The following is a 55,373-nucleotide window of genomic DNA, read 5'->3' as shown; positions in this document are numbered from 1 at the left end:
GGTGCTGCTGATATTGCCGCTGGTGGTGATGTTCCTCGTCGATCGCAGCTTCCGGCGTGGCGGCACCATCAGCGGCGGCGACACCGCCGAGGTACCGGCCGGACAGGAAGTCGAGGTGGCGTATCAGCCGCCCGGTAATCTGTTTACCGCGATCGTCGACCGCCTGTCGGGGTTTTCCGGCCGTTATGTGGCCTACTGGGCGCTGATCGCCCCCTTCATCTTCACGTATGAAGTGCTGGTTCGCTACGCCTTCAACTCGCCGACCAACTGGGCCCATGAATCGATGACCCTGATGTTCGGCATGCAGTACCTGATAGCCGGCGCCTACGCATTGCGCGAGGGCGGTCACGTGCGTGTCGATATCCTCTATCAGCGCGCCAAGCCGCTTAACAGGGCGGCGCTGGATGTCGTCACCTCGATCTTCTTCTTCATCTTCACCATCGCGCTGCTATTTACCGGCTGGAAGTTCTTCTCTCAGTCGGTCAGCGATGAGTTCTTCTTCGGTTCCAGCTACGCCAACGAGACCTCCTTCACCGAATGGTCGATTCAGTTCTATCCGGTGAAGTTCATGCTCTTCTTCGGCGCGCTGTTGCTGCTGCTGCAGGGGGTAGGGCAGCTGTTGCGCGATGTCCAGTCCTATCGCTATCACTGGCGCTTTCATGCCGGCAGTCGTACCTTCGCCCGCGTGCTGCTGATCGTGGCCGGACTGCTGGCGGCCTGGGTGGTCTTCGAGATGGTCAACATTGCCGTCACGGACTACGAGAGCCTGGCGGGCAGCCTCGAGAACAGCCTTGGATCCGTGGGCATCGGGGCCCTGACGGTGGTGATGTTCGGCTCACTGATGGTGGTATTGGTAGCGGGCCTGCCGCTGGCCTTCGTCACCGGTGGTCTGGGGGTGGCCTTTCTTTATCTGGTCGGCGATCAGAACATGCTCAACCTGATGCCGTCGCGCATCTTCCCGATGATGACCAACTATCAGCTCTCGGCCATCCCGCTGTTCATCTTCATGGCCTCGGTGCTGGAGAAGGCGGGGATCATCGAGGAGCTGTTCGATGTCGTCTACAAGTGGATGGGCGGGCTAAAGGCCGGTCTGGCGATCGCCACCATCATTGCCTCGACCCTGCTGGCTGCCATGGTCGGCGTGATCGGCGCCGCGGTGGTGACCATGGGTTTGATCGCACTGCCGGCGATGCTCAAGCGCCACTACGACCCGGAAATCGCCATCGGCTCGATCATGGCCGGCGGAACCCTGGGGATCCTGATTCCGCCCTCGATCCTGGCGATCATCTACGGCGTGATCGCCCAGCAGTCGGTGGGTGAGCTCTATCTCGGTTCACTGATCCCCGGTCTGCTGCTGGCCTTCATGTACGGCTTCTACTGCTGGATGCGAGGCACCCTGAACATCAAGCTGGCGCCGCCAATGCCGGTCGAGGATCGGGTCGACATGACGGAGAAGCTGCGCATTCTGCGCAAGATGCTGGCGCCGATCATCCTGGTGATTCTGGTGCTAGGCATTATCTTCACCGGTATCGCCACCCCGGTGGAAGCCGCCGGTATCGGCACCTTTGGTGCCCTGGTGGTGGCCGCCATGCACAAGCGTCTGACCTGGCCCAACCTGCACGCCGCCTGCATGAGCACGTTGGTGGCCTCGGCGATGGTGATGTGGATCATCTTCGGTGCCAGTATCTTCGTCGGCTTCTATATCCTGCAGGGCGGCCAGACCTTTGTGCAGGAGCTGATTTCCGGCGCGGGTCTCGGCCCCTACGCGGTGCTGCTGCTGATGATGGTGCTGCTGGTGGCCCTGGGGATGTTCCTCGACTGGGTCGGTATCCTGCTGCTGGCGGTGCCGATCTTCGTGCCGCTGATCGAGGGGCTCACCTTCAACGGCCTGTTCGGCTTACCTGGGGTCGATGCCACCGATGTGTCGCTGTGGTTCGGCGTCATCTACCTGGTCAACATGCAGATGTCCTTCCTCAGCCCGCCGTTCGGCTATGCGCTCTTCTATATCAAGGGGGTGTGTCCGCCGCATATCACCATGGGACAGATCTTCCGTTCCTCCTTCCCCTTCTTGGGCATTCAGGCGTTGGGGCTGCTGTTGGTGATCCTCTTCCCGGCGCTGGTGACTTGGCTGCCCAACCTCGCCTATGGTTGACGCCAGGCGCGATAACCGTTGAGGTATCGAAGGTGCTCCCCGCGGGGAGCACCTTGTTTTACAACCCGTTACAACACTTCGTGAACTCACCGTGATGCCGCGCGTCTCAGTGGGGCACATTTTTAACGCGACATTCTGGAGGTATTCATGCAACGGATGACTGCACTGTTCTCGGCCGCACTTCTCTCTCTCGGCCTGGCCGCCACTGCCCAGGCTCAGCAGGACTCTGCGGCCAACGCAGAACAGCCGCAGGCAACGGCATCGGCCCAGGACTTCTCCGATCAGCAGTTGCAGCAGTTCGCCGACGCTTCTCAGGAGATCGCCGTGATCTCCCAGGAGTATACCCAGCAGCTGCAAGCGGCAGAGGACGAGCAGGCCCAGCAGGCCGTCCGCAAGGAAGCCAACGACGAGATGGTCAAGGCCGTGCAGAACAGCGGTCTCGAGGTGGATACCTTCAACGCCATTGGCCAAGCCATTCAGCAGGACCCCGAGCTGATGCAGCGCGTGCAGGAGATGGCCCAGTCGTAAGCACGGGCACATCTCGGCCGACCCGTTCGGCAGACGACAAGGGCCACCCACAGGGTGGCCCTTGTCGTATGTAGTGGCCCCTTTACAGTCCGACGCCGGCATTACAGACTATGGTCAGACTTGACATGGCGGGGGCGTGACGCATGGACGTGGAATTGCTAGAGATCCGCCAGCACATGGGGCGCTTTCCGCCTTTCGATGCGCTCTCCGACGAGCTGCTTGACGAGGTGGCCGGCAGCGTCGAGGTCGCCTACTTCAAGGCAGGCAGCGACATCCTGGTGCTCGACCAGGACGTTCACGAATTCTGCTATATCCGCAGCGGCGCCGTGGAGGTCTATCGCCGCGGTGGTGAACTCTATAATCGTCTCGGCGAGGGCGATATCTTCGGTCACTTCAGCCTGCTGCGCCATCATCGCGTTCGCTTCCCGGCGCGGGCCATGGAAGACACCCTGATCTACTTCGTTCCCGAGAGCGCCTTCCGGCGTCTGTGCGAAGCTGATGACCACTTCGCCGACTTCGTCGAGCTCGAGCGTCCGCGCCTGGAGTCGGCCGTCAAGGATCAGAAGAAGAACAACGACATGATGATCACCCGGGTGCGCAAGCTGCTGACTCGCTACCCGGTGATGGTCGAGGCCAGTACCACGGTGCAGGAAGCCGCCCGGCAGATCACGGAGTTTGGTGCCTCGGCGGTGCTGGTGCTCGATGCTCCCGGCGACAACCCACGCTACACCTTTCGCGACAGCGAGGATCGCTACTGGCAGGTGCGGGGCATCCTCACCGACAGCGATTTTCGCAAGCATGTCGTGGCCGAGGGGCGCCCCGCCGATACGCCGGTCGGCGAGGTAATTGGCTCGCGCCTGATCGCCATTCAGTCCGATGAGTCGGTGCACGAGGCGATGTTGTGCATGCTGCGCAGCAATATCCACCACCTGCCGGTGATGTATCGTCGCCACCCGGTAGGCATTGTGCATCTCTCCGACATCATCCGCTATGAGACCGGCAGCAGCCTCTACCTGGTGAGCAACATCTTTCACCAGTCGAGCCCCGAGGGCCTGGCACGGCTGGTGCCCGATGCCCGAGACGCCTTCGTACGCATGGTCGAGGAGGGTTCCGACTCGCGGATGGTCGGCAGTGCCCTCTCCACCATCGGACGCAGTTTCACCCGCCGGCTGCTGGAGTTGGCAGAAGAAGAGCTGGGCCCGCCACCGGTAGACTACTGCTTCATGGCCCTGGGCTCCATGGCGCGCAACGAGCAGTCGATCGTCACCGACCAGGACAATGCCCTGGTGCTTGCCGACGACTTCGACCCAAAGCGCCATGACGCCTACTTTCTGGCCTTGGCCCAGCGGGTCAGCGATGGCCTGGATGCCTGCGGCTATCCCTACTGCAAGGGCGACATCATGGCGACCAATGCTCGCTGGCGTCAGCCCCTGTCGGTGTGGAAACAGTACTTCCGGGATTGGATTAATGAACCTTCTCCGGAGCGCCTCCTGCACAGTTCGATCTTCTTCGACCTCGACGCCGTGTATGGCGAGAATGCCTTCGTCGAGCAGCTGCAGGACCTGGTGGCCACGCGCGCGCCCAAGACGCCGCTGTTCCTGGCGGCCATGGCCCGAAACGCCCTCAATCGCACCCCGCCGCTGGGCTTCTTCCGCACCTTCGTGATGGAGAAGGACGGCAGGCACAACAACTCCATCAACCTCAAGCGCCGCGGCACCGCGCCGATGACCGATCTGATCCGGGTGCATGCCCTGGCCTGTGGCTCACGGGCCCAGAACAGCTTCGCTCGACTCGATGATATCGACCGCACCCAGCTGCTGGCCCCAGGCGTCAGCCAGAAGCTGCGCTATGCGCTCGAGTTCCTCTCGATGTCACGCATCCGCCACCACGTGATCGACATCGAGCAAGAGCGGACACCCGACAACAACATCGAGCCCGAGAACGTTTCCGATAGCGAGCGCCACAACCTCAAGGATGCCTTTCAGGTGTTGAGCAACGCCCAGAAGTTCCTCAAGTTCCGTTACCCCATGCCCTCGCGGTCACGCTGACGTGGCCATGGTGCGTCTGCGTCCGCGAATTGCCGCGCCGTCACCGGGCTGGCCGGACTACCTGGCCAGCCGGGCCGAGGCGGCTCGCGACCCGCGTCTGGCGCGTTTCTTCTCCGCCGGGCTGCCTGACCCCGAGACCCCCATCGGCGAGGCGCCGATGGTGGCGCTGGACATGGAGACCACCGGCCTGGACGAGCGACGTCACGCCATCGTCAGCATCGGCGTGGTGCCCTTCACGCTGGGGCGTGTCGCCGTGTCAAAGCGACGCTACTGGGTCGTGCGGCCTCCGCGTCCGCTGAGCGAGAAGTCGGTGACCTTTCATCACATCACCCATGCCGACATCGCCCAGGCCCCGGATCTGGCAGAAATCCTCGACGAGCTGCTCGATGCCCTCGCGGGGCGGCTGGTGGTGGTCCACTTCCGGCACATCGAGCGCCCTTTCCTGGACGCGGCGGTCAAGGCACGACTGGGGGAGGGCGTGTTGTTTCCGGTCATCGATACCATGTCGCTGGAGGCGCGCATCCATCGGCAGTCTCTGATGGCCCGCTTCAAGCGCTGGATTGGCCGTCCGCCGGCTTCCATCCGCCTTTACGACAGCCGCGCGCGCTATGGCTTGCCCGTCTATGCCGGCCACCACGCGTTGATCGATGCGCTGGCCACCGCCGAGCTACTGCAGGCTCAGGTCGCCAGCCACTACAGCCCGGCAACCCCGATAAGCGCACTCTGGAGCTGATCGGCGGCAAGGCCTTCGCATGATCGCGTTTATCTCTTCCGCGAACGCAGCGAGGCGGCCCTGGGGGCCGCCTCGCTGGGTCTTTTTGGCCGTGTTATGGCCGCTTGATGATCGATTACTTGGCTTTCGGCTCGCTCATCAGTCCCTTGACGATGGCGTAGCAGCCTACCAACAGCACCAGCGTAAAGGGCAGACCGGTCGTCAGGGCCGCCGTCTGCAGGGCGGCGAGACCGCCACCGAGCAACAGCGCGATGGCCAGTGCCCCCTCGATCAGTGCCCAGAAGATACGCTGTGGCTTGGGCGCATCGACCTTGCCGCCGGCAGTGATGGAGTCGATCACCAGTGAACCGGAGTCCGACGAGGTGATGAAGAACACGATGACCAGCACAATACCGATAAAGGAGGTGATGGCCGTCAGCGGCAGATACTCCAGCATGGTGAACAGCTGCAGTTCCAGGGCGGCATCCTGTACCTCGGTGATGCCCTGGTTGATCACCTGATCGATGGCGGTCGAGCCAAAGGCGGTCATCCACACCACCGAGGCCAGGGTCGGGACCACCAGCACGGAGATCAAGAACTCACGTACGGTGCGTCCGCGGCTGACCCGGGCGATGAACATGCCGACGAAGGGCGACCAGGCGATCCACCATGCCCAGTAGAAGGCCGTCCAGCCCTGACTGAAGTTGGCGTCCTCGCGTCCGAATGGCATGGAGAATGCTGGCAAGTGGGTCACGTAGTTGATCAGATTATCGACCACGCCGGTCGCAATCAGCAGTGTCGGACCGACAAGGATCACGAACAGCAGCAGCAGCAGGGCGAGTACCATGTTGAGCTGGGAGAGGCGCTGTACGCCCTTGTCGACACCGAGCATGATCGAGCCCAGTGCCACCAGCGTGATGCCCAGGATCAGAACCACCAGGGTGGTATCGGTGTTGGGGATGCCGAACAGGTAGTTGAGGCCACCGGCCGCCTGGGTGGCGCCAATGCCCAGTGAGGTCGTCAGGCCGAACAGCGTGGCAAACACCGCCAGGATATCGATCACGTGCCCCGGCCAGCCCCAGACGCGCTCACCCAGGATCGGGTAGAAGATCGAGCGCATGGTCAGCGGCAGGCCCTTGTTGAAGGCGAAGATCGCCAACGACAGGCCGACGATGGCGTAGGCACCCCAAGGGTGGAAGCCCCAATGGAAGATGGTGGCGGCCATGCTCAGGTCAATGGCGCCGGCCTGGTCACCCGCGGCCGCTCCCAGCGGGGCCCAGTCGGTGCGCACGCCGTCCTCGCCCACGCTGATACCGCCCATGGCAGTGCCGAAGTGGCCCAGCGGCTCGGAAACGCCGTAGAACATCAGCCCGATGCCCATGCCGGCGGCAAACAGCATCGAAAACCAGCCGAGATAGCCGAAGTCCGGCTTGGCGTCGGCCCCGCCGATTCGCACCTTACCCATCGGCGTGAAAATCAGCACCAGCGCAAGAATCACGAAGACGTTGGCGCCGAGCAGGAAGAACCAGCCCATCTTGGTGGTCAGAAAGCTGAACGCGCTGTTGAAGAGCGGCTCCATCTGATCCTGCAACGCCAGGGTCAGGATCACGAACAGCAGAATCACGATCGCGGAGAACATGAAGACCTTGCCGTGAAGGTCCACATTCACGCCCAGCGGTGAGGCGGTGATGTTGTCCTGTCCGATGACATAGTCGGTATCGATAAGGTTCACCGCCCCCTCCGGAGCGGGTATGCCCTCGGAGCCGGTATTCGGCTCCTTGGGCTTTTCGTCTTGGGGATCTTGAGCCACGAGACGTCTCCCTTGTGGTTATTGACGTATTTGCGTTTATCCGGCCTAGTTGCCCGCGCCGGGACGTACCAGGAACACCGAGGCCTTGGTGTGCGTCGCCACCTTGCCACCGTGGGACGGTATGATCGCATCCACATGCTTGGGGGGGTGGGTCGGCATGACCACCAGATCTGCGCCCAGCTCATCGATGGCCTCGATCAGGTCGTCATCGAGATCGGCGATCGGGTCGGGGCTGACAATGGTATGGGTGCTGACTGGCTGGCCGTGGATCTTGCTACGCTCCTCGGCAAAGGCCTCGAGCTTCTGTGTGTACTCCTGGGGCGTGCGCGCCACGCTGCCAGGCGTATTGGCGGTCACCCCCACGTAGCAGACCTCGGCATCATAGTAGCGAGCCAGGTCGGCTACGGCCTGTAGCGACGGCTCGATCAAGTCGAGATGTGCCAGGTCGACCGGCACCATGATCTTGTGGAACATGCCTGTATCTCCTTGTTACCCATTGAGGCCCTGCGAGTGTCTTAGTTTGCCCGTTTCCTGAAAGCTTTCCAGGCAGCGATTCAACGACAGCAGAGACCGGCTTGCGTCATCATGTTACTGATCGTGTATGAGAATGACAGCCGACCTGTCGTTTTGCGAGGCCTGGGCGTCGCATGGGGTTCTCATGAAGAGGGCCGCCTTACGGCAGCCCCCTTGGATGTGGTGAGACAGTTGGCCTCACGCTGATTGGAAGGTTTGGCCCGCCTCAAGACTCGGGCAGCCACTCCTGAACCAGGTCCTGGTTCTCCTCGACCCACTGCTTGGCATTCTCGTAGGGGTCGGCATCGTCCGCCTGGTTCATCAGCATGACCTCGCCCATCTGCTCCGGGGTCCACTCGAAGGCATCCAGGATGGCATAGGCCTCCGGCATGTCTTCCTCGAGCCCCTGGCGGGCGATGGTGTGGATCTGCTCGGCACCGCCGTAGACGTTCTCGGGGTCGTCGAGGTACTTGAGGTCCCAACGGGCGAACATCCAGTGCGGCGTCCAGCCGGTGACCACGATCTGTTCCTCATTCTGGATGGCGCTTTCCAGGGCCGCGGTCATGGTGGCGCCGCTGCCGCTCTGGACTTCCATTTCCTCGAGCTCGTAGGTCTCGACGACCTCCTCGGTGAGGCCCATGATGCCGGCGCCCGGATCGATACCGGTGATCTTGCCGTTGAAGGCGTCAGCGTGCTCGTCGAGCTCGGCGATGGAGTCGACGTCGCTGTAGGCCGGTACCACCAGGCCAAGCCTGGTGCCGTCCAGGTTGACGCCCAGGTTGACGACCTCGTCGCCCACGCGTTCCATGTAGTCGGCGTGGGTGGTGGGCAGCCAGGCGGCGACGATGGCGTCGGCGTCGCCGGTGGCCACGGACTGCCACATGGCGGCGGCGGAGAGGGAGGTAAGGTCCACCTCGTAGCCGGCCTGCTCCAGCACGGCGCGCACCACGTTGGTGGAGGCGACCTCGGAGGCCCACTCGACGTAGGCCAGGTGCACGCTGCCCTTGTCCTGAGCCTGGGCGGCCCCGGCAGTGAGCGCGGCACCGGTGGCCAGTGCCAGGCCGGTGAGTTGGATGCGACGGTTCAGCGGATGCTTCTTCATCGTGTTGCCTTCTCTTGATATTCAACTTTACTCTGAAGGCGACCTTGGTCTGATGCAAGGGCCGCCTTGCAGATCAGGTCTTGCGGCCCTTGCGCAGCGACTGGGTCACGCGGTCGAGCAGCATGGCGAGAATCACCACGGCGATGCCGGCCTCGAAGCCGTCGCCCGGGCGCAGCCGCTGGATGGCGCGCCACACCTCGCTGCCCAGGCCATCGGCGCCGATCATGGCGGCAATCACCACCATGGAGAGCGCCAGCATGATGGTCTGGTTGATGCCGGCCATCACCGTGGGTAGCGACATCGGCAACTGCACCTTGATCAGCTTCTGACTGCGCGTGGCGCCGTAGGCATCGGCGGCCTCGATCAGATCGGTTGGCACCTGGCGGATACCCAGGGTGGTGAAGCGGATGGCCGGCGGCATGGAAAAGATCACCGTGGCGAAGATCGCCGAGACCGAGCCGATGCCGAAGAAGGGAATCGCCGGGATCAGGTAGACGAAGGCGGGCATGGTCTGCATGAAGTCCAGTACCGGCATGATCGTCTTGTAGAGCCGCTCGGAGAGTGCCGCGGCGATGCCCACCGGGATGGCGATCACGACTGCCACCAGAGTGGCGATCACCACCAGGGTCAGCGTCTCGATCATCGGTTCCCAGAGTCCCAGGTTCCAGATCAGCGCCAGGCCGAGGGCAGCGCCGATGCCCAGGCGAAGATTGGCCACCCACCAGCACAACCCGACGATGATCGCCAGCAGGCCCCATTCGGGCAGCCACATCAGGGCGTCATTGAGGCCGTCTATGCCGGTCTGAGTGACTCGGGAGATGCCGCGGGTGACGATGGAGTATTCGCTGGTCAGCCAGTCGAGGCCGCCCTCGATCCACCCGCCCAGCGGGATGCTCGGAATTTCGATAGCCATCATGCGTCTCCTGCCGCTGCGATGTTCTCGTTGGCGGTGTCGGTGCCCGCTTCGCTCTCGTCTGCGCCCACTTCGGCGGGCTCCGCGGCCCGGGCCAGCTCGTCGAGGACGGCGCCCTTGACCACCACGCCGAGCAGCTTGCGGCTGTCATCCACCACGGCGATCGGGAAACTCTTCTCGCTGAACATGGCGAAGAGGTTGTGCAACGGCTCGTCGGGACCGACCGCGCGGAAGTCCTGGGTCAGATAATCGCGAATGGTATCCTTGCCTTCCTTAGCGGCCTGTTCTACCGCGTCCACCTCGGCAAGACCCAGCAGCTTGCGGTCGCGGGTCGTGACGTAGATGGAGTCGATGCCATTTTCGTTCATCTTGCGCAAGGTGGTGCGCGGGCCATCCTCCTCGCGGGCGGTGGCGCGCACCGGGCGCATGGCATGCTGCGCGGTGAGGATGCGCGACATGTCCACGCCCTCGATGAAGCGCGCCACATAGTCGTCTGCGGGATGGGTGAGGATCTCTTCCGGCGTACCGATCTGCACGATCGCGCCATCCTTGAGCAGAATGATGCGATCGCCGATGTTGATCGCCTCGTCCAGGTCGTGGGTGATGAACACCGTGGTCTTCTGCATGCGGTGCTGCAGTTCCAGCAGTTCCTGCTGCATGTCGCCGCGGATCAGCGGATCCAGCGCCGAGAAGGCTTCGTCCATCAGCAGCACCGTGGAGTCGTTGGCCAGTGCCCTGGCCAGGCCCACCCGCTGCTGCATGCCACCCGAGAGCTGGTTGGGGTAGGCATCTTCCCAGCCGTTGAGCCCGACGTGTTCAAGGGCCTTGCGTGCCACCTTGCTTCGCTCTTCCTTGTCCACGCCGCGAATTTCCAGACCGAACTCGGCATTCTGCTGCACCGTGCGGTGGGGGAAGAGCGCGAAGTTCTGGAACACCATGGAGAAGTGGCGACGGCGGCACTCCAGCAGCGCCTTGTCGCTCAGCTCGGGGATGTTCTCGCCGTCGATCACGATCTCACCCTCGGTGGGTTCGATCAGGCGGTTGAGGCAACGGATCAGGGTCGACTTGCCGGAGCCGGAAAGCCCCATGATGACCAGTAGTTCGCCCTCATAGACATCGAAGTTGATGTCCGACAGGCCCAGCGTCTGGCCGGTCTTGTCAAAAATTTCGGGGCGCTTCATCCCCTCTTTGTGCATCTCGAGCGCTTTCTTCGGCTGGTTGCCGAAGACCTTGGTCAGGTTGCGCACCCGAATCTTGACGTTTCGGTTCTCGTTCATTGGCTCTGCCTTGTTTAGGCGCCGCCCAGCGGGGGAGCGCCGAAGGGTCGAGTGTCGTGACGTAAGAAAGCGACGTCATTATGCCAGGCTGCTGCGTTGACAGCGGCACTCGGCATCGGTGGAGTGAAGCCTAGCCTAGTGGTTTTTAAATGATCGTTCAAATTAAAAACCAGGCTGTTGGCGACACGCAGGATGACGCAGGGTAGCTGCCGTGTCGAATTCACTCCGTCTCTCGGCGCACGACAATGTCCCTTCCGGTCTTCGAAAGACGAGCCTAACGCTCTGATTGGCCATATTTTTCAACACCCACGCGAGTGGGTGGGCGGCCCTCGGCATGGCTAGTCGGCGGGCACCAGGCGGTAGAGACCGCCATCGGCGTGGTCGCTCAGCAGATAGACGGCACCGTCGCTGCCCAGGTGCACATCGCGGATGCGACCGATCTCGCCCTCGAGGATTATCTCGCGCTCGGCCACTCTGTCGCCGTCCAGAGCGAGGCGCACCAGCGTTTCGCTGGCCAGTCCGCCGGCCAGCAGATCGCCCTGCCAGGCGGGGAAGGCCTCGCCACTCACCTGGGCCAGGCCCGAGGGAGCGAAGCGCCCGGCGAAGACATGCACCGGGTCACGCATGCCGGGGGCGCTGTCGAGGCCGATAGGCAGATTGGTGGCATAGTCGTTGCCGCGGCTGACCACCGGCCAGCCATAGTTGACGCCGGCCTCGAGGCGGTTGAGCTCGTCGCCGGTGCGTGGGCCGTGCTCGGTCGACCAGGCCGTGCCGTCGGCAGCGACGGTCAGGCCCTGGGGGTTGCGGTTGCCGTAGGTGAAGAGTTCGGGGAGGGCATCCGCGCCATCGACAAAGGGGTTGTCGTCCGGCACCTCGCCCTCTGCGGTCAGGCGCAGCACGCTACCCGCGTGGTCGCCGCGGTCCTGGGCGCGCTCGGGGCTGCCGCGCTCACCGATGGTCATCAGCAGGGTGCCGTCATCGCGCCAGGCCAGCCGCGAGCCATAGTGGCGGCCCGGCCGCGAGAAGCGGTTCTGGACGAACAGCGTCTCCAGGTCCACCAGGGCGTCGCCGTCGAGTCGCCCACGCGAGAGCGTGGTGGCGCTGCCGCCGTTTCCGGCCTGGCTCCAGCTGAAATAGACCCAGTCGCTGCCCGTTGCGTAGTCGGGATGCAGCACGACATCGAGCAGACCGCCCTGGCCGCGGGTCGAGACCTCGGGCATGCCGGACAGACGGCTGACCTTGCCCTGGGCATCGATGCGCACCAGGCGGCCCGGGCGCTCGGTGACCAGCCACTGGCCATCGGGCAGCTCGGCGGCCGACCAAGGGTGCTCCAGGCCGCCTGCCATGCTCTCCAGGCGCAGGTCATGGTGGTCGGTGGCGATATGTTCCTCGACCACCTCGGCGGCCACGGTCTGGCCGGCGAGCAGGACACCGCCCAGCAGCAGGGCAGTCGAGAGGGCGTGACGCGGCGTTGGCATGGCGCTTCTCCCCGATGGTGATGCCCGCACAGGGGCTCGTCACAAGGATCTTACACAAGGAGCTTACACAAAGAGCTTACACAAAGACCTTACACTAGCGCCTTACGCAAGGCTCATACACAAGGACGCTGTGTGGGCGAGGGGGTTCCCGAGCCTACATCAGGATCGCCAGCAGGATCGGCAGGTAGACCAGCGACAGCAGGGTGGAGCAGAACACCAGGCTGGCCACGTACTGCGGCTCGCGACCGGCCCGCTGGGCGAAGAGGTAGTTGAACACCGCCACCGGCATGCTCATCTGCAGCACCAGGATGGCCAGTGCCATGGGCGGCAGGGCCAGCAGGGTGCCGATCCCCCAGGCGATTCCGGCGGCCACCGGGATGCGCAACAGGCTGAAGCCGATTCCCGACGTCAGGCTCTTTACCTGAATGCTGGCCAGCGAGACCCCCAGGGTGATCAGCATCAGTGGAACCGTGAAGCCCGAGATCAAATCGACGCTGTTGGCGAGCCACAGCGGCAGGTCGGTATCGCTGAGAAGCAGCCCCAACGCTATCAGGATGGCATAGACCACCGGCGTCTTCGCCAATGCTTTCAACGGGTTGCCGCGGCTCGACAGGATAGTGCCCAGGGTGAACTGGAACAGCGAGACGGTGACCATCACCGTGATGCCGAACACGAAACCGGCGCTGCCGAAGGCGTAGAGCACCACCGGCAGGCCCATGTTGCCGGTGTTGGGGTACATGGTAGGGGCCAGCAGGACGCGCCAGTCCTTGCCCAGCAGTCGCGCCAGCGGGAAGGCAATGCCGGCCATGGCCGTGAGCACCAGGGCTGTGGCCAGCATGGTGCGCCCGAAGCTCGCGGCATCGATCTCGGCGCCGGAGAGCGAGGCGATCACCAGGGCCGGGGTGCCGATGTTGAACACCAGGCGGGTGACGAAGGCCACCGGAAAGTCGTGGCCCAGGCGCACCCAGAGAAAGCCGAGCCCCGCCCCGGTCAGCACGGGCGCCATCACGGCGAAGAGCTCGGCGAGCATGGGCGGCATCCTTGCGTGACAGTGAAAGCAGAGCGCGTATTGTCGTCAATGCGGGCCCGTCGGGGCAACTCCGGCATGAAACGGCCCCGGCACGCGCCGGGGCCAAGGATCGAAACGCCAGTTTTCTCAGATTAGAACGCGCGACGGGCGAAGCGCCAGAGCCGTCGACGCGCCGTAAAAAGCCCGGTCGATGACCGGGCTGTGAAGATGGTTGGCAGCGGGTTAGCCGTCACTCGGCGGAGCGGTCGGCGGCCTCCTGGGTCTGTTCGCCGACGTTCTCCAGGGCCTGGCCGATGCGGTCCAGGGCGCGTGATGCCCCTTCCTGAGTGGTTTCCCAGGCGCTGGCGGCGCCCTCCTTGGTGTCCTCCCAGGCCTGCTGGGCCCCTTGCCGGGCGTTCTGCCACCAGTCGTTGGTGTATTGCGGCTGCTCGGCGATCTGTTCCTCGCTCAGGTCGACATTCACCCGGTACTCAACGGCGTCCAGGTTATTACCATTGCGGGTCTCGACGCTGAACTTGCCGGCCTCGATCACGAACTGCTGCTCACCCTTGAGGTCGAGCAGGGTGCCGGTGTCGATGACCAGGGCACGAACCTGCATGTCGTTGTCGAGCAGGATATCCTCGACGTCGCCGATCTGTTCGCTGCTGGAGGTGGCGTAGACGTCGGCATCGAGCAGTTCGTTGGCCGAGTAGAGCCCCTGTGGCTGGGCCACGGCACTGCCGGCGACGGTCAGGCCACCGGCCAGCAGCGCTGCCAGGCTGGCCTGCTTGATGGCGTGATGGAGCGGTTTGCGTTGGGTCATGCGGTCACTCCTTGTGATCCGTGGGGGCCAGGTGATCGATGACGCCTGACGACGCCTCACCCCTTAGTGTAGTCAGCCACGCTCGAGTTCAAGCGGGGCCGCCACACGCCAGGTTTATCGGCGCCCGAGGCCCCACATGAAGTAGGCGCCACCCAGCAGAGAGGCGACCAGGCCGGCGGGAATCTCCGCGGGGAACAGCAGCTGGCGCCCTAGCCAGTCCGCCAGCACCATCAGCAGGGCGCCGATCAGCGCGGCCCCGAGCAGATGGGCACGAGCTCGGGAGAAGCCCGCCAGCCGCGCCATGTGAGGCGCCAGCAGGCCGACGAAGGAGAGCGGTCCGACCACCAAGGTGGCGCAGGCGGTCAGCAGGGCGACGAGCAGCAGCAGCGCCAGGCGGGCGCGCGCCACGCGTATCCCCAGCGCCGCGGCCATGCCGGCGCCCAGCGGCAGGATATCCAGCCAGCGGGCAAAGGGCCGTGTCGCCAGGGCCAGCACCACGGCGAGGCCCGTGACCACGGCCGCGCTGACGGGGTCGACATAGTAGGTAGAGCCCGAGAGCCAGGCGATGACCTGCTGCCCGCGCGGGTCGCCGCCGGCCAGCACGATGGCGCGCACGGCATCGAACAGCGCGGTGATCGCCACGCCGCTGAGCAGCAGCCGTTCGGGCACGAAGCCGCTCCTCCGGTTGAGCAGGACCAGCGCGGCCAGGCTGGCAAGCGCCCCCAGGGTTCCCGCGCCGACCAGGGTCAGGTTGCCGGGAGCGGGCAGCAGGAAGATGGCCGCCATCAGCGCAATGGCGCTGCCGCCGCTGATGCCCAACACCTCGGGGCTGGCCATGGGGTTGGCGGTGACGCGCTGGATCAGGGTGCCGGCGATGGCCAGCATCACGCCGCTGGCCGCCGCGGCCAGCAAGCGTGGCCAGCGCCATGCCAGTACCGTCTCGTCGAGCGTCGCGAACCAGCCGCCGGCCCCCTGGCCAACCAGCAGCGCGAGCAGGATAGCCGCGGCAAGCACCAGCGTCAGGCCTGAGGCCAGGCGCCCGGGGGCGGGATGGCGTGAAGCCAGGGCCGCAGCGGAGGCGGGCGGTCGGCTGGCCTCGAGGCGTAGCCGGGGAATCAGCCACAGCAGCAGCGGGGCCCCCAGGGCGGCGGTGGTGGCACCGGTCGGTATCAGGGTGGGCAGGGTGCCGGCAAAGCGCTGCAGCAGCAGGTCGGTGGTGGCCAGCAGCAGGGCGCCGAGCAGCGTCGACCAAAGAAGCCGCGCCCCCAGGCGGCGCGCCCCGGCCAGGCGCACGATATTGGGCGCCGCCAAGCCGATGAAGCCGATCACGCCGACCACGCTGACCACACAGCCGGTGAGAAAGACCGCCAGCCCCAACCCTGCCAGGCGCAGGTGCTTCAGCGAGACGCCAAGACTGCGCGCGCTTGCATCGTCGAGTTCTAGCACCGTCAGCGGCCGCAGCAGCAGCCAGGCCGCCAGGCCGCCGAGCAGCAGCCGCGGGGCGAGAAACACCACATCTTGCCAGCCGTTCTGGGCCAGCGAGCCCGCGCCCCAGATCAGCAGCCCCTTGAGGGTCTCCTGGTGGAAGAGCAGCAGCACCATGCCCAGCGCCCCGCAATAGAGGTTGACCACCAGGCCGGCGAGCACCACCACCGCCGGCGAGAGGCCGCGGCGCCAGGTCAGGGCAAACACTAGCGCCATGGCACCGGCGCCACCCGCCAGGGCCACCCATTCGCGCCCGGCCAGCAGCAGGCCGGGGGCGAGCAGGGTGGCGGCCATCAGCGCCAGGTTGGCGCCGCTGGCCACGCCCAGGGTGGTGGGAGCGGCCAGCGGGTTGCGCAGCACCTGCTGCATCAGCACCCCCGCCAGCGCCAGACCGCCGCCGGCCAGCAGCGACATGGCCAGGCGCGGCCACCAGCTGTAGTGGCGTACCAGCGACTCGGCGCTCCCCGGCGTTACCGTTGCCAGCGCGCGCAGGCCGTCAAGCAGACCATCCTGAAGGAGTGACCCCAGTATCAGCGCCAGCAGTGCCAGGCCCGGCAGCAGGCAGACCAGGGCAGGGGCGTGACGGCGGGCGGTCTCAGTCGTCATGCGGCGCGTCCTCCAGGGCGGCCACCAGGTGCTCGGCGAAGCGTTGCGCCGAGGGCAGGGCGCCGAAGCTCCACACGGGGGGGAGGGTGATCAGGGCGTCGTTGCGCACGCTGGGCAGCTGCTGCCAGAGGCCGCTGTCGGCCAGCGCCGCCTCGACGCCCACCGGGTAGGGTTCGACCACCACCAGCTGCGCCTCCAGGCCCACCAGCTGCTCGAGGCCCACCAGCGAGAAGCCCCAGGCGTTGGTCTCGCCGCGCCAGGCGTTGTCCAGCCCCAGGCGGTCCATCACGGCCTGATAGAGGCCGCCTTTGCCGAACACCCGCACATGGCGCTCGTCCATGAACTGCACTACCAGCAGCGGCGGCAGCTGGGCGGGCAGCCGGTGCCGCAGGGCCTCGAGCCGGGATTGCGTCGCGGCGATCAGTTGCTCGGCCGCCGCGTCACGCTCGACCAGCCGGCCGACCTCGCGGGTCAGTTCATGCAGCTGGGGCCAGGTCGCTTGGCCCGGCGTGTAGAGCGACAGGGTCGTCACCGGCGCGATGCGTGAAAGCCGCGGTGCCAGGTTGGCGAACATCGGTGAGATCAGGATGTGGTCGGGCGCGAGACTCGCCAGCAGCTCCAGGTTGGGCTGGCTGCGCAGGCCGAGATCGACGCTGGCCTCGGGCAGCCGCGGCGCGCCGACCCAGGCCTGGTAGGCATCGATCTGGGCAACGCCGGCCGGCGTCGCGCCCAGCGCCACCAGCGTCTCGGCCAGGGTCCAGTCGAGGGTGGCCACGGCCGGCTGGGCCAAAGCACGAGGCAGCGGCACCAGTGCCAGGATCAGCAACACAGCGGGGAGAAGGCCCCGCAGCCGCCGGCTGGGCAAGGGCGAGCAGCAGCGTGCGGCAGGGCGCAAGAGGGAAAGCGTCATGGGAGTGCGAGATTCTGGGTCGGGGGCTCGGTTTCGGGTAAGCGGGCCGTCACGCGGACATCATGCATGGACCAGGGCGACGGGATGATGGCCGGTAGGGTGGGCCATCACCTGCATCGGAATGCCGTAGATGGCTTCCAGCGTGGCCTCGTCCATCAGCTCGGCCGGGGCACCCCGGGTCAGCACCCGCCCGCCATGCAGGGCGACCAGGTGGTCGCAGTAGCGCGCCGCCATGTTGACGTCGTGGAGCACGATCACCACGCCCAGCCCCAGCGTCTGGCTGAGCTGGCGGATCAGCGCCAGCACCTCCACCTGGTGGGCGATGTCCAGCGCGGCCAGCGGCTCGTCGAGCAGCAGGAAGTCGCTGCCCTGGGCCAGCAGCATGGCCAGCCAGACGCGCTGGCGCTCGCCGCCGGAAAGCGTGTCGACCAGGCGGTCGGCGAAGGCTTCGGTGTGGGTCGCGGCAATGGCCCGCTCGATGGCCGCCTCGTCCTCGCGGGTATGGCGGCCCAGCAGGCCGCGCCAGGGGTAGCGGCCCATGCCGACCAGCTCGCGGCCGAGCAGGTTCTCCGTGGCGGGCAGCTGCTGGGGCAGGTAGGCCACTCGCCGGGCGAACTCGCGCTGGCCCCAGCCGGCCAGCGGGCGTCCGTCGAAGTGCAGCTCGCCCTGGCTGGCCGGCTGCTGGCGGGCCAGCAGCTTGAGCAGGGTCGACTTGCCCGAGCCGTTGTGGCCGATCAGGCCGTGCACTCGGCCACCCTCGAGGGTCAGCTCGGTGGCGGCGAGCAGCGGCCGGTCGGCGATGGTGAAACCGGCTCCGCGCAGTTCGAACATGCAGGACGCTCCTTCGTGAGCCCCGAGAGGGGCGTGCGATGGGCGCTACCTTACCCCGGGTGATAATGGTTATCAATGAGGTCTGTTTCGGGGCCGCCACCTTCCCGGTATGCTGTGGCGCCTCATTTCCAAGGACACCGTTTCCCATGTCTGACGCCACCACCTCCAGTTTCCGGGCCCTGGCGCGCCTGCTGCGCTATGCCCGCGGCTATCGCCGCCGGATCATCGCCGCCAGCGCCTGCTCGGTGATCAACAAGCTGTTCGATATCGCGCCGGAGATCCTCATCGGCGTGGCCATCGACGTGGTGGTCAACCAGGAGCAGAGCTTTGTGGCGGGGCTCGGCTTCGAGTCCGCCCGCGAGCAGATCCTGATCCTCGGCGCGCTGACCTTCTTCATCTGGGCCGGGGAGTCGCTGTTCGAGTATCTCTTCCAGGTACTGTGGCGCAACCTGGCCCAGCGGCTGCAGGCCGACCTGCGCCAGGACGCCTACGAGCATGCCCAGCGGCTCGACATGGGCTTCTTCGAGTCGCAGAGCTCCGGCCAGCTGGTGGCGACCATGAACGACGACGTCAACCAGCTCGAGCGTTTCCTGGACGGCGGCGCCAACGCCATGATCCAGGTCGGCGTTACCGTGGTGGCGGTGGGGGCGGTGTTCTTCGTGCTCTCGCCGCTGATCGCGCTGCTTGCCTTCACGCCGATCCCGCTGATCGTGTGGGGCGCCTTCTACTTCCAACGCAAGGCCGGGCCGCTCTACGCCGAGGTGCGCGAGCGGGTCGGCGACCTCTCGAGCCGGCTCTCCAATAACCTGGCCGGCATCGCCACCATCAAGAGCTTCACCGCCGAGGCCCGCGAGGCCGAGCGGCTGCGCCAGGCCAGCGAGGCCTACGTGGAGGCCAATCGCCAGGCCATCCGCATCAGCTCGGCATTCATCCCGGTGATCCGCATGGCGATCCTGGCCGGCTTCCTGGCCACCTTCACCGTGGGCGGCATGATGGCCCTGCAGGGCGAGCTCAACGTCGGTGCCTACGGGGTGCTGGTGTTCCTCACCCAGCGGCTGCTTTGGCCGCTGACCGGCCTGGCCCAGGTGATCGACCTCTTCGAGCGTGCCATGGCCAGCACGCGGCGCATCCTCGACCTGCTGGCCACGCCGATCCAGGTGCGCGACGACGGCGGGCGGGCGCTGGCCGAGCCGGTGCGCGGCGAGGTCCACTTCGAGGCGGTGACCTTCCGTTACGGCGATGCCGGGGCTGGGGTCCAGGGCATCGAGCTGGCCGTGCCGGCGGGACATACCCTGGCACTGGTCGGCGCCACCGGCTCGGGCAAGTCAACCCTGATCAAGCTGCTGCTTCGCTTCCACGATCCCGCGTCGGGCGAGATCCGCATCGATGGCCAGCCGATCCGCGAGCTTGAGCTGGCCTCGCTGCGCCGCGCCATCGGCTTGGTTAGCCAGGATGTCTACCTGTTCGAGGGCTCGGTGCGCGACAACATCGCCTACGGCAAGCCGGACGCCACCGAGGCCGAGATCATCGAGGTGTCGCGCACCGCCGAGGCCTGGGATTTCATCCAGGCGCTGCCCCAGGGGCTCGACACCGCGGTGGGCGAGCGCGGCGTGCGCCTCTCCGGCGGCCAGCGACAGCGTCTCTCGCTGGCCCGGGCGCTGCTCAAGGACCCGCCGATCCTGGTGCTGGACGAGGCCACCAGCGCCGTGGACAACGAGACCGAGGCGGCCATTCAGCGCTCGCTGAAACGCATCGCCCACCAGCGAACCGTGATCATGATCGCCCACCGGCTCTCGACCATTGTTCACGCCGACCAGATCGCCGTGGTCCACGCTGGCCAGGTGGTGGAGCGCGGCACCCATGCGGAGCTGCTCGCTCAGGACGGACGCTATGCCGCCCAATGGCGGGTGCAGACCGGCGATATCGAGCGGCTGGATGCCTCCCTTTGAGGTGCGCCTCCTTCATCATCGTCGCCTCAATTGAGAATTCTTCTTGTTTTTTGTGTAATGCGAGTTATTATCATGCGCGTTTCCGATAGATAAGAACCAGAGGCCTATTCATCCATGTGTCATCCCGATTCCCTCTCCAGCAGGATCGATCCGCTTGCCCAGGCCGTGCGCCGGGCGCTGGGACTCGCCACTGCCGGTGCCTTCGTCGTGCTCTCGCCTGCCTCGTTTGCCCAGGAGGCCGAGCCCGCCCAGGCTCTCGAAACGGTGACTGTCGAGGCGGAGGCGCTGTCGATCATCACCGAAGGCACGGAGCGGTACCGGGTGCCGCTCACCAGTTCCGCTACGCGGCTCGACCTGACGCCCCGCGAGACGCCCCAGTCGGTCTCGACCGTGACGCGGGCCCAGATGGATGATTTCAACCTCGATACCACCAACGATGTCCTGGAGAGCACTCCTGGGGTCACGGTGGAGCGCCTCGAGACCGACCGCACCTATTACACGGCGCGGGGCTTCGAGATCTCCAACTTCCAGGTCGACGGCCTGCGCGTGCCGATGCCCTACAACAATGTGCATGGCGACATGGATACCGCGATCTACGATCGCGTAGAAGTGGTGCGGGGTGCGACCGGCCTGATGTCGGGCTCGGGCAACCCCGCGGCGACGGTCAACTTCGTGCGCAAGCGGCCCACCTATGAGCCCCAGGCCTCGGTCTCGGCGAGCGTCGGCTCCTGGGAGCAGCGGCGCCTGGAGGCCGATGTCGCCGGGCCGCTGGATGACGCCGGGCGCCTTCGCGGGCGCCTGGTGGCGGCGGGGATGGAGAGTGACTCCTATCTCGACCGGCTGAGCCGCGAGCGCGGGCTGCTCTACGGCGTGCTGGAGGCCGATGTCACCGACAGCACTCTGGTGACCCTGGGCCACACCTGGCAGCAGAACAATACCGACGGCAACATGTGGGGCTCGCTGCCGCTTTATGATTCGGCCGGCGACCCCACCGGCTACGACGTCGAGACCTCCTCGGCGCCCGACTGGTCCTACTGGGACGTGGAGACCCGCCGCAGCTTCCTCGAAGTGCAGCAGGAGCTCGGCGAGCGCTGGTCGCTGAAGGGCACGCTGACTCACCTGGACATGCTCTCCGACACCCAGCTGTTCTATATCTACGGCACGCCCGATGCGTCGAACGGGCGCATTTCGGACGATCAGCTGACGCTCAGCCGCTACGACCGCCACCTCGAGCAGTGGGTGGCCGACCTGCATGCCAAGGGCGACGTCGAGGCCTTTGGCCGCACCCATCAGCTGGTGGTGGGCACGGACTGGAGCCAGAGCCGCAACCAGCAGCTGTCTCGCTATCCGACGGCAGACTTCGATGCCGGAGGACAGGGGCTGCCGCCACTGGACGACTGGAACGGTGATTACCCCGAGCCCGATGCCTGGGTGGCCTATCCCACCACCCTGGGCGATGCCACGGTCAAGGAGCGTAGCCTCTATGGCGCGGCCAAGCTGGATCTCGCCGAGCGCTGGACCGCGGTGGCGGGCGCCCGGCTGAGCTGGGCCGACGCGGTTGGTGAGCAGTACGGCAGTTCCCAGGAGACCGACGTTGACAACGAGTTGACGCCTTATGCCGGCTTGATCTACGACGTTACCGACTGGACCTCGCTCTACGCCAGCTACACTGAGATCTTCGATCCCCAGACCGAGATCAATCGCAACGGCGACTTCCTCGATCCCGTGGAAGGAGCGAGCTACGAACTCGGCTTCAAGGCCAGCGTGTTCGATGGCGCTGCCGACGCGTCGCTGGCGCTGTTTCGCACCGAGCAGGACAACCTCGCTCAGCCGGCGGGTACCCGGCCGGATGGCACCGCCATCTACAAGGGCGGCGACGGCATCACCAGCGAGGGCGTCGAGGTCACGCTTGCCGGCGAGCTGGCGCCCGGCTGGCAGGCCAGTGTCGGTTATACCTATCTCGAGATTGAAGACGCCGACGGCGAGGCGACCAATACCTATATTCCGCGCCACCTGGTACGCGCCACCACCAGCTATCGTCCGGCCGCCCTCGATGCGCTCAAGGTGGGGGCACGACTTCGCTGGCAGGATGATATCGAGCGCGATCGCGACTTCGCTGAAGGCAAGACCCGTCAGGAGGGCTATGCCCTGGTCGATCTGATGGCAAGCTACGACTTCAGCGACAATCTCACCGGTTCATTGAACCTCAACAACGTCACCGATGAGGCGTACCTGACCAGCCTCAAGTGGGATCAGGCCTTCCGCGGCGCCCCGCGCCATGTTATGGCCAACCTGACCTGGCGCTACTGAGTCTTTCCCCGCCGCAAGGCATGCCACACAGGGCCCACCCCATTGCCGGGGTGGGTCCTTTCGTTGTTGAGGCGGTCAGCGCGTCTTGGCGGCGCGAGACCTGTTAGGGCAATCCAGCGGGCAGTTGCCGCACACCCCCAGCTCGTCGATCAGGTAGCGGATGCAGCACAGTCGACGCACCCGCCGCGGGGTGCCGTTATCGTTCTCGACGTAGCGCACCGGGTGATAGAGCGGGTTGCGACGGCCGTCGGGAAGGGTACGACGCGTCATCAGCGCCTTGGCGGGCTCACCGGCGTCCGGCCCGGCCATGGGATGCTCGGCCAGGGCGCCGGCGAAGTATTCGACGTAGTTGCCGGCGTTGCTCCAGAACACCTTGGGCGAGGCACCGGATACCGCGGCCAGGGCCTCGATCAGCGGCGCCAGGTGGCCGTCGAGCAGGGTGGTGAAGCGTGCAGAAGGATCGAAAGCGGCCAGGGGGCGGCCGGCATGGCGCAGTACCAGGCCGGTGGTCTGCCCCTCGGCTGATTGCTGGAGATGGAGCGCGTCCAGGCTCAACGGCAGGTCGCGCTCGAGCAGCAGGTTGGCGGCTAGACCATGGGCCGCCAGAACGCTGAAGTGCCACTTGGACCACAGCGAGGCCACTGCTCGACGGTCGCCATGATCGTACTGGGCGCCGAAGCGCTCGAGCAGCGCCGCCAGGCGCGCCGGGTCGAGCAGCTCATGGGCCGGCATGCCCTCGTGCGTCATCGGCGCGATCGCCGGCGGGGCGAGGTGCTGCAGGGGGCCGACGTAGAGCCGGGCCAGGGAAGAGGGCATGGCGAGACCACCCGGTTCGCGGAAAGCGCCATTATACAAACAGTAATCATTATCAATAAAGGGCCGCGCAGCGGCTCCCGCGCGGTTCCCGGCGCGCGTTTCAGCGTAGTAGGGTGAGGCATCCATCCATCCGAAGGACGACGACATGGTGAATGCCAGGATCCTGCAGCAGGGAACCATCCACTGCTTTCCCGCCGGCCTCAAGGATGCCAAGGGGCGGCTGGCCAACGCCGAGGTCTCGGCGGTGGCCTTTGATGGCGAGCGCCTGCTGATGGCCAGCGACAAGCCGATTCCCGGCGAGGCGCGCTCGGCGGTATTTGCCGTGCCCCTCACCGCCGAGGGCCCCGACGACAGCCGGCTGACCTACTTCACCCAGCCGCTGGTCAAGCAGGCCGAGAAGTACGAGGACTTCGCGCTGACCGCCGATGGCCGCCACGTGCTGGCGACCACCGGCTTCGATCGTATCGACGACGAGAGCCACGCGCTCAACGACTACAACCACCTGCTAATCTGGCCGCTGGGCGAGCCGGACCGGGTGCAGGTGGTGGACCCCGACCCGCGCGACGGCGTGGCGGGCTCGCTGGAACTTCGCGACAAGCTGAACGGCGCCATCGGCTTTCCCTATTACAAGATCGAGGGGCTCGCCGCGATCCCCGGTGAGCGGGGCGACGGCCTATTGCTGTTCGGCGCGCGCGAACAGGGCCAGGCCCACGATGACTTCGCCTACGTCAGCCGGGTGGTGGGCGCCCACTACGAGATCAGCGAGAGCGGCAACCTGGTGTTCCTCGATGCGTTGCGCGAGCACTATGCCTTCGATCCGGGCAAGCATCCCGAGGTGCGCTACGACTGCGGCCTCTCGAGCCTGGAGTACGACCCCTACCACGCGCGGCTCTACCTGCTGAATAGCTACGAGGTGGAAGAGGCCGGCGAGGAGCACATCGGCGGCTATCTGTGGGAGATCAGCCTGGCGGATTTTCGCGCCGGCAAGAGCCCGACCCTGGTGACCACCCCGGCAGGCCTGCCGCTGGAGTTCGAGCACAAGGCCGAGGGTCTGGCCGTGCTCGACCATGATCGCCTGTTCGTCGCCTATGACAATGACCGCCACCTGGGCCTGGGCAGCGTCGACGAGCGGGACGAGCGCCACGCCTGCGAGGCGCCCTACACGATCCTCGGCATCGACGCGACCTGACTCCCCTGGCTCAGCGCCGCAGCAACACGGCATCGAGATGCACCGGCGACCTCGTCGCCGATCTGCTGGTAGCCGAGCAGCAGCACCGAGCGCAGCGTGGGGTTGGCCATCAGTTCGCGGCCATCCAGCGCCACCCGCTCGGCGTTGGTGACCCGCACCCGGCCGGGCGTCTCGCGGGTCGTCACGCTGGCCAGGCAAGGACGTGCCGCGGCGAGAGAATCGGCCGGCCAAGGGCGGTCGACTATGGCCACCTCCATCGCCATTCGCTATCATACTGCGGCGCCGCTCGGCGCCTTCCGCTGCAAGGGCCTATAGCTCAGTTGGTTAGAGCAGAGGACTCATAATCCTTTGGTCGCTGGTTCGAGTCCAGCTGGGCCCACCAACCTTTCCTGAGCGAATGCTGTCTATCTGCTGATAGCTCCATCAGCCTTTTGGTGTACCAGTTGTCTTTGCTGCTGGTGATCATTAGACGCCAGCGTGCCCGCGTCATGCCGACATATAGCAAGCGTGCCTCCTGTGCCTGCTTCTCCTCGTTGTTGTTCAGCGCCCCGAGATCCCAGAGCAGCACAGGGTCACATTAATCGGTGACGCACAGTCATCGGCGACGTACCCCCTTCCTGGCCGCGCCTTCTCTCATGCCGATGTCACCGATATCGCCGCCTGGCCCAAGCAGCAGGGGTGATAGCCATGGGGGAGAACGGGGCACGCACCTCCGTTACCGCCCCCATTTCCACGCCGAATACCGTTCAGCCCAGGTCGAAGAGCAGGATCTCCGCGTCTTTCACGCCCACCGCCTCGATGGTCTCTCCTGGCTGGAAAGCGGCGGCATCGCCGGCCGAGAGCCGCTGTCCTTTGATCTCGGCCTCGCCGCGTACCACGTGCAGCCAGGCGTGGCGCACTGCAGGCGTAGGCGCTCGCTCGCCGGCTTCGAACAGCCCGGCGTAGAGGTTGACGTCCTGGTTCACGCTCACCGAGCCGTCGCGCCCGTCCTGGGATACCACCAGCCGCCATTGCCCCTGGCGCTGCTCCCCGGGAAAGGCCTTCTGCTCGTAGTCGGGGGCGATGCCCCGCTCTTGCGGCTCGATCCAGATCTGCAGGAAGTGCAGCTCACGGTCGGGGGTGTTGTTGAACTCGCTGTGCCGCACGCCGGTGCCGGCCGACATGCGTTGCACATCGCCAGGGCGCATGACCGCGCCGTTGCCCATGCTGTCGCGGTGAGCCATCTCGCCTTCCAGCACGTAGGAGAGGATCTCCATGTCCCGGTGGGGATGGGTGCCGAAGCCTTGGCCGCCCTGAACGCGATCCTCGTTGATCACCCGCAGCTTGCGAAAGCCCATGTGGTTCGGGTCGACGTAATCGGCAAACGAAAAGGTGTGGCGAGACTTCAGCCAGCCGTGATCGGCGTAGCCGCGCTCGTTGGCATGACGAATGATCATCGAAGTTTCCTCTATGGGGGGGCAGCATGGCAGTGCTTTCAAGGTATCCCACCTTCATGGCACCAACCACTGCCCGCTCCGTCAACGGCGCTGTTCCGTGCTCCATGCAGGCACCTGACGGAGTGAGCCGGCACGGGCTCGGGCAAATGATCCATGGAGCGTCCCCGGGAAAATGCTGCTATCGTCAAGCCTGGTCGTGTTGGCAGCCAGGCTCGATGACGTGTCTCTTACGCCTCTGCCCCAGCGTTGCGATCCCCGTCACCCGTCTCCATGGGAGTCGCTTGAACGATGGTAAAGTCCCAGTCCAGTACCCTGATTCGCTGCCCGGTGTCCGATGTGTTCGGCTTCGTGGTGACCGATTTCGTCCGCAATTATCCGCGCTGGTCGCCCGAGGTTCAGAAGCTGACGCCGCTGAGCAGCGGACCGCTGGCCGTCGGCTGGAAGGCCCGGCAGGTGCGAATCGATCAGGGGCGCCGCTCCGAGGCCGATTTCAAGGTCATCGCGCTCGAGCCCGAGCGCCGCGTGTGTTTCAAGGGCATCAAGGATCCATTCGAGATCAACTACTTCTTCGAACCGCAGCAGGGCCATACGCGGCTGACCTTCAGCTTCGAACTGGCAAAGCTGAACTTTGCCATGCGCCCGTTCGAAAAACTCATTCGTGTGGCGGTCAAGGATGCTACGGAGCGCGTCGTGCGCGACCTTCGCCTCCTGGCCGAGCGGGAACTCGGCCAAACGCCGACGGACTAATTCGTTTACCCAGCGCCCTTGGTTGGAGACACCATGTTATTCATTCCCGACAAAGACACCGGCATCATCCCGCATGTCCTGACACAGATTCTTGACACCTGCGTCAACGGCGTGACCCTCTCCGACCCGGATCAGCCGGACTCACCCATCGTCTATGCCAACAGCATCTTCGAGCAGCTGACGGGCTATAGTCAGGAGGAAATTCTGGGGCGCAATTGCCGTTTCCTGCAGGGCGAGGATCGCGACCAGCCGGCACTCGATGAAATTCGCGCGGCTCTGCGGGTGCATGAGCCCGTGGAGGTGACGCTGCGCAACTACCGCAAGGATGGCACGCTGTTTCACAACCGGCTGTCGATCCAGCCGCTGTGGGACGATTCGGGCAAGCTGATCTACTACCTCGGCGTGCAGTACGACGTCAGCGAACTCGTCAACGCCCGCATCGAGATCGCGCGTCTGGAGAACATCCTGAAGGCTTCTCCATCCGACTGACCTTTCCGCGCCGCGTCGCCACCGCGCCTTGATTCCCCAGCGTCCTGCCTATACCGGCGGCACGTCACTCGCGGCCACTATCCCTCCCAGTGGTTTTGCCTAATGGCCCGCCGGGCCTCCCGCTTGTCGGGCCCGGCGTTGGCGTCCTATCTCAACGTGAATTGTGATGAAGGTGCTGCCGCCAGGCGTGCAGCCGGTTCTCGATGGATGCCATCAGCCCGAGGGGTGGCATGGCCGGCATGCAGAACCTCGGCACGGGCGGACGAGTGGTGTGCTCTGCAGTGGCGTCGAGTTTCCGGGAATGGTCGAGATGACGCATGTCGTTGCCTCCTCTGGCCGATTGCCGATGACGGCGATCAATTGAGTCGAGGTTGGAGGATGTGTGTTGCGATGTCGTGAACAGCATGGTTGATGATCTTTGTTGAATCCAACGAAAAGGATTACATTGAGCTTTCAGAAATTCTGAAAGGTGTAGCCATGCCGTCTTCCGCTTCGGCGGCCCATTCGGGACCGCTGCCACTGCTGGATAACGAGGTGCTGAGGACCTTCGTGGCGATTGCCGAACGCGGCAGCTTTACCCGCGCCGCGCGACAGGTATCCCGTACGCCTTCGGCGTTGAGCATGCAGATCAAGCAGCTGGAAGAAACACTGGGACATAAGCTGTTTGTGCGCGAGGCGCGCCAGGTGCGGCTGACCCCGGAAGGTGAAGTGCTGCTGGGCTATGCGCGGCGCCTGCTCAAGCTCAACGAGGAGGCGGTGACGCGCTTCCTTGCTCCCCCGGTGGAGGGTACGGTCCGCTTTGGCACCCCCGACGACCAGGGGTCGCGCATCCTGCCCGAGGTACTGGCGCAATTCGCTCGGACGCACCCGGCGGTGCAGGTCGATGTCGTCGTGGGCGGCAGTGTGGAGATGCAGCGCCAGCTGGAGGCCGGCGAGCTCGACCTCATCCTGATGACGGCCGGTACCCCGGGGCAGACGGCGGATCAGGGCGAGGTGGTGCATAGCGAGCCGCTGGTCTGGGCCGGTCGCGACGGTGGTGTGGCGGCCTGGCGCTCGCCGCTGCCGGTGGCCCTGGCGAGTCAGGGATGGCCTTGGCGTGGCAGGGCGTTGGCCGCCCTCGACCATGCCGGCATCGCCTATCACATCGCCTATACCAGTGAGCACTGGGCCGGCCAGGAAGCCGCGATGCTCGCCGATATCGCCGTGGCGCCCTTTCCCGTCAGCCTGGTGAAGTTGCCACTGCGTCAAGTACCCCGCGAGGTCGGGTTGCCCGACCTGGGTGACTATCACGTCGTGCTGGTGCGCCGTGAAGGGGCGGGGGAGGCCAGCGAAGCGCTGGCCGGCCAGGTAATCAGGGCGTTTCGTGAGCAGCGCCCCTAGCGTGCTCGGTGCTTCGCTGATCCGCGGGTGACCCTGGCCGCATCAGCCCTCGGCGGGTGCCAGCGGCCCGCCATTGATCGCGGTCAGTGCCTCGTTGGTCTCCAGTATCTGCGCTTCTATGCCGCTGATGCCCATACCCTCCAGCCGAGCGGTATGCATGTGGCGGTAGGCCTCGGCATCCTGCCGCGTGGCGAACAGGTAAACGCCGCCGGCCAGCTGGCGCTCGGCGTCTTCCGTCCAGATCTTCCACACCAGGCCGGGCTCCTCGTTGATGGACTTCGCCAGCGGCGCGAGGGCATCGGCCATTTCGTCACCGAAGGGACCGGGGAAAGGGAAGTGCACCTGCAGTATCACGGCCATGGGGCCTCCTGGTGGAACGTTGCTGAAGGGTATCGGGATCTCGAGGGAGGCTGGAAGGGTTCTGTCCGCCTCCACGAGTATGCGGTCCATTCTGACAGATCGGCGCGCGGATGGTGGTGACACGACGGCTTTCAACGGCGGCTTGCGCAACAGATGGTAAAGTGGTCGACTCGGCTTCAACATCTGCCGCCGGTTTGATCAGCGGTCATTCGCAGGCGTGGGCGCAAAGCGCTTTGGGCATCCCGTCATTCTGGAGAGAACATGCCGGTCTACACCAATATCGAAGATATGCGGCGCCACTACGCACGGCGCACCCCGAAGATGTTCTACGACTACGCCGAATCCGGCAGCTGGACGGAGCAGACGTTTCGCGAAAACAGCAGTGACTTCCAGCACATCCACCTCAAGCAGCGGGTGGCCGTCGACATGGCCGGACGTACCACGCACAGCCAGATGATCGGCGAAGACGTGGCCATGCCGGTGGCGCTGGCACCGGTGGGGCTGACGGGCATGCAGTCTGCCGACGGTGAGATCAAGGCGGCGCGGGCGGCCGAGGCGTTTGGCGTGCCGTTCACGCTCTCGACCATGTCGATCTGCTCGATCGAGGACGTGGCCGCGCACACCACTCAGCCGTTCTGGTTTCAGGTCTACACCCTCAAGGACGACGACTTCATGCGTCGCCTGTTCGAGCGCGCCAAGGCCGCCAAGTGTTCCGCGGTGGTTGTCACGGTCGATCTGCAGGTGCTGGGCCAGCGCCACAAGGACATCAAGAACGGGCTATCCGCTCCCCCCAAGCTGACCGCGCGCTCGATCGCCAATATGGCCACCAAGATCCCCTGGGGGCTGGAAATGCTGGGCACCAAGCGCCGCTCGTTCGGCAACATCGTTGGCCACGCCAAAGGGGTGACCGATCCATCGTCACTCTCGACCTGGACGGCAGAGGCGTTTGATGTGTCGCTGGATTGGCAGCGCATCGCGCAGTTCAAGAAATGGTGGGGCGGGAAGCTGATCGTCAAGGGCATCATGACGCCGGAGGATGCGCGGCGAGCGGTGGAGGTCGGCGTCGATGCGATCATCGTCTCCAACCACGGCGGCCGCCAGCTGGACGGTGCCGTCAGCTCCATCCGCATGCTGCCCTCGATCATCGAGGCGGTGGGCGACCAGGTCGAGGTCCACTTCGATTCCGGGATTCGCTCCGGCCAGGATGCGCTGAAGGCCCTGGCGCTGGGCGCCAAGGGCACCTATATCGGCCGCGCCTTCACCTACGGCCTGGGCGCCGCCGGAGAGGCGGGCGTGACCAAGGCGCTCGAGATCATCCACAAGGAACTGGATACGACCATGGCCCTGTGCGGTGAGACCGACGTCAAGAACCTGGGCACGCACAACCTCTATGTGCCGCAGGGCTTTGCCGATCCTACCGTGAAGCTGTAGGTGCCAGCGGGTGGCCTCGGTTATTCACCAGTGCCGGGTGCCGGGGGCGCCCTTGACCTGCCCGCGCAGGTTGGGGGTGACCCACCCGCCGTAGAAATCTCCCGGCTGGGGAATCACCTCGATATCGCCGACCAGGCAGCGCTGCATGCTGGCGGCATAGAAGGCCAGGTAGCCGGCGATCGGTGCAAAGGCCCCGCTGGGGCGTTCGTAACACCAGGCGGCGCGTCGCGCGACATGTCGCTCGCCTTCCACATCGAAATAGCGCGCCACCCCTTTCCATTCGCAGAAGGTGGTGCCTGCGACCGGATGCAGCGGGGCCGTGACATCCTCCGGCGGGACGTAGTAGGTGGGCGCGTGATGGGTTTCCAGGACGCGATAGCCGCGCGTGGTATGGGCGATGCAGGCGTCGTCCAGGTAGATGCTCAATGGCTCGGCGACTGGTTCCAGCACGGCGGGGCGCGGGTACGCCTGAACGTTTTCTATCGGCAGTGATGTCATGTCGGTCTCACAGGAAGCGCACGAGTACGTAGGCATTGATGACGATGTGGGCGAGCCCGATACCCACCGACAGGCCGTGCAGCGCCTTGAAGCGCGCCGGATTGCCTGCGTCGGTGGCCCGGTTGATGGCCGGCATCAGCAGCTGTCGGGTGGGAATGATGGTGATCGCGATGAATGCCATCAGCAGCGACGAGACGCGGTCGAAGGGCCATAGCAGGGCGCTGGCAATCGCCGCCACGATCAGCACGAACAGGTAGAAATAGGGAAAGGCGCGGCGGATGGAAGCCCGCGCCACGTCGCTGGGCAAGGTCTTGAGCAGGAAGGCCGCAAACCCGAAAGAAAAGAGCACCGCGCCGCCGAACAGCAGCGCGGTGAACAAAAGAGCCGCCACCAGCATGGGTCGTGCCTCGCTTTCGTCAGGAGAAGAAGGCCCGCGCCCGGCTTTTCGGGTGCGGGCCGGTTGGGCCTAAAGGCCGAAGGCCGACGAGGTGGAGCGGCGCGGGTCGGCACCGCCATAGAACATGCCGTCCCGGATCGTGATCGACTGGGCGGCCCCCATGGCCGGTTCCAGGCTGATGGTATGGCCGCGCTCCCTCAGCAGCTCGAGCGTGTCGGGACTGAAGCCGGCCTCGACGCGAATCTCGTCGGGCAGCCACTGGTGGTGCATGCGGGGCGCGCTGACCGCGGATTGGATGTTCATGTCGTGGTCGATGACGTTCATCAGCACCTGCAGGGTGGTAGTGATGATGCGCGAGCCGCCGGGGCTGCCGGTGATGAGGAAATTCTTGCCATCACGCTTGACGATGGTGGGCGTCATCGACGAGAGCATGCGCTTGCCGGGTTCGACCTTGTTGGCCTCACCGCCGATCAGGCCATAGGCGTTGGGCACGCCGGGCTTGGCGGAAAAGTCGTCCATCTCGTTGTTGAGCAGAAAGCCCGCGCCATCGACCACGATGCCGGAGCCATAGCTGAAGTTGATGGTGTAGGTGTTGGACACCGCCAGCCCGTTTCCGTCGGCGATGGAGAAGTGCGTGGTCTCGTTGGACTCGTAGTCGAACGGGTTGCCGGGCGCAATCTCGCTGCTGGGCGTGGCCCGGTCGCCGATCTGGCTGCGCAATTCCGCGGCATAGGCCTCGGAGGTGAGGCCCGCGAGGGGGACGTCGACAAAGTCGGTGTCGCCGAGAAACCCCGACCGGTCGGCGTAGGCACGCTTCATCGCCTCGGCCATCAGATGCATGCTTTCCGCCGAGCCGAAGCCCAACTCACTGATGGGGTACTCCTCGAGGATGTTGAGTATCTGCACGATATGCACGCCACCGGAAGAGGGCGGGCTCATCGCGTAGATGTCGTGGCCCCGGTAGCGGCCGTGACTCGGCTCGCGAATAGCCGGTTCGTAGTTCGCCATGTCTTCCAGGCTGATCAGGCCGTCGTGCCGTTGCATCTCGGCAACGATCAACTCGGCGGTTTCTCCCTCGTAGAATTCCCGCGCCCCCTGCGCGGCAATGCGCTTGAGGGTGTTGGCGAGATCCGGCTGTCGGAAGATGTCGTTGACCTCATAGGCGCTGCCATCCGCCTTGAAGAACTTGGCCATGCTGGCGTCCCAGGCTTCGAAACGCTCTCGGGTGTCCTGCAAGCCCTGAACGAAGCGCGGGGGCACTGCAAAGCCTTCTTCGGCCAGGCGAATGGCGGGTTCCAGCGCGTCGGCCAGGCTCATGGTGCCGTATTGCTCCAGTGCCAGGGCCAAGCCGGCCACGGTGCCCGGCACGCCCGCAGCGAGGTGGGTAAAGCGCGAACGCTGGGGCACGGCATCGCCGTTCTCGTCCTGAAACATGGTCTCGAAGGCGGTCGCTGGAGCGGTCTCGCGGTAGTCGATGGCGACGACCTCGTCGCTGTTCTCATCGGAGATCAGCATGAAGCCACCTCCGCCGATATTGCCCGAGCGCGGCTGGGTCACCGCCAGGGCAAAACCCGCCACCACGGCGGCATCCACCGCGTTGCCGCCGTTGGCGAGCACGTCTTGGGCCACCTGAGAGGCAAGAAAGTGGCTGGTCGCCACCATGCCGCGAGCGCTCTCCTGGGGATGGAAACGCTCGCCCTCGAGAATGGCTTGCTGGGCGAACAGACTCGGCGTCATCAGCAGGCCGCCGGCCATCAGGCCCACGGCGAGCGCGTTGCGCGGATGTCGAATATCAAGCGTCGTCTTCATGCTGGGGGTTCCTTTCTTTTTGTGTAGAAGCAGGGGGCCGAGGCGCCCACCTCGTCCCGAGTTGGGCATGAACGGAGAGGTGGGCGGGATTTCCTGGCACGCCTTCACCTTAGCAAGCAGGTGAGTTCCCGCCAGTTCGTCTGAGCTGACCAAAAAGCGCGGCATGCCCCGTACTTCTAGTGCTGGGAAGGATAGCGCGGGCGCCGAAGGCGCCCTATAGTACTGGATGTATCGACAGTTCAAGGTACTTCATGCAACGCCTCCAAGCCTTCAAATTCGAACTGATGCCCAACGGGGAGCAAGTGCGCAAGATGCGCCAGTTCGCCGGCATGGCTCGGTTTGTGTTCAACCGGGGGCTGGCGTTGCAAAAGGAACGGTATGAAGCCGGTGAGAAGAAGCTGGGGTATGCGGCTTTGTGCAAAGCACTCACCGGCTGGCGCAACAGCGACGACACGCCGTGGCTCAAGGATGGGCCGATCCACCCCCTGCAGCAGTCTCTGAAGGATCTGGATCGTGCCTACGCCAACTTCTTCGCCAAGCGGGCCGATTTCCCGCGCTTCAAGAAGAAGGGGCTCCGCGACAGCTTTCGCTACCCCGATCCCAAGCAGATCAAGCTCGATCAGGGCAACCGTCGCCTCTATCTGCCTAAGCTGGGTTGGCTACGCTTTCGCAAGAGCCGTGAGGTGCTGGGGGCGGTCAAAAACGTCACCGTCAGCCCATCAGGTGGCCGCTGGTTCGTTTCGATCCAGACCGAGCGCGAGGTCACGGTGCCGGCGCCCACCGGCGGCGCCGTAGGCATCGACATGGGCGTGGCGCGGTTTGCCACGCTCTCCGATGGCAGCCATCTGGCGCCGCTCAACAGCGCCAAGAAACACCAGGTGGCGCTGCGCAAGGCGCAGCAGGCCATGAGCCGCAGGACAAAGTTCAGCAGCAACTGGAAGAAAGCCAAGGCCCGCGTCCAGAAAATCCAGGCTCGCATCGCCAATGCCCGGCGCGACTATCTGCACAAGGTTTCCGCCATGATCAGCCAAAACCACGCGCTCGTGGTGCTGGAAGACCTGCAGGTAGGCAACATGTCGCGCTCGGCCAGAGGCAGTGTCGAGCAGCCCGGCCGCCACATTCGTCGGAAGTCCGGTCTCAACCGCTCGATTCTCGACCAGGGCTGGTACGAGTTCCGGCGCCAACTCGACTACAAGCTGGCCTGGCGCGGGGCGCACCTGGTCGTCGTGCCGCCGCACAATACCAGCCGCACCTGCCCCGAGTGCGGCCATGTGGCGGTGGAGAATCGACCCAGCCAGGCCAGGTTTGTCTGCGTCGAATGCGGCTTCGCGGGCAACGCCGATCATGTTGGCGCCATGAATGTGTTAAGGGCAGGGCATGCCCGGTTAGCCTGTGAAGTGAGCGGTGCGGTAAGGCCGCCAGCAGCAGGAACCCACCGAAGCGACTCAGGGGCGGCTTCATGCCGCGCCTGAGCGCCGTAGGAATCCCCTTCCTTTCCGCCACAGGCGGCAGCTTCCCAAGAAGCTGAGGGAGGGGAGGACGTCAAGGATCGTCTGGCCTTCGTCGAAGACCCTGCGGTCATCGGCTCGCAGCCGTGCGGCCGTTTCGGTATCGAACAGCGCCTCGTCGCCCTGCCCGATGATCGCCTCGGCCGGATGCCCCAGCAGATCGCAGATGCGCTGGTTGACATAGGCGTAGCGCAGTTCCGGTGTCTTGATGAAGATAAACGCCTCCACGCTGTCGAGGATGCTGGCAAGGCGCTGTTCGCTGCTGGCCAGATCCCGGGTGCGTTCGGTGACTCGTCGGTGCAGCAGCAGGTTGCCGCCAAGTGCCAGCACCAGCACGCTTCCCAGGCCCGCCAGCCCCCACCAGAAGGCGTGGGGAACCCGTATGCCTTCCTGTTGGCGTAGGCCCCAGCGCTCGAGGATGGCGAAGTAGGCCGAGTCGGGATCGCTCTTCCAGGCGTTGAGCCTGGCATCGATGCGCTCGAGCACCTCGACCTGCTGGCCGGGCAGCGCCGCGAAGAAGAGTCGTACGGGCTGGAACATGATCGGTGTCGCCGATACGCCCGGCTCGGGAAGTCGCCAATCGCCATAATGACGGTTGACGATCACCGCATCGGCCAGCCCGCGGGATACCGCGTCGAAGGCGGCGCTCTGGGTACCGAAGCCCTGAAGGTCGATGGCGATGTCGAAGCCGTTTGCCAGCTGCTGCAGGTAGCGCTCCTGGATCGAACCATCCAGCACCGCCACGCGTTGGCCATCGAGGTCGACGGTGGCTTCGAGCCCCTTGCCGTCAGCCTGATAGACCCGTGACCAGCTGCGCAGCGCCGGTTCCCTGTGGAAGCTGAGACGCGTGGCGCGATCCTCGCTCCAGGCGACATCGGGCAGCAGGTCGAGCTCTCCCTGGTAGAGGCCTTCCAGGCAGTCGCGCCACTGGCACTCGACAACCTCGAGGTCCCAGTCTTCCTGCGCGGCGATGGCTTGTAGCATCTCGCCGAGGATGCCGTCCGGGGCCAGATTCTCGTCGAGCATCAGCTTGGGCGGGTTGTGGTAGATACCGACCCTCAGGGGCTGGTCTGCCTGGGCCAGGCCAGTGATCAACCAGGCGCAGAGCAGCAGGAAGTTGAAGCGCCCGCAGGGCGGGAAACCAGAAAGGGGCATCCGTTCTCCAGTCCGGGGTGTTTATGCCTCCCCTTAGAGCAGAGATCTCCCTAGCGCATAGATCCCCTTTATCGTAGAGATAATGCAAGACTCTGAAGCGTGTTTCCGGGATGGCGCTTTATCCGGATCATCGCACGCTGCGCTGGCGCTCAGCGGCCCTACAGGATTCGGCGGGCAAGCCGATATTGTGTCTCAAGCTTCACGGCATTCGGCGAAGAACCCCGGATGGTGAGGTGTCAGACATGCCGGGTTGGCGATACATTAGTGGTGGCGTGTCGCAAAATGTGGACACCAGCCAGGTCTTTCGGGATAGTTACGGCAAACTTGTCTGGCCCTCCTGGCGGGGCGAGACACTTCAATCAGCTGCTATCCTTCATCTTCCATCCCGTCAAGGGAGTTCTCATGCGTGTTCCTTCCTCTCTTCGCGTCTACCTCCTGGCCGGCTGTTTTTTCCTGCTGGCAATGATCGCCGGTAATGCCATGGCCGACGACGCCTCACCGGTGCTGACCCTGACCGAGGGCACCGAGTCCCGCGAATTGACCCTCGAGCAGATCGAAGCGCCGGGCCTTCATGCCGTGGAGATGCGCCATCCGGAAGGGCCGGAGGGTACCTTCTCAGGCGTCTGGCTGGATGACTTTCTTGCCGCTCAAGGTCTCGAGGAGGCGCCTCGCGTGCGCTTTACCGCCCTCGATGGTTACACGACCTTCCTGACCCCGGCGCAGCGGCGGGAGAAGCGCTACCTGCTGGTCACGCGCCTTGACGGCGAGCCCGTCAGCGAAGCATCTCTTGGGCCCTTGATGCTGGTGGTGCCCAAGGACGCCGAGGCCGCGCGAGAGGGCAGTGCACCGATGACCCGTTGGATCTGGGCGATCGGCGAGGTCAGTGTGAGATGACGGCGGCATCTACCCGAGGCCTGGGGCTGCGCCTGGTAATCGCCTTCACCTTGATCGCCACGCTCTGCGCCTTGGCGATCGGCTACTATGTTTCCCAGGCGCGCCAACAGGTGGGTGCCGACTACACTGCGCTGGTCACCGATGTGGTCAGGGCCCAGCAGGATCCCGCCGCCCTGCGCATCACGCTGGACAGCCTGGAGTTCAGCCAGGATCGCATTCACCTGGAGCAGCTGCATGACCTGTTAGGTCGGATTCCCCGGCGTATCGAGAGCATTCGCATGCAGCTTCGGCGCAGCGAGCTCGACCCCGCCAGCTATGGTGGGCTGCTGGACGAGCTGGCTCAGGTGGAGTCGCGGCTACCGGCGTTGGAGGCCGCGGTACATGCTGCCCAGGAGGGGCAGGGTGAGCCGGGCGACGATGAGATCCTGGCCCTGGGCATGGATGTCGAAGAGGGGCTGGCCTGGGCCTACAGCGAATTGAACGAGCTGCTTCATCAGGCGTCGGCGGAACAACGTCAGCTGATGGAGCGCCTGACGCTGGCCTTGGCGGTGCTCCTGCTCCTGCTGCTGTTGGCGATTGGCGCGGTGATGCGCATGCTGTTTCACCTGCATCGCCAGCGCGAGACCATGCGTCTGCAGAGCCGCACCGACGAGTTGACCGCTCTGGGCAACCGCCGCTGGCTGCGTGATGCCGCCGAGGAGGCGTTCGAACGGCGTCGACGCCACGGTACCGCGCTGAGCCTGATGCTACTGGACCTGGACCATTTCAAGCGGATCAATGACGCTTACGGCCACCCGGTCGGTGATGCGGTGCTGGCCGACTTTGCACGGGTCCTTCAGCGTGAGGTGCGGCGAGTCGACCGGGTGGCGCGGATGGGGGGCGAGGAGTTCGCGATCCTGATGCCCGACAGCCATCTCGCCGACGCCGAGGCTCTGGCCGAGCGAATCGTGCGCGCAACGCGTTCAATGCCGTTGCCCGGCCCGGCCGCCGAGCACCGGCTGACGGTGAGCATCGGGGCCGTAGAGGCAGAGGAGGATAACGGCTTCGACCACCTCTACAGCCGGGTCGACCAACGGCTCTACCGGGCCAAGACGGAAGGGCGCGATCGGATCGTGAGTGCTCGAGACGCTTCGACCGAGGCCTCCTCGAGCGATGCACACGCCCCAGACGGCGACCCAGGCAATACCGTTTGCCAGTGATCTGTTTGCCAGTGATCTGTTTGCCTGTCATCAGCGGGGTTTCGCCTCGCGCAACCAGACGTCGCGCTGAGGGAAGGGGATCTCGATGCCGGCTTCGTTCAGAGCCCGGTAGATCGCCATGTAGAGCTCGTGGGTGACCTTGCCGCGCAGCGACGGTTCCGTGACCCAGCACAGCAGTTCGAACTCGAGGCCGGAGTCGCCGAGGGCGCGCAGCCGCACCCGGGGCGTCGGGGTATCACACACCGTCTGGTGCGTGGTGGCGAGGTCGTTGAGCAGTTCCACCACCTCCTCGGCATTCGAGCCGTAGGCAACATTCACCTGCAGCCGGATGCGGAACCTGACCCAGGGGCCGCCGGATTCGTTGTAGATCTTGGTGTTGGCCATTTCTGAATTGGGCACGGTGATCTCGACGTCATCCCGAGTGATCATGCGTGTCGAGCGTATCCCCACCTTGGCCACGCGTCCCCGGTCTCCGCTATCGAGAACCACATAATCGCCCACCTTGTAGGGGGCATCGGCAATGATAAAGAAGCCGGCAAAGAGATTGGCCAGTGTCTCGCGGGCGGCAAAACCCACGGCAATACCCACCACGCCGGCAGAGGCCAGCCATGCCGTCGGATCCACCTTCCACACCACCAGCAGGGCATAGCCGGCAGCGGCAACGATCAGCACCGTCATCATCAGATCGAACAGCGGCATCGTGCGCTCTTCGACGATGGGAAAACGGTTGCGAAAGCGTCCGAAGATTTCCAGGCTGGCGTGACTGGCCTGCAGCCCCTCCTTCACCAGACGCAGGATCAGGACACTCGTCAGCAGACGCAGGACAAGCGTTTCCACGCTGTCGCTGAACGCCAGCACCCGAACCGCCAGTACCAGTGACAGTATCGTCAGGACCCAGGCCCCGGCGCTGGTGGCGATTTTCAGTAGTCTAAAGCCGGGGCCGCCATGGACTCGCGAGGAGCGGGCCGTCAGTTTGCGTGCCCAGAAGAGCACCAGCATCCTGCCGAGCACGGCCAGCATGCTGCCTGCCACCACGATGATCAGCGCCAGCAAGGACTGATAGACGGCCAGAACGTCCCACAGATCGACCAGGAAGCCAGGCAGCCAGCTCGGTGCCTGGAAGCGATGCTCACCGGGTTCCATCCGTTCGTCTCCTCTCGGGAAGTCGGACCATGGCGATCACGCCATTTTCCAGCGACCCTCGCGGCCGGCTGGGGCATGCCATCAGGCCGACCTACCCTGGCGGTAAAGGCGGCCATGGGATGGCCGCCTGGGGGCTTACCGGGTCGTGCTACCTTCGCCGATAACGGCTGCTAGCGATCCTGTGCAGGGCTCAGGCGGCTGGCCACGGCGTCGAGGAAGCCTTGCATGTCGACGAGGGTCTCCGCGGCGGGGTCGGTGGTCTTGCCCTTCAGGTCGCCGGTGATGATGCCATCGGCGACGGTATCGATCAGCGCCGCCTTGAGGCGAGTGGCATAGTCGACCAGCGCCGCATTGCTCTCGCGCTCGCCCAGGGTCTCCAGGGCGTTGGCCACGGCGAAGATCAGCGCCGAGGAGTTGAAGTGCGCCTCCTTGCCGTCGCTCTCCAGATACTTCAGGTAGAGGTCGTGGGCGGTGCCGTGGGGCGCCTCGAAGAGCATGGTGCCGTTCTTGCTCTCGATGATCGAGCTGGCGGTGGCCAGGCTGCCGCCCAGTGCCGCGGAGATGTCCGAGAAGATGTCGCCGTCGAGGTTCTGCGCCGGGTAGAGGGCGTTGCGCGGCGGGTCGGTGATCATCTTGATGAGCTGGCTGGAGGGCCGCATGATCATGAACGACGGTGGCGGGGTATCGGCCTTTGCCAGCTCGCGGCGCACGTCGGTGATGGCGGTACTGAAGACGTCGTCGTACTCCATGTACTCGCGCTTGAGGCCGAAGTAGACCTCCTTGTCCTTGCGTGAGGCGTCGCGGAATACCTGGGTGACCCAGTCCTTGATGGCTTCGTGATCGTTGGACATCAGCAGGATGGGATCGCCCTGCTTGACGTGGCGGGCGTGCTTCTCCTCGCCGTCGACGACCACCTTGAGGATGCCGTGCTCGAGGGCCGGGGCATTGTAGCTGCCGTACTGGTCGCCACCGCCGGCGCTCATCCGCGACAGCGAAACGTGGGCCTTGCGGGTGGGAATGCCGTGCACCTTGAGCTGCTCGACCAGCTTGTAGAGCTTGCGACCGGTGGTGTTGTCCGGCACGCCCCACAGCGCCCGCTCGGGCGGGTTGGCGACGATGCGCGCGGCCTGGGCGTCGATCAGCTCGTAGTGGTAGGCCAGCCCCAGCGCCTCGACCTGCGCGCGGTAGTCGCTCTCGTAGATGCCCTCGATGGCGGCGCGCATCACGCCGTCGTAGCCGGCGATCACGGTGTCCTTGAGGCCCAGGTAGATGTCGCGCTTCTCGTCGATGGCGCGCTGGAAGAAGCGGTGTGCCCAGGCCTTGATCGCGTCGATGTCGTTGGTGGCGAGCAGCCAGGGGTCGCCCTTCTTGACCTCGCGGCGGTGCAGTTCCACCGGGTTGCCGCTGGCGCCGACGAACATCAGCTTGACGATGCCGGTGGCGCGGGAGAGCTCGTTGTAGCTGTCCTTGCTGCCGCCGGTCGCCATGGTGTCGACCTCGATGTCGCGACCGACCCATTCCGGCTTGTTGAACTGCAGATTGCGGAACTGGATGTCCTCGCGGGTGATGTTGCCACCGATGCCCTTGCGGATGGCGCCATTGGGCGATTTGGTGGCCAGCGGGTGCAGGCTGGTGCCGTCGAGCTCGGGATGGGCCGCCAGCAGCTCGCCCAGCTGGGCGCGGTTGACCGTCATGCCGGCGTTCTTGACGCCCACCCCGTAGCGCTTGAGCGCCTCGACGGCATCGATGACCGCCTGGCCGTTGGTGACCAGGCGGTTCTCCGCGGTCAGGTCGATCTCCACCAGCTCGATATCCAGTGGTGAGGTCACGAAGGTGTCGAGGATGCGTTCGAAGGCCACCTGAGCCATCTCGTCGCCGTGGAGGATGACCAGGGGGGCGTTCACTTTTAACTTTCTGCTCATCAGTCTTCCCTTGTTGAAATGCTGTAAACCGTCGAGACGATGGAAACCGTTGCGATGATCGAATGCGCACAGGGTACGCCTGCCGACGGCCCTGCGCCATGCACCCAAGGTGCCGGTCAGTGCCCTTCGGGGTCGGTGGCCCAGCGCTCGTCCGGGTGCACCTCGTTGGCGGGCAGCACCGGGTCGTAGCCTTCCGTGCGCAGTGCGGCGATCACCTCGCGGGTGTGGTCGCTGCCCAGGGTCTCGAGGGTAGCCTCGACCTCGGTAGCGCGCAGCGAGAGGTCGGTGAAGGTACGCTGATGGGCGATCTGGATGACGTTGGCGCGCTGCTCGGCGAGCAGGCGGGTGAGCTCGGCCAGCGAGCCGGGTACGTCGGGAATGCCGACCCGCACCCGCACGATACGCCCCGTGCGCACCAGGCCGCGCTGAATCACCGAGGACAACGCCAGCATGTCGATGTTGCCGCCGCACAGCACCATGCCGACCTTGCGGCCGCGGTAGCGCGCCGGCTCGCTGAGCAGGGCGGCGAGGCCGGCAGCGCCGGCGCCTTCGGCGACGCTCTTCTCGATCTCCAGCAGCAACAGGATGGCGCGCTCGATCTCGGGCTCGTCCACCAGCACGATGTCGCTGACCAGCTCGCGCACGATCTCCCGGGTCAGCATGCCGGGCTGCTTGACGGCGATGCCCTCTGCCAGGCTGGCCAGGCCACAGTGAACCTCCTCCCCGGCCAGCACCTGCTGCATGGCCGGAAAGCGGCAGGTCTGCACGCCGATCACCTCGATATCGGGTTTCAGGGCCTTGGCCGCCACCGCATTGCCGCTGATCAGCCCGCCGCCACCGATGGGGATTACCAGGCAGTCGAGGTCGGGGACCTCCTCGAGCATCTCCGGGGCGATGGTGCCCTGACCGGCGATGATCCGCTCGTCATCGTAGGGGTGGACGAAAACCAACTGGCGCTCCTCGGCCAGGCGCCGGGCATAGGCCCCGGCCTCGTCGACCCCGTTACCCTCCAGGTGCACCTCGGCGCCGAAGTTGCGCGTGTTGCGCACCTTGAGGTTGGGGGTGTGGCGGGGCATGACGATGGTGGCGTGGATGCCCAGCCGGGTAGCGTGATAGGCCACTGCCTGGGCGTGGTTGCCCGCCGACATGGCGATTACGCCCCGGGCGCGCTCCTTGGGGCTCAGTGAGAGCAGGTGGTTGAGGGCGCCGCGCTCCTTGAAGGAGGCGGTGAACTGGTGGTTCTCGAACTTGATGTAGAGTTCGCAGCCGGTGAGCTGCGAGAGGGTGGTGGAGTGCAGGCAGGCGGTGCGCTCCACACTACCCTGGAGGCGCGCGGCGGCCTGTCGGACGTCGTCGAGGGTCACGCTCATGGGAGGCTTGTCTCCAGTGGCCAAGGGGGTGTCGGGCATCAGGCGTCTGACGGGTGAGAGAGACGCGCGGCCAGGTCGAACACGTGGGGATCGTCCACGCCGAGTTCGTCCAGGGCCTGGGCCAGGTTGACCAGGTAGTCACGATTGGGGCCGCTGGGGCCGTGGGCCAGGGCTATCTGTTCGGCGATGGCATCCAGCGGCGCCTCGCCGAGGAAGGCGGCGTTGTCCTCGGTGGCAAGATACACCAGCCCCTCGGCGCTTGCCGGTGGGACGCCGTCTTCAAAGTGCAGCCGGGTGACCTCGCGCAGGTAACCGTTCTTTTCGCGCACGTCGAGCGGGCCGAGCACCTCGGGCGCGATGCGGTAGGCCATGCCGTGGCAGACTGCGTCGGGTTCGCGCACCAGGGTCACCACCCGGCCCGGCGCCTCGGGGGTGCCGCGGTGGTCGTGGGAGCCCTGCCAGAAGCGGCGCACCCAGCCATGGATATGCGCCGGGCGGCGCTCGAGGAAGGGGAAGTCGGCCTTCCAGATCAGCGAGCCGTAGCCGAACAGCCAGATCTCGTCGTGGCCGTCGAAGTGGGTCATCTGTCGGTTGCGGTGGGTCGTGTCGAGTGTCATCCCTGAATGATGCGTCGGCCGGCGGCGAATGTCGAAGGCTGGCGGTGGGTGCCGGTCGCGTCGTTCGCCATCGACCTTCGTCGGGCCGCCGGGTATCTTGGCCGCTGCTCGGCCGACACCGGCCGCGGGCGGCACGCCACGGGGCGTGCCGCGTCATTCAGTGCGTGAGGGGGAACAAGCATGGAGAGCGTTGTGATGTGGCTGGCCATCGGCCTCGGCACGGGGCTCTCGCCCTGGGCCGCGGGCACCGTCGGCTCCTTGCTGGGGCTGCCGCTGGCCTGGTGGCTGCTGGGCCGTGCCCGTCGCGTGCAGTTCGCCCTGGTGGCGGTGCTACTTCTGGCGGCGGTGCCGGTCTGCCATCTGGCCGCGGAGGCGTTGGGCACCAAGGACGACGGGCGCATCGTGCTCGACGAAATCGTTGCCTTTCCGGTGACGGTGCTGGGTCTGTCGGCGGCGCGTCATCCCGCGGCCTTGGCGGGGGCCTTTGTGGCCTACCGGGTCTTCGACGCCATCAAGCCGCCGCCGGTGAATATGGCCGAGGCGGTGCCCGGCGGTGCGGGCATCGTGCTCGACGACAGTGTGGCGGCGGCCATGAGCTGGCTGGTGGTAGCCGCCGGCCTCATCCTGTGGCGGCGGCGTCAGGCGTCTTGATCAGGAGGCGGGAAGGTGACGTCGAAACCCTTTGCATCGAGTTGACGGATGCTGGTTGGCCGGCCCTGGTCGTCGAGTTCCACCAGGCCGATACCGCTGCCGTTCCACAGCCGCTCGCCGGCCTTGGCGCGGTCCGGGTCGCGCGGGGTGATCTTCATGCGTCGACGCTGTGTGAACCAGTTGAGCGGCGAGCGCGGCGCATAGAGCCAGCGGTTCAGGCGATCGAACCAGTCGAGCAGGGTATCGGGGAAGGCATTCTTGAGGCCGCTGGAGGTGATCTGCCAGATCCTCGGCCCCTCGCGGCGCTGGCGGATACGGATGTCGTAGGCAAAGGAGTAGTGAACGTCGCCGGAGAGGATCACGTAGTGCCCCGGGGTTCGGGTGTGGCGGAAGATATGGAGCATGACGCTGGCCGCACCGCGGTGGGCCATCCAGTTCTCGGCGTCGACCAGTAGCGGCCGACCGGCCAGGGTAAACAGCCGCTGGATGGCCTCGATCAGCTTGACGCCGAACATCGGCGCCGGCGACACGATCACCACCGACGTGGCGCCGAGAATCTGCTGCTGCAGTTCCGAAAGCGCCTCCCAGTCCATCAGGCCGGAGGGGCGTTTCGGGCTGCGCTCGCTGCGCCAGCGCCGGGTGCGGGTGTCCAGCACCACCAGCTTCGGGTCGCCCTCGACCTCTACCTCCCAGCCCTGGAAGCGCAGCAGCCTCTCGATCACGGCGTCCTGCTCCCCGGCGGGTAGCCAACCCTCCTGATGGGCCGCCGAGGCCAGTAATTCGGCGGCCTCGGCCAACGGCTCGGCCAGGCGGTCCGGGTCGTTGCCCCAGCCCTGGCAGAGCAGGTAGGCGAGCAGGGCGTTGCCGATGATGCGCCGCGAGAAGGGATGTCCGTAGGCGGTGCGCTCCCAGTCCGCCGTGAGGTTCCAGTCGTCGGTGATGTCGTGGTCGTCGAAGATCATCAGCGAGGGCAGGTGGGCCATCACGCGGGCTGCGGCAGGCAGCCCCGCGGCGAAGCGCTCGATGACCGCTCGCTCCTCCCCGAAGCGCGCCGCCTGCGTCTCGTCCAGCGCCGGCTCGGTCATCTCGACCAGCCGCCAGGGCACCGGCGACCAGCTCAACAGGTACATGGCGATGACCTCGGCGAGGCTCATCAGGTGGTTGTGGGCATTGGCCGAGGTGAAGATCGGCTTGCGCACCCCGCCGAAGAAGCCCTCGCGCAGGTCCTCGCTGCTCTTGATATCCGGCAGCAGTGCCTCGCGTCGGTAGTAGCTGGCAGCGTCCGCGTAGAGCGCCTGGCTGTCGGCCACAGTCGCGCCCTCCAGGGTCTCGTCGAACAGGCCCAGGCGGCGGATCAGCGCATGGATGGCGACCAGCATCGGGCCGGCGACGTCGTCGGCATAGATCTGGTCGCCGGTCATCAGCAGCCAGGCGGGCCAGGCGTCGGGCGTCTCGCGACGCTCGGCCAGCCAGGCATCGGCGCGCACCAGGCCGTCGGGGCCGTCATGGTGGGGACGGCGGCAGGAACCATGCAGCAGGCGGCGGTGGCTATCGGCCAGCACGAAACTGGGGTGAGTGGCGTTTTCATGCAGCAGATGGGGCGCCCACTCGGCGATCCCGCTGCCGCCCTTGCGGTCTCCACCCTCCGGCGTGATCTTCAGGTCGTAGTCGATGCGCACGCCTTGAGGCAGCGGCGTGTCGAGGGCCACGTCGATCAGGTGCAGCCAGGCATGCCGACCCAGCGGCAGGCGCTGTAGCCGGCGTTCATCGAGGGTCAGGCGACGCGGTGGATGTCCCCGTGGGTGAAGCATCAGGCCGAGGTCGAGAGGCCGTGAGCCGACCAGCCAGATCACCAGGCGTTGTGCGCCGAGGCGCCGCAGGATGGGGCCAGCAAGGACCTCGGGCAGGGGGGCGGAGTCTTGGGACATGGCAATCCTTTGCGAAGCGGCGCGTGGCCTTGCGGATGCGTTAGTGGTCGGTGGTACTGGTCGTGGCCCTGCCAACAGACTAGTCTGGCGGCGCTTTCGTTCCACTTTGCCCTTTCCCTGTAGGAGACGTCGACCATGAGCGTAATGATACTCGGCCTGCTGGTCTTTCTTGGCGTGCACTCGGTGCGCATCCTGGCGGACGACTGGCGAACCGCCCAGATTCAGCGAATGGGCGTGCTGCCCTGGAAGGCCGCCTATTCGGTGGTCTCGATCATCGGCCTGGCCCTGGCGATCTGGGGCTACGGCCAGATGCGCCTCGACCCGGTGTTTCTCTGGCAACCCCCGGTGGCGCTGCGCCATCTCGTCTCGCTGCTGATGATCCCCGCCTTCGTGCTGCTGGTAGCGGCCTATGTGCCGGCCAACCACATCAAGGCCAAGCTGGGCCATCCGATGATCCTGGCAGTGAAGCTGTGGGCCTTCTCCCACCTGCTGGCCAATGGCCGGCTGGGCGATATCGTCTTCTTCGGGGCCTTCCTGCTGTGGGCCGTCTTCGACTTCCGTTCGGCGCGTCGTCGTCCGCGGCCGGATATTGCCGCCCCGAACATGGCCGGTACCGCTGCGACCGTGGTGATCGGCCTGGTGGCTTACTATGTCTTTGCCTTCCATCTGCACGTCTGGGTCGCTGGTGTGCCGGTGATGTGATGCGATGGCGCCAAAAGGCGTCGTTAGCCACCTTCACGCCGGTTTTCGCGCGGCGCTGAAAGGTGTCAGCTTGACCCTTGGGTTGCCCAAAGGGTCTAGCATGAGGGGTCCATCATGGCAGGTCGGGGTCGCCCGGCTTGCTGTTTCGGTCACTGTTCGGGTATAGCGAGATCATGGAACGCTACCTGTCGCTTTGGAACGAAGCCGCTCTCACCAGCCTGGGGTTCTTCTGGATGGCGCTCTGGGCCTTTGCCCTTGGCTATCTGGTCAGTAGCTTGATCCAGGTGCTGGTGACGCGGCAGCGCATGCAGCGGGCGATGGGAACGGATGGCCCGCGCAGCATGCTGCTGGGAAGTTTCTTCGGTTTTATCTCCAGTTCCTGCAGCTTTGCGGCGCTGGCGACGACGCGCACGCTCTTCCAGAAGGGAGCTGGCCTGGCACCCTCCATGGCTTTCCTGTTGGCCTCCACCAACCTGGTGGTGGAATTGGGCTTCGTCATCGCGCTGTTCCTGGGCTGGCCCTTCGTGGTCGGCGAGTATGCCGGCGGCATCCTGCTGATCCTGTTGGCCTGGGCCTTCATCCGCATGACCAACCCGGAGAGGCTGATTGCGCGCGTTCGCGAGCGACTCGACGGCAACGACGACCAGGAAGAGACGAAGGTGCCTGACTGGCGGCAGACGCTGAAGCGCCGTGAGGGCTGGCGTCAGATCGGCCAGACCTATGTCATGGAGTGGCAGATGGTCTGGAAGGACGTGCTGATCGGCTTCACCGTGGCCGGGGCGATCGCTGCCTTCGTGCCGCAGAGTTTCTTCCAGGCGCTGTTCCTCGGCGCCGGTGAGAATGACCCCGGCTTCCTTGCCTTGCTGGCGCAGGCGCTGGTCGGCCCGGTAGCCGCTTTCTTCACCTTTATCGGCTCCATGGGCAACATCCCGCTGGCCGCCGTGCTCTTCGACAATGGCGTGAGCTTCGCCGGGGTGATGGCCTTCATCTTTTCCGACCTGGTGGTCCTGCCGGTACTGCGTATTAACGCCACCTACTACGGCTGGCGCATGGCGCTGTATATCCTGGCGCTGCTGCTCTGCACCCTGGTGGTGACGGCACTGCTGCTGCACCTCGGCATGGATCTGCTCGGTTGGTTGCCGCAGGGCAGCGGTTCGGGCGCGATCACCGATCGCGACTTCTTCGCGATCAACTACGGCTTCTTCCTCAACTTGGCCTTCCTGGCCGTCTCGGCGGCGCTGGTCGGTCTCTGGTGGCAGGGGCGCCGGGATAACGGCCATCACCACCATGATCATGACCATGGAGGTGGGGGCGCCTCTCTGGGAACCCGAGTACTGCAGGCAATGGTGGTGGTGTCTCTGGCCTGGCTGGCCGGTGGGCTGCTGGTGGCGCCTCTCATCGGCTGACAGGGCACGCGGCGCGGAGAGCTCGCGCGAGGTGTGAAGGACGTCTTGGCGCTGCGCTATGCTGGAAGCCTGGCAAGGGAGGGCCCATGGCTCACGATCACGACCATTCGCATCACCACCTTCATCATGCTGGGCACGACAGTCAGCGCCGGCTGGCCTGGGCGATCCTGCTCACCGGCGGCTTCATGGTCGCCGAGGTGGTGGGCGGTATCCTCTCCGGCTCGCTGGCGCTGCTGGCCGATGCCGGCCACATGCTTACCGACACCGCCGCCCTGGGGTTGGCCTGGTTCGCCGCCTGGATCAGCCGACGCCCGGCGGATCAGAAGCGCAGCTACGGCTACCACCGGGTGCAAACGCTTGCCGCCTTCGTCAACGGCCTGACGCTGATCGCCATCGTGGTGTGGATCGCCATCGAGGCCATTCGCCGCTTCCTGTCACCGGTGGCGGTGATGGGTCTTCCCATGCTGACCATCGCCATGCTGGGGCTTCTGGTCAACCTGGTGGTGTTCGCCATCCTTCACGGCGGCGACCGCGACAACCTCAATATCCGCGGGGCCGCCCTGCACGTGCTGGGCGATCTGCTGGGCTCGGTGGCGGCCATCATCGCCGCCCTGGTGATACTGACCACCGGCTGGACACCCATCGACCCGCTGCTCTCGCTGCTGGTGGCGGCGCTGATCCTGAGAAGCGCCTGGAAGCTGACCCGGGAGTCCGGTCATATCCTGCTGGAGGGCACGCCGGACGGCCTGGACGCGGCGACGCTGCGCTGCGAGATTCCCGAGCAGCTCGAGGCGGTCTGCAACGTGCATCACGTGCATGTCTGGTCACTGACGCCGGGTCGCCATCTGGTATCGCTGCATGCGGCCATCGACGAGGATGAGGACCGCCAGGCTGCGCTGCTGGCGATTCGTAACCTGCTGGCGGAGCGTTATGGCCTGGACCACGCCACCATCCAGCTGGAGAGCCGGCACCAGTGTGCCGACGAGCCTGAGCCCGAACCCGACGAAGGCCATCGGGGCTGAGCCTGTGCGTCGCATCACGCGCCAGGCTGGAAGGGGCGGTCGGGCAGCCAGACGCGTACCGCCAGGCCGCCGAGGGGCGAGCGGGCGAGCTCCAGTCGGCCGCCACTGAGCTTTACCAGGTCGGCCACGATGGCCAGGCCCAGGCCGTTGCCCGGACGCTGCTCGTCGAGCCGGGCGCCGCGGGTCAACGCGGCCTGACGCTGGGCCTTGTCCATGCCCGGCCCATCGTCCTCGACCTCCAGCCAGCTCCCACCGGCATCGTTGCCACCGCTTACCTCGACCCGGTCCTCGGCCCAGCGCAGGGCATTGTCCAGCAGATTGCCGACCAGTTCCTGTAGGTCTTGCGCCTCCATGCGCACGCGCATCTCGGCCGGCAGGTTATGGCTTAGGGTGAGGCCGCGCCGCTTGGCCAAGCGGCCAAGCCCGGTAAAGATCGGCGCCAGCACGTCGCTGGCCGCGACCCGGGGCGCCAGGGCAGCGTCCCCGGCCGCCGAGGCGCGGGCTAGATGATGTCGGACGGCGGCATCAATGCGCGTCAGTTCGTCACGGATGCGCGTGCGCCGTGGTTCGTCGGTGCCATCGGCCAGGGTGGTCAGTACGCTCACCGGGGTCTTGAGGGCATGCGCCAGGTTGCCGGCGGCATGCCGCGCATGCGTCATCAGTCGCCGGTCGCGGTCCAACACGCCGTTCATGGCCTGCGCGAGGCGAGCAAGCTCCGGCGACAGGCGCGTATCGAGACGCTCTGCATCGCCGTTCTCTACCTGCTGCAGGTCGGCCTGTAAGCGGCGCAGTGGCGCCAGCCCCCAGCGCACCTGCAGGGCCAGGGTGACCAGCAGCAACACCCCCAGGCCGACCAGTAAGAGCGTGACCAGTCGGGTGAAGCGGGCGAGTTCTGCGTCCAGCGTCTCTCGGGAGACGGCCACGCTGACGTGCAGGGGGCCGTCCAGCGGTGCTAGCTGGATATCGCGCTCGATGACGCGTAGCGGCGTTCCGCGAGGGCCCGGCAGGTCACGGATCATCACCTGGCGATGGGAGCGGACTGGTAGGCGCTGGTCCCACAGCGAACGCGAGGTCAGCACCCGCGCCGCGCCGTCGCTGATCTGCCAGTACCAGCCGGAGAAGACCTGCTCGAAGCGCGGGTCACCCAGCGAACGCTCGTGCACCAGCTGCTGCTCCGCCGGCGCCCAGTCGAGGCCGGCGACGACCACATTGAGCAGGGCGTCCAGGCGCTCGTCGAAGGCGGCCGTCGCGGTGGTGCGGAAATAGTGAGAGAGTCCCGCGCCGGCCAGTGGCAGGGCGAGCGTGAGGGTCAGCAGGGAGGCCAGCAGCAGGCGGCTGGCCAGCGACAATTGTCGCAATCGCCTCATGGTGTCTCATCGCCTGCCACCAGGCGATACCCCTGGCCCCTTAGGGTCTGGATGCGCGAGGCGCCGAGTTTTCGGCGCAGCCGACTGATCTGGACATCGATGACGTTGGAATCCGGCTCGTGGTCGCGATCGTAGACGTGTTCGGCGAGCTCGCTGCGGCTCACCACACGGGGCGTGGCGTGGGCCAGGTAGGCCAGCAGCCGAGACTCCTGGGCGGTCAGGCTCACCGGGCGGCCGGCCAGGGTAACGCTGCCCGTGTGGGTGTCGAAGGTGAGCTCGCCGATCCTCAGCACCGGGTGGGCGTGGCCGTGGCTGCGCCGCACCAGGGCGCGCAGCCGGAACAGCACCTCGGCGGTCTCGAAGGGCTTGGTCACGTAGTCGTCGGCGCCGGCCGAGAAACCGGCGGCCTTGTCGGCCCAGCGGGTGCGGGCGGTGAGCACCAGCACCGGCGTGTCGATGGCGTCCTCGCGCCACTCGGCGAGCCAGCGGCTGCCATCGCCATCGGGCAGGCCCAGGTCGAGAATCACCGCGTCGTAGGCTTCGGTGCGTATCAGGAAGTCCGCCTCGCCGCCGGTGGTGGCGGTCTCCAGCAGCACCCCGGCGTCACCCAGCGCCTCTTGCAGCGCTTCGGCCAGCGGCCGGTCATCCTCCACCAGCAGCACCTTCATTCCGCGCCATCCTCGCGTCGCATCCCGTTGATGTTCACCCCCTCCATGCCGATCAGCTCGCCACTGGCGGCATCGAACTCGAACTCCACCACCTGGCCCTGGGGACCGAGCATCTCCACCTCGTAGAGCATCCGGCCATCGTCACGCTCGAGCTCCACCTCCAGCACCTCGCCGGCGTAGCGGGCCTCGAGCCAGTCGAGGATCTGGGGCAGGGGCACGATCCTGCCTTCGCGCACCGCCTCGTGAAGATCATGCCACGCCTCGTCTGCTGGCGCCGGGGAGGCAGCCAGCAGGGCGAGGAGGGCAACCAGCGCCGGCAGGCGCAGGCGGGGAAACAGGTGTCGATTGATCATGGCCACAGCGTGCCAGGCCGAACATGAATGCAGCATGAATGGCCTCGTCACCGTGTGGCAAGGTCGCCGGCGGTATAACGGGCTGGCAACCCGCAGAAGGAGGAATGACTCATGCAACGCAAGATGATCCTGACCGCTTCCCTGGCCGCCCTGATGGGTGCCGCCACCCTGGCCCAGGCCGATAGCGGCCGACTGGCTTCCGAGCGCCTCGATGAGGTACTGGCCCTGACCGGCAACTTTGGCTTTCAGACCTATGAGGAGATCGAGGTCAAGCGTCGCGATCGCGTGGAGGTCGAGGGCTGGCTCGACGACGAGTGGCAGGCCGAGGTGCGCTTCGACCTGGCCAGCGGCGAGAGCTTGAAGGAGGAGCGCAACAAGCGCGACGGCGGCGCCTGGGGCCTCTCCGAGGCCGAGGTGCGTGACGCCATGGCCGTTGCCGTGGCCGAGGGCCTGGCCGAGTTCGAGGAGCTCCAGGTCGACCCCGATGGCCGCGTCGAGATCGAGGGGGTTGACGCTGACGGCCGTGAGCTCGAGGTCAAGAGCCGCGGCGGCGAGCTGCTCGAGGTGGAGCACGACTGATGCCCTCGCCGGGGGCCTGGCCCCCGGCGAAGGCGATTTCCTTGGTTTACACGAACAGGGCCCGGCGCGATAGCTCGCGCCGGGCCCTTTCTTTGCTGTGGGCGTGGTTCAGGCCATGCGCTGCAGGCTGCGTTCCCCGAGCCACCACTGGTGGGCCAGTGTGGCGAGCACATGGCCGGCGATGACGAACCACAGCAGATTGGCGAGCAGCTCGTGGGTCTCCTCGGAGGCCTCCTCGAGCCACTCGATCTCGGCCCCTGCCGCGATCAGCGGTGCGCCAAAGACGGTTACACCCTCGCCGTTGCCCCAGGCCGTGAACAGGCCGCTTAGCGGGATCAGCAGCAGCAGGGCATAAAGGAACAGGTGGCCGAGGCGCGCGGCCAGGCGCCAGTGGCCGGGTGGGTCCAGGCGACCGCGGTTGACGACGCGCCAGGCCAATCGGCAGGCGAGCAGGGCCAGCAGCGCCATGCCGATGCTCTGATGCAGCTCCATCGCGGCACCCTCACCGAGGCCAGCGATGCCCTCCATCCACCAGTCGCTGGCCAACATGAGCAGTATCAGCACGGCCATGGTCCAGTGCAGGAAACGAGAGACCGCGCCGTAGCGGTGTTCGGTATCAAGCCAGTTCATCAGGATCACTCCTCTTGCGTGGGTACGTGATCCGTTTTACGCCGCCTGACCTTGCTGCAGCCTTAACGCCCCATTCACCTGGCATTCATGTGGTGCCGGGGCACTCCCTGTGGGTGCCCTTATGGGCCTTAGCCTGCCGAGCTGACGAGCCCCATCACGCTGACCAGGATGAGCACGCCGCCGAGTACCCGGAAGTAGAGATTGGTGCGGCTGGTGAGCATGTGCCGGTGGGCGCGCTCCCCCAGCAGGTGGCCGACCAGGGCGCAGGGCAGCAGCCATAGCTGGTGGATGAGCTGCAGGTCGACGCCGGCGATGACGAAGGAGACCATCTTGATCAGCACCAGGATGAACCACAGCACGAAGAGGGTATCGCGCAGCTGGTGGGCGGCGACGTGGGTGGCGAACACCGCAACGATCAGCGGGGCGCCGATCAGCGAGGTGCCGCTGACGTAGCCGCCCAGCGCCAGTAGCACCGCATCGACCACCCGGCTGCGGCTGCGAAAGGGCTTGTCGAGCAGGTAGCCGACCGCGTAGATCATCACGATCACGAAGATGATGCTGCTCAGCACGTTGCCTGGCAGGGTCAGCAGGCCCACCACCCCGACCAGCTTGGGAATGATCATCACCTTCATCGCCCTGATCAGGTAGCCCCAGTCGATGTTGCCCTCGCTCGGTGCCTGGCCGGCGTTGTCGGCCACCAGCTGCCGGTGGCTGCGCCAGGCGATCCAGCTGGAGAAGATCAGCAGATGGATGGCGATGATCGGCAGGAAGACCAGCGGCTCGTCGAGCACCAGCAGCAGGAAAGGCAGCGACAGCACGGCGCCGCCAAAGCCCAGGCTGGTGCGCACGAAGCCGCTCCAGACGAAGATCAGCCCGATCAGGACAAGTTGAGAGGTCTCGAGGTCGGCCATCAGGGGGCTCCTTTCCCGTTTGGAGGTGTCATGTCCGATGGGGGGCGTGTCATGGCGCCAGCGCGCCCCAGACGCCGGTCAGCACCTCCAGCGCCTCGGCGATCACCGCCTCCTCGCCCCGGTCGCGGCGCCACACGAAGCTCAGCGCGCAGGGCAGCCGCACGCCGTCGGCGACTACCAGGCCGCGCTCCTGGCGCTCGGCCATGGCCAGGGCGTCGCGGGCCAGGCTGAGGCCCACGCCGGCGCGCACCAGGTCGAGCATGCAGGCCTCCTGGTCCACCTGGGCCACGCCGTTGGGCACGATGGCCAGCGGGTCGAGCACGCCATGCAGGAGGCGGTGATGGGCGGAGTCCTCGGGCGTGGTGATCCATGGCAGGCGGGCGAGTCGGGGCCAGTCGGCGCCGGCCAGGCGGCTGCCCCAGCCGGCCGGAGCGATCACATGGTAGTCGAAGTGGGTGAGCTCGCGATGGGCGATCTCCGCAGCGCCCGACCCTTCGCCGGGCGGCGCCAGGAAGAAGCCGACGTCCAGCTCGCCGCGCCGCACCCACTCCAGCACGCTGCCGCTCATGCCGTGGTGCAGCTCGGTCTCGAGCTGCGGGGCGCGCTCCACCAGGCGACGCAGGAAGGCGCCCAGGCGAATGAACTCCGGGTCGACGATGGTACCGATCTTGAGCCGGCCACGCAGCGTGCTGTGCAGGGCCCGGGCGCTCTGCTCGAAGCCGGCCATGGCCGCCAGCGCCTTCTCGGCGGCAGGCAGCAGAGCGCGACCGTCGGCGGTGAGCTCCAGCCCCTGGGGGCGGCGCTGGAACAGCGTGAGGCCGAGGACCGCCTGGAACTGCTTGAGCTTGAGGCTCACCGCGGGCTGGGTCAGGTGCAGGCGTTCGGCGGCGCGCGAGACGCTGCCTTCCCGTGCCACGGTAACGAAGGCACGCAGGGTCTGGAGGTCCTGCATGGTGTCGCTTCCTCTGCGTGACGTGATATCAGCCAAACTTATACGCTGGTTTTGAATTACTCAATTGATCCTGGTGGCGATCGGGCTAGTCTGGACGTGTCCATCCCTGACTCCGACAACGACGCGACGAGGCCGCTATGAGCACAGCCAGCATCCAGCATTATATCAATGGGCAAATGTCAGCCGGCGAATCCGGCCAGCAGCAGGCCGTGACCAACCCGGCCACCGGCCAGGTGACCGGCCAGGTGGCGCTGGCCTCGCAGGCCGATGTGGCCACCGCCGTGGACGCCGCCCAGGCCGCCTTCCCGGCCTGGGCCGATACCCCGCCGATCCGTCGCGCCCGGGTGATGTTCACGTTTCTCCAACTGCTCAACGAGCACAAGGATGAGCTGGCGCGGGCGATCACCCTGGAGCATGGCAAGGTGTTCACCGATGCCCAGGGCGAGGTGGCGCGTGGCATCGACATCGTCGAGTTCGCCTGCGGTATTCCGCAGCTGCTCAAGGGCGACTATACCGAGCAGGTCAGCACCGGCATCGACAACTGGACGATGCGTCAGCCGCTGGGCGTGGTGGCCGGCATCACCCCCTTCAACTTCCCGGTCATGGTGCCGATGTGGATGTTTCCCCTCGCCATCGCCGCCGGCAACACCTTTATCCTCAAGCCGAGCCCGCTCGATCCCAGCGCCTCGCTGCTGATTGCCGATCTGCTCAAGCAGGCGGGACTGCCGGATGGCGTCTTCAACGTGGTGCAGGGCGACAAGGACTCGGTGGAGGCGCTGCTCGACCACCCCGACGTCAAGGCGCTCTCCTTCGTCGGCTCCACGCCGATCGCCAACCTGATCTACGAGCGCGGTGCTCGTCACGGCAAGCGCATCCAGGCGCTGGGCGGCGCCAAGAACCACATGGTCGTGATGCCCGATGCCGACCTCGACAAGGCCGAGGATGCGCTGATCGGCGCCGCCTATGGCAGTGCCGGCGAGCGCTGCATGGCAGTCAGCGTGGCGGTGCTGGTGGGTGACGTGGCCGACGAGCTGGTGCCGCGACTGGCCGATCGGGCGCGCAGCCTGAAGGTCAAGAATGGCCTGGAGCGGGACGCCGAGATGGGCCCCATCGTCACCGCCCAGGCGCACCAGCGCATCACCGGCTATATCGAGAAGGGCGTCGCCGAGGGGGCCGAGCTGGTGGTTGACGGCCGCGACTTCGATACCGCCGCGACCGGTGACGACTGCGCCGAGGGCTTCTGGATGGGCGGCTCGCTGTTCGACCACGTGACCCCGGAGATGACCATCTACCAGGAGGAGATCTTCGGCCCGGTGCTGGTCTGCGTGCGTGTGCCCGATATCGCCACCGCCATCCAGCTGATCAACGACCACGAATTCGGCAACGGC

At 65.8% G+C, this 55,373-nt stretch carries 51 protein-coding genes and 1 tRNA gene (2 of these 52 cut by a window edge); 21 read left to right on the top strand and 31 right to left on the bottom strand.

The window, feature by feature from the left end:
• The 4 genes from FHR95_RS09055 to FHR95_RS09040 all read left to right on the top strand — a co-directional run.
• Positions 1-2,152, top strand: the 3' portion of a protein-coding gene (locus FHR95_RS09055) for a TRAP transporter large permease subunit (RefSeq protein ID WP_183314170.1). It extends 47 nt beyond the left edge of the window; 2,152 of the gene's 2,199 nt are visible here — the last part of the coding sequence; its start codon lies off the left edge, out of view; it ends in the stop codon at positions 2,150-2,152.
• A 147-nt stretch (positions 2,153-2,299) separates the two neighbouring features.
• Entirely contained in the window at positions 2,300-2,680 is a 381-nt protein-coding gene (locus FHR95_RS09050; protein WP_040185593.1) for a DUF4168 domain-containing protein, read from the top strand.
• A 143-nt stretch (positions 2,681-2,823) separates the two neighbouring features.
• Positions 2,824-4,728, top strand: coding sequence for a DUF294 nucleotidyltransferase-like domain-containing protein (locus FHR95_RS09045; RefSeq protein WP_183314169.1), 1,905 nt, complete (start codon positions 2,824-2,826; stop codon positions 4,726-4,728).
• A 7-nt stretch (positions 4,729-4,735) separates the two neighbouring features.
• Positions 4,736-5,461 carry a 3'-5' exonuclease gene (locus tag FHR95_RS09040; RefSeq protein ID WP_183314168.1) on the top strand — a complete coding sequence of 242 codons (726 nt, stop codon included), beginning with the start codon at positions 4,736-4,738 and terminating at the stop codon, positions 5,459-5,461.
• A 115-nt stretch (positions 5,462-5,576) separates the two neighbouring features.
• Here the strand turns inward: FHR95_RS09040 and FHR95_RS09035 are convergent, their stop codons facing one another.
• The 11 genes from FHR95_RS09035 to FHR95_RS08985 all read right to left on the bottom strand — a co-directional run bounded on the left by FHR95_RS09035 (position 5,577) and on the right by FHR95_RS08985 (position 18,197).
• The gene (locus tag FHR95_RS09035) at positions 5,577-7,250 is read right to left on the bottom strand and encodes a BCCT family transporter (protein WP_040185597.1); all 1,674 of its coding nucleotides are present in this window, start codon (positions 7,248-7,250) and stop codon (positions 5,577-5,579) included.
• A gap of 45 nt (positions 7,251-7,295) precedes the next feature.
• Entirely contained in the window at positions 7,296-7,724 is a 429-nt protein-coding gene (locus FHR95_RS09030) for a universal stress protein (protein ID WP_040185598.1), read from the bottom strand.
• A gap of 265 nt (positions 7,725-7,989) precedes the next feature.
• On the bottom strand, positions 7,990-8,865 hold the full coding sequence (locus FHR95_RS09025) for a glycine betaine ABC transporter substrate-binding protein (protein ID WP_183314167.1): 876 nt from the start codon (positions 8,863-8,865) through the stop codon (positions 7,990-7,992).
• 73 nt (positions 8,866-8,938) lie between these two features.
• On the bottom strand, positions 8,939-9,772 hold the full coding sequence (locus FHR95_RS09020) for an ABC transporter permease subunit (RefSeq protein WP_040185615.1): 834 nt from the start codon (positions 9,770-9,772) through the stop codon (positions 8,939-8,941).
• 5 nt (positions 9,773-9,777) lie between these two features.
• Positions 9,778-11,055: a betaine/proline/choline family ABC transporter ATP-binding protein gene (locus FHR95_RS09015; RefSeq protein WP_183314166.1), complete on the bottom strand. Its 1,278-nt coding sequence runs from the start codon at positions 11,053-11,055 to the stop codon at positions 9,778-9,780.
• 338 nt (positions 11,056-11,393) lie between these two features.
• A complete protein-coding gene (locus FHR95_RS09010) occupies positions 11,394-12,533 on the bottom strand; it encodes a PQQ-dependent sugar dehydrogenase (protein WP_183314165.1) in 1,140 nt (379 codons plus the stop codon).
• A gap of 154 nt (positions 12,534-12,687) precedes the next feature.
• Positions 12,688-13,563: an AEC family transporter gene (locus FHR95_RS09005; protein ID WP_040185603.1), complete on the bottom strand. Its 876-nt coding sequence runs from the start codon at positions 13,561-13,563 to the stop codon at positions 12,688-12,690.
• Positions 13,564-13,792: 229 nt separating this feature from the next.
• A complete protein-coding gene (locus FHR95_RS09000; RefSeq protein WP_183314164.1) occupies positions 13,793-14,365 on the bottom strand; it encodes a PRC-barrel domain-containing protein in 573 nt (190 codons plus the stop codon).
• A gap of 114 nt (positions 14,366-14,479) precedes the next feature.
• Positions 14,480-16,456, bottom strand: a complete 1,977-nt coding sequence (gene fhuB, locus FHR95_RS08995) for a Fe(3+)-hydroxamate ABC transporter permease FhuB (protein WP_183314163.1) — start codon at positions 16,454-16,456, stop codon at positions 14,480-14,482.
• The gene (locus FHR95_RS08990) at positions 16,446-17,366 is read right to left on the bottom strand and encodes an ABC transporter substrate-binding protein (protein WP_183314162.1); all 921 of its coding nucleotides are present in this window, start codon (positions 17,364-17,366) and stop codon (positions 16,446-16,448) included. The genes fhuB and FHR95_RS08990 overlap by 11 nt, the downstream gene beginning before the upstream one ends.
• Before the next feature lie 60 nt (positions 17,367-17,426).
• Positions 17,427-18,197: an ATP-binding cassette domain-containing protein gene (locus FHR95_RS08985; RefSeq protein ID WP_040185624.1), complete on the bottom strand. Its 771-nt coding sequence runs from the start codon at positions 18,195-18,197 to the stop codon at positions 17,427-17,429.
• 146 nt (positions 18,198-18,343) lie between these two features.
• Between FHR95_RS08985 and FHR95_RS08980 the strand changes: the two genes are divergently transcribed.
• Together FHR95_RS08980 and FHR95_RS08975 are read left to right on the top strand one after the other, a co-directional pair.
• The gene (locus FHR95_RS08980; RefSeq protein ID WP_183314161.1) at positions 18,344-20,146 is read left to right on the top strand and encodes an ABC transporter ATP-binding protein; all 1,803 of its coding nucleotides are present in this window, start codon (positions 18,344-18,346) and stop codon (positions 20,144-20,146) included.
• A gap of 114 nt (positions 20,147-20,260) precedes the next feature.
• A complete protein-coding gene (locus FHR95_RS08975; protein WP_183314160.1) occupies positions 20,261-22,456 on the top strand; it encodes a TonB-dependent siderophore receptor in 2,196 nt (731 codons plus the stop codon).
• 75 nt (positions 22,457-22,531) lie between these two features.
• On the opposite strand, the gene fhuF is transcribed toward FHR95_RS08975, so the two are convergent.
• Entirely contained in the window at positions 22,532-23,272 is a 741-nt protein-coding gene (fhuF, locus tag FHR95_RS08970; protein WP_183314159.1) for a siderophore-iron reductase FhuF, read from the bottom strand.
• Between the two features lie 145 nt (positions 23,273-23,417).
• Between fhuF and FHR95_RS08965 the strand changes: the two genes are divergently transcribed.
• Positions 23,418-24,461 carry a hypothetical protein gene (locus FHR95_RS08965; RefSeq protein WP_183314158.1) on the top strand — a complete coding sequence of 348 codons (1,044 nt, stop codon included), beginning with the start codon at positions 23,418-23,420 and terminating at the stop codon, positions 24,459-24,461.
• On the opposite strand, the gene FHR95_RS08960 is transcribed toward FHR95_RS08965, so the two are convergent.
• Positions 24,431-24,724, bottom strand: a complete 294-nt coding sequence (locus tag FHR95_RS08960) for a hypothetical protein (protein WP_183314157.1) — start codon at positions 24,722-24,724, stop codon at positions 24,431-24,433. The two genes, FHR95_RS08965 and FHR95_RS08960, sit on opposite strands and share 31 nt — an antisense overlap.
• Positions 24,725-24,766: 42 nt before the next feature.
• On the opposite strand from FHR95_RS08960, the gene FHR95_RS08955 reads away from it, so the two are divergent.
• Positions 24,767-24,843, top strand: a tRNA-Ile gene (locus FHR95_RS08955).
• Between the two features lie 364 nt (positions 24,844-25,207).
• Here the strand turns inward: FHR95_RS08955 and FHR95_RS08945 are convergent.
• Positions 25,208-25,897 (bottom strand): pirin family protein, encoded by a 690-nt coding sequence (locus FHR95_RS08945; protein WP_183314156.1) that lies wholly within the window; start codon positions 25,895-25,897, stop codon positions 25,208-25,210.
• A 288-nt stretch (positions 25,898-26,185) separates the two neighbouring features.
• Here FHR95_RS08945 and FHR95_RS08940 point away from each other — a divergent pair, with 288 nt between their 5' ends.
• A complete protein-coding gene (locus FHR95_RS08940) occupies positions 26,186-26,644 on the top strand; it encodes an SRPBCC family protein (protein WP_183314155.1) in 459 nt (152 codons plus the stop codon).
• A 33-nt stretch (positions 26,645-26,677) separates the two neighbouring features.
• Positions 26,678-27,133 carry a PAS domain-containing protein gene (locus tag FHR95_RS08935; RefSeq protein WP_183314154.1) on the top strand — a complete coding sequence of 152 codons (456 nt, stop codon included), beginning with the start codon at positions 26,678-26,680 and terminating at the stop codon, positions 27,131-27,133.
• Positions 27,134-27,284: 151 nt separating this feature from the next.
• On the opposite strand, the gene FHR95_RS08930 is transcribed toward FHR95_RS08935, so the two are convergent.
• Positions 27,285-27,452: a hypothetical protein gene (locus FHR95_RS08930; protein ID WP_183314153.1), complete on the bottom strand. Its 168-nt coding sequence runs from the start codon at positions 27,450-27,452 to the stop codon at positions 27,285-27,287.
• 158 nt (positions 27,453-27,610) lie between these two features.
• Between FHR95_RS08930 and FHR95_RS08925 the strand changes: the two genes are divergently transcribed.
• Entirely contained in the window at positions 27,611-28,513 is a 903-nt protein-coding gene (locus tag FHR95_RS08925) for a LysR family transcriptional regulator (protein WP_183314152.1), read from the top strand.
• 42 nt (positions 28,514-28,555) lie between these two features.
• Here the strand turns inward: FHR95_RS08925 and FHR95_RS08920 are convergent, their stop codons facing one another.
• The gene (locus FHR95_RS08920; RefSeq protein WP_040185644.1) at positions 28,556-28,873 is read right to left on the bottom strand and encodes a monooxygenase; all 318 of its coding nucleotides are present in this window, start codon (positions 28,871-28,873) and stop codon (positions 28,556-28,558) included.
• Positions 28,874-29,134: 261 nt separating this feature from the next.
• On the opposite strand from FHR95_RS08920, the gene FHR95_RS08915 reads away from it, so the two are divergent.
• A complete protein-coding gene (locus tag FHR95_RS08915; RefSeq protein ID WP_183314151.1) occupies positions 29,135-30,304 on the top strand; it encodes an alpha-hydroxy acid oxidase in 1,170 nt (389 codons plus the stop codon).
• Between the two features lie 24 nt (positions 30,305-30,328).
• Here the strand turns inward: FHR95_RS08915 and FHR95_RS08910 are convergent, their stop codons facing one another.
• The 3 genes from FHR95_RS08910 to ggt form a co-directional block, all read right to left on the bottom strand.
• Complete coding sequence (locus FHR95_RS08910) at positions 30,329-30,802, bottom strand: DUF427 domain-containing protein (RefSeq protein ID WP_183314150.1); 474 nt, start codon at positions 30,800-30,802, stop codon at positions 30,329-30,331.
• A gap of 7 nt (positions 30,803-30,809) precedes the next feature.
• A complete protein-coding gene (locus FHR95_RS08905) occupies positions 30,810-31,199 on the bottom strand; it encodes a DUF4149 domain-containing protein (RefSeq protein WP_183314149.1) in 390 nt (129 codons plus the stop codon).
• A gap of 69 nt (positions 31,200-31,268) precedes the next feature.
• The gene (gene ggt, locus FHR95_RS08900; protein ID WP_183314148.1) at positions 31,269-33,008 is read right to left on the bottom strand and encodes a gamma-glutamyltransferase; all 1,740 of its coding nucleotides are present in this window, start codon (positions 33,006-33,008) and stop codon (positions 31,269-31,271) included.
• A gap of 251 nt (positions 33,009-33,259) precedes the next feature.
• On the opposite strand from ggt, the gene FHR95_RS08895 reads away from it, so the two are divergent.
• Entirely contained in the window at positions 33,260-34,480 is a 1,221-nt protein-coding gene (locus FHR95_RS08895) for an RNA-guided endonuclease InsQ/TnpB family protein (protein WP_183314147.1), read from the top strand.
• Here the strand turns inward: FHR95_RS08895 and FHR95_RS08890 are convergent.
• Complete coding sequence (locus FHR95_RS08890) at positions 34,466-35,671, bottom strand: PAS domain-containing protein (RefSeq protein ID WP_183314146.1); 1,206 nt, start codon at positions 35,669-35,671, stop codon at positions 34,466-34,468. The two genes, FHR95_RS08895 and FHR95_RS08890, sit on opposite strands and share 15 nt — an antisense overlap.
• A 402-nt stretch (positions 35,672-36,073) precedes the next feature.
• Here FHR95_RS08890 and FHR95_RS08885 point away from each other — a divergent pair, with 402 nt between their 5' ends.
• Both FHR95_RS08885 and FHR95_RS08880 read left to right on the top strand, forming a co-directional pair.
• Complete coding sequence (locus FHR95_RS08885) at positions 36,074-36,565, top strand: molybdopterin-dependent oxidoreductase (RefSeq protein ID WP_040185649.1); 492 nt, start codon at positions 36,074-36,076, stop codon at positions 36,563-36,565.
• Entirely contained in the window at positions 36,562-37,764 is a 1,203-nt protein-coding gene (locus FHR95_RS08880; RefSeq protein ID WP_183314145.1) for a GGDEF domain-containing protein, read from the top strand. Before FHR95_RS08885 ends, FHR95_RS08880 begins: the two co-directional genes overlap by 4 nt.
• A gap of 30 nt (positions 37,765-37,794) precedes the next feature.
• Here the strand turns inward: FHR95_RS08880 and FHR95_RS08875 are convergent, their stop codons facing one another.
• The 4 genes from FHR95_RS08875 to FHR95_RS08860 form a co-directional block, all read right to left on the bottom strand.
• On the bottom strand, positions 37,795-38,907 hold the full coding sequence (locus FHR95_RS08875; protein ID WP_183314144.1) for a mechanosensitive ion channel family protein: 1,113 nt from the start codon (positions 38,905-38,907) through the stop codon (positions 37,795-37,797).
• Positions 38,908-39,077: 170 nt separating this feature from the next.
• Complete coding sequence (locus FHR95_RS08870; protein WP_183314143.1) at positions 39,078-40,829, bottom strand: isocitrate/isopropylmalate family dehydrogenase; 1,752 nt, start codon at positions 40,827-40,829, stop codon at positions 39,078-39,080.
• Between the two features lie 116 nt (positions 40,830-40,945).
• Positions 40,946-42,199 (bottom strand): threonine ammonia-lyase, encoded by a 1,254-nt coding sequence (locus tag FHR95_RS08865; RefSeq protein ID WP_183314142.1) that lies wholly within the window; start codon positions 42,197-42,199, stop codon positions 40,946-40,948.
• Between the two features lie 38 nt (positions 42,200-42,237).
• Complete coding sequence (locus FHR95_RS08860; protein WP_040185655.1) at positions 42,238-42,816, bottom strand: gamma-glutamylcyclotransferase; 579 nt, start codon at positions 42,814-42,816, stop codon at positions 42,238-42,240.
• Between the two features lie 180 nt (positions 42,817-42,996).
• Here FHR95_RS08860 and FHR95_RS08855 point away from each other — a divergent pair, with 180 nt between their 5' ends.
• Entirely contained in the window at positions 42,997-43,467 is a 471-nt protein-coding gene (locus FHR95_RS08855) for a phosphatidylglycerophosphatase A family protein (RefSeq protein ID WP_183314141.1), read from the top strand.
• Here FHR95_RS08855 and FHR95_RS08850 read toward each other — a convergent pair.
• Positions 43,455-45,395, bottom strand: a complete 1,941-nt coding sequence (locus FHR95_RS08850; protein WP_183314140.1) for a metallophosphoesterase family protein — start codon at positions 45,393-45,395, stop codon at positions 43,455-43,457. The genes FHR95_RS08855 and FHR95_RS08850 overlap by 13 nt on opposite strands.
• A 135-nt stretch (positions 45,396-45,530) precedes the next feature.
• Between FHR95_RS08850 and FHR95_RS08845 the strand changes: the two genes are divergently transcribed.
• From FHR95_RS08845 to FHR95_RS08835, 3 genes are all read left to right on the top strand, one after another.
• Positions 45,531-46,097, top strand: coding sequence for an NnrU family protein (locus FHR95_RS08845; RefSeq protein WP_183314139.1), 567 nt, complete (start codon positions 45,531-45,533; stop codon positions 46,095-46,097).
• 173 nt (positions 46,098-46,270) lie between these two features.
• Positions 46,271-47,503 (top strand): permease, encoded by a 1,233-nt coding sequence (locus tag FHR95_RS08840; protein ID WP_040185729.1) that lies wholly within the window; start codon positions 46,271-46,273, stop codon positions 47,501-47,503.
• 86 nt (positions 47,504-47,589) lie between these two features.
• On the top strand, positions 47,590-48,525 hold the full coding sequence (locus tag FHR95_RS08835; protein ID WP_183314138.1) for a cation diffusion facilitator family transporter: 936 nt from the start codon (positions 47,590-47,592) through the stop codon (positions 48,523-48,525).
• Between the two features lie 14 nt (positions 48,526-48,539).
• Here the strand turns inward: FHR95_RS08835 and FHR95_RS08830 are convergent, their stop codons facing one another.
• From FHR95_RS08830 to FHR95_RS08820, 3 genes are read right to left on the bottom strand one after another with little or no spacing between them, the layout of a single operon-like run.
• Positions 48,540-49,892: a sensor histidine kinase gene (locus FHR95_RS08830; RefSeq protein WP_183314137.1), complete on the bottom strand. Its 1,353-nt coding sequence runs from the start codon at positions 49,890-49,892 to the stop codon at positions 48,540-48,542.
• Complete coding sequence (locus FHR95_RS08825) at positions 49,889-50,560, bottom strand: response regulator transcription factor (protein WP_183314136.1); 672 nt, start codon at positions 50,558-50,560, stop codon at positions 49,889-49,891. Before FHR95_RS08825 ends, FHR95_RS08830 begins: the two co-directional genes overlap by 4 nt.
• Entirely contained in the window at positions 50,557-50,949 is a 393-nt protein-coding gene (locus FHR95_RS08820) for a PepSY domain-containing protein (RefSeq protein WP_246378480.1), read from the bottom strand. Before FHR95_RS08820 ends, FHR95_RS08825 begins: the two co-directional genes overlap by 4 nt.
• A gap of 75 nt (positions 50,950-51,024) precedes the next feature.
• On the opposite strand from FHR95_RS08820, the gene FHR95_RS08815 reads away from it, so the two are divergent.
• Positions 51,025-51,492, top strand: coding sequence for a PepSY domain-containing protein (locus tag FHR95_RS08815; protein WP_183314135.1), 468 nt, complete (start codon positions 51,025-51,027; stop codon positions 51,490-51,492).
• A gap of 108 nt (positions 51,493-51,600) precedes the next feature.
• Here the strand turns inward: FHR95_RS08815 and FHR95_RS08810 are convergent, their stop codons facing one another.
• The 3 genes from FHR95_RS08810 to FHR95_RS08800 all read right to left on the bottom strand — a co-directional run bounded on the left by FHR95_RS08810 (position 51,601) and on the right by FHR95_RS08800 (position 53,985).
• Positions 51,601-52,122 carry a cytochrome b gene (locus FHR95_RS08810; RefSeq protein WP_183314134.1) on the bottom strand — a complete coding sequence of 174 codons (522 nt, stop codon included), beginning with the start codon at positions 52,120-52,122 and terminating at the stop codon, positions 51,601-51,603.
• A 128-nt stretch (positions 52,123-52,250) separates the two neighbouring features.
• Positions 52,251-53,033: a TSUP family transporter gene (locus tag FHR95_RS08805; protein WP_183314133.1), complete on the bottom strand. Its 783-nt coding sequence runs from the start codon at positions 53,031-53,033 to the stop codon at positions 52,251-52,253.
• A gap of 49 nt (positions 53,034-53,082) precedes the next feature.
• A complete protein-coding gene (locus FHR95_RS08800; RefSeq protein ID WP_183314132.1) occupies positions 53,083-53,985 on the bottom strand; it encodes a LysR family transcriptional regulator in 903 nt (300 codons plus the stop codon).
• Between the two features lie 137 nt (positions 53,986-54,122).
• Here FHR95_RS08800 and FHR95_RS08795 point away from each other — a divergent pair, with 137 nt between their 5' ends.
• Positions 54,123-55,373: the 5' portion of a CoA-acylating methylmalonate-semialdehyde dehydrogenase gene (locus FHR95_RS08795; protein WP_183314131.1), read on the top strand. 261 nt of this gene lie beyond the right edge of the window; 1,251 of the gene's 1,512 nt are visible here — the first part of the coding sequence; the start codon lies at positions 54,123-54,125; the stop codon falls past the right edge of the window.

The sequence above is a fragment of the Halomonas fontilapidosi genome (assembly GCF_014192285.1).
Lineage (GTDB): Bacteria > Pseudomonadota > Gammaproteobacteria > Pseudomonadales > Halomonadaceae > Halomonas > Halomonas fontilapidosi.
The sequence above is the reverse complement of the archived record's forward strand: the minus strand, read 5'-3'. Positions and strand labels throughout refer to the sequence as shown.

Bases quoted from the DNA above. Each gene is read 5' to 3' on its own strand.
- FHR95_RS08820 (WP_246378480.1), bottom strand. From the start codon at position 50,949: ATGCTGCATTCATGTTCGGCCTGGCACGCTGTGGCCATGATCAATCGA.
- FHR95_RS09010 (WP_183314165.1), bottom strand. From the start codon at position 12,533: ATGCCAACGCCGCGTCACGCCCTCTCGACTGCCCTGCTGCTGGGCGGT.
- FHR95_RS09030 (WP_040185598.1), bottom strand. From the start codon at position 7,724: ATGTTCCACAAGATCATGGTGCCGGTCGACCTGGCACATCTCGACTTG.
- FHR95_RS08840 (WP_040185729.1), top strand. From the start codon at position 46,271: ATGGAACGCTACCTGTCGCTTTGGAACGAAGCCGCTCTCACCAGCCTG.
- FHR95_RS08980 (WP_183314161.1), top strand. From the start codon at position 18,344: ATGTCTGACGCCACCACCTCCAGTTTCCGGGCCCTGGCGCGCCTGCTG.
- FHR95_RS08800 (WP_183314132.1), bottom strand. From the start codon at position 53,985: ATGCAGGACCTCCAGACCCTGCGTGCCTTCGTTACCGTGGCACGGGAA.
- FHR95_RS08895 (WP_183314147.1), top strand. From the start codon at position 33,260: ATGCAACGCCTCCAAGCCTTCAAATTCGAACTGATGCCCAACGGGGAG.
- FHR95_RS08985 (WP_040185624.1), bottom strand. From the start codon at position 18,197: ATGTTCGAACTGCGCGGAGCCGGTTTCACCATCGCCGACCGGCCGCTG.
- FHR95_RS08825 (WP_183314136.1), bottom strand. From the start codon at position 50,560: ATGAAGGTGCTGCTGGTGGAGGATGACCGGCCGCTGGCCGAAGCGCTG.
- FHR95_RS09015 (WP_183314166.1), bottom strand. From the start codon at position 11,055: ATGAACGAGAACCGAAACGTCAAGATTCGGGTGCGCAACCTGACCAAG.
- FHR95_RS08815 (WP_183314135.1), top strand. From the start codon at position 51,025: ATGCAACGCAAGATGATCCTGACCGCTTCCCTGGCCGCCCTGATGGGT.
- FHR95_RS08990 (WP_183314162.1), bottom strand. From the start codon at position 17,366: ATGACGCTTTCCCTCTTGCGCCCTGCCGCACGCTGCTGCTCGCCCTTG.
- FHR95_RS08890 (WP_183314146.1), bottom strand. From the start codon at position 35,671: ATGCCCCTTTCTGGTTTCCCGCCCTGCGGGCGCTTCAACTTCCTGCTG.
- FHR95_RS08805 (WP_183314133.1), bottom strand. From the start codon at position 53,033: ATGGCCGACCTCGAGACCTCTCAACTTGTCCTGATCGGGCTGATCTTC.
- fhuF (WP_183314159.1), bottom strand. From the start codon at position 23,272: ATGCCCTCTTCCCTGGCCCGGCTCTACGTCGGCCCCCTGCAGCACCTC.
- FHR95_RS09005 (WP_040185603.1), bottom strand. From the start codon at position 13,563: ATGCTCGCCGAGCTCTTCGCCGTGATGGCGCCCGTGCTGACCGGGGCG.
- FHR95_RS08835 (WP_183314138.1), top strand. From the start codon at position 47,590: ATGGCTCACGATCACGACCATTCGCATCACCACCTTCATCATGCTGGG.
- FHR95_RS08935 (WP_183314154.1), top strand. From the start codon at position 26,678: ATGTTATTCATTCCCGACAAAGACACCGGCATCATCCCGCATGTCCTG.
- FHR95_RS08855 (WP_183314141.1), top strand. From the start codon at position 42,997: ATGGAGAGCGTTGTGATGTGGCTGGCCATCGGCCTCGGCACGGGGCTC.
- fhuB (WP_183314163.1), bottom strand. From the start codon at position 16,456: ATGACGACTGAGACCGCCCGCCGTCACGCCCCTGCCCTGGTCTGCCTG.
- FHR95_RS08865 (WP_183314142.1), bottom strand. From the start codon at position 42,199: ATGAGCGTGACCCTCGACGACGTCCGACAGGCCGCCGCGCGCCTCCAG.
- FHR95_RS08880 (WP_183314145.1), top strand. From the start codon at position 36,562: ATGACGGCGGCATCTACCCGAGGCCTGGGGCTGCGCCTGGTAATCGCC.
- FHR95_RS08870 (WP_183314143.1), bottom strand. From the start codon at position 40,829: ATGAGCAGAAAGTTAAAAGTGAACGCCCCCCTGGTCATCCTCCACGGC.
- FHR95_RS08850 (WP_183314140.1), bottom strand. From the start codon at position 45,395: ATGTCCCAAGACTCCGCCCCCCTGCCCGAGGTCCTTGCTGGCCCCATC.
- FHR95_RS08945 (WP_183314156.1), bottom strand. From the start codon at position 25,897: ATGATCATTCGTCATGCCAACGAGCGCGGCTACGCCGATCACGGCTGG.
- FHR95_RS08975 (WP_183314160.1), top strand. From the start codon at position 20,261: ATGTGTCATCCCGATTCCCTCTCCAGCAGGATCGATCCGCTTGCCCAG.
- FHR95_RS09050 (WP_040185593.1), top strand. From the start codon at position 2,300: ATGCAACGGATGACTGCACTGTTCTCGGCCGCACTTCTCTCTCTCGGC.
- FHR95_RS08830 (WP_183314137.1), bottom strand. From the start codon at position 49,892: ATGAGGCGATTGCGACAATTGTCGCTGGCCAGCCGCCTGCTGCTGGCC.
- FHR95_RS08915 (WP_183314151.1), top strand. From the start codon at position 29,135: ATGCCGGTCTACACCAATATCGAAGATATGCGGCGCCACTACGCACGG.
- FHR95_RS08845 (WP_183314139.1), top strand. From the start codon at position 45,531: ATGAGCGTAATGATACTCGGCCTGCTGGTCTTTCTTGGCGTGCACTCG.
- FHR95_RS08860 (WP_040185655.1), bottom strand. From the start codon at position 42,816: ATGACACTCGACACGACCCACCGCAACCGACAGATGACCCACTTCGAC.
- FHR95_RS08905 (WP_183314149.1), bottom strand. From the start codon at position 31,199: ATGCTGGTGGCGGCTCTTTTGTTCACCGCGCTGCTGTTCGGCGGCGCG.
- FHR95_RS08940 (WP_183314155.1), top strand. From the start codon at position 26,186: ATGGTAAAGTCCCAGTCCAGTACCCTGATTCGCTGCCCGGTGTCCGAT.
- FHR95_RS08925 (WP_183314152.1), top strand. From the start codon at position 27,611: ATGCCGTCTTCCGCTTCGGCGGCCCATTCGGGACCGCTGCCACTGCTG.
- FHR95_RS09045 (WP_183314169.1), top strand. From the start codon at position 2,824: ATGGACGTGGAATTGCTAGAGATCCGCCAGCACATGGGGCGCTTTCCG.
- FHR95_RS09040 (WP_183314168.1), top strand. From the start codon at position 4,736: ATGGTGCGTCTGCGTCCGCGAATTGCCGCGCCGTCACCGGGCTGGCCG.
- FHR95_RS08885 (WP_040185649.1), top strand. From the start codon at position 36,074: ATGCGTGTTCCTTCCTCTCTTCGCGTCTACCTCCTGGCCGGCTGTTTT.
- FHR95_RS08930 (WP_183314153.1), bottom strand. From the start codon at position 27,452: ATGCGTCATCTCGACCATTCCCGGAAACTCGACGCCACTGCAGAGCAC.
- ggt (WP_183314148.1), bottom strand. From the start codon at position 33,008: ATGAAGACGACGCTTGATATTCGACATCCGCGCAACGCGCTCGCCGTG.
- FHR95_RS08910 (WP_183314150.1), bottom strand. From the start codon at position 30,802: ATGACATCACTGCCGATAGAAAACGTTCAGGCGTACCCGCGCCCCGCC.
- FHR95_RS08920 (WP_040185644.1), bottom strand. From the start codon at position 28,873: ATGGCCGTGATACTGCAGGTGCACTTCCCTTTCCCCGGTCCCTTCGGT.
- FHR95_RS09025 (WP_183314167.1), bottom strand. From the start codon at position 8,865: ATGAAGAAGCATCCGCTGAACCGTCGCATCCAACTCACCGGCCTGGCA.
- FHR95_RS09000 (WP_183314164.1), bottom strand. From the start codon at position 14,365: ATGACCCAACGCAAACCGCTCCATCACGCCATCAAGCAGGCCAGCCTG.
- FHR95_RS08960 (WP_183314157.1), bottom strand. From the start codon at position 24,724: ATGGCGATGGAGGTGGCCATAGTCGACCGCCCTTGGCCGGCCGATTCT.
- FHR95_RS08875 (WP_183314144.1), bottom strand. From the start codon at position 38,907: ATGGAACCCGGTGAGCATCGCTTCCAGGCACCGAGCTGGCTGCCTGGC.
- FHR95_RS08810 (WP_183314134.1), bottom strand. From the start codon at position 52,122: ATGAACTGGCTTGATACCGAACACCGCTACGGCGCGGTCTCTCGTTTC.
- FHR95_RS08965 (WP_183314158.1), top strand. From the start codon at position 23,418: ATGGTGAATGCCAGGATCCTGCAGCAGGGAACCATCCACTGCTTTCCC.